Source organism: Paraglaciecola sp. G1-13, from assembly GCF_055809255.1.
The window spans coordinates 344,606-402,276 of record NZ_CM147903.1 but is presented as its reverse complement, the minus strand read 5'-3'; the positions used below and the strand labels follow the sequence as shown (position 1 = coordinate 402,276).

Annotated in this window: 43 protein-coding genes (2 of these 43 running past the window's edge); 19 read left to right on the top strand and 24 right to left on the bottom strand. The window is 44.9% G+C overall.

Annotation, left to right across the window (positions count from 1 at the left end; all coding sequences use genetic code 11):
• The 5 genes from AC0L6N_RS01715 to AC0L6N_RS01695 form a co-directional block, all read left to right on the top strand.
• A protein-coding gene (locus AC0L6N_RS01715; protein WP_473478291.1) for a FecR family protein crosses the window boundary here: on the top strand, nt 1-856 show its 3' portion. 278 nt of this gene lie to the left of the window's left edge; only the last 856 of its 1,134 coding nucleotides appear in the window; its start codon lies off the left edge, out of view; it ends in the stop codon at nt 854-856.
• A gap of 170 nt (nt 857-1,026) precedes the next feature.
• Complete coding sequence (locus AC0L6N_RS01710) at nt 1,027-3,516, top strand: TonB-dependent receptor (RefSeq protein ID WP_473478288.1); 2,490 nt, start codon at nt 1,027-1,029, stop codon at nt 3,514-3,516.
• 140 nt (nt 3,517-3,656) lie between these two features.
• Nucleotides 3,657-5,156 (top strand): purple acid phosphatase family protein, encoded by a 1,500-nt coding sequence (locus AC0L6N_RS01705; RefSeq protein ID WP_473478287.1) that lies wholly within the window; start codon nt 3,657-3,659, stop codon nt 5,154-5,156.
• Between the two features lie 165 nt (nt 5,157-5,321).
• Complete coding sequence (locus AC0L6N_RS01700) at nt 5,322-6,908, top strand: YHYH protein (RefSeq protein WP_473478285.1); 1,587 nt, start codon at nt 5,322-5,324, stop codon at nt 6,906-6,908.
• Between the two features lies 1 nt (nt 6,909).
• Nucleotides 6,910-7,521, top strand: coding sequence for a hypothetical protein (locus AC0L6N_RS01695; protein ID WP_473478283.1), 612 nt, complete (start codon nt 6,910-6,912; stop codon nt 7,519-7,521).
• 25 nt (nt 7,522-7,546) lie between these two features.
• On the opposite strand, the gene AC0L6N_RS01690 is transcribed toward AC0L6N_RS01695, so the two are convergent.
• Nucleotides 7,547-8,440: a hypothetical protein gene (locus tag AC0L6N_RS01690; RefSeq protein ID WP_473478281.1), complete on the bottom strand. Its 894-nt coding sequence runs from the start codon at nt 8,438-8,440 to the stop codon at nt 7,547-7,549.
• Between the two features lie 211 nt (nt 8,441-8,651).
• On the opposite strand from AC0L6N_RS01690, the gene yegD reads away from it, so the two are divergent.
• A complete protein-coding gene (gene yegD, locus AC0L6N_RS01685) occupies nt 8,652-10,079 on the top strand; it encodes a molecular chaperone (protein ID WP_473478278.1) in 1,428 nt (475 codons plus the stop codon).
• 111 nt (nt 10,080-10,190) lie between these two features.
• Here the strand turns inward: yegD and AC0L6N_RS01680 are convergent, their stop codons facing one another.
• From AC0L6N_RS01680 to AC0L6N_RS01665, 4 genes are all read right to left on the bottom strand, one after another.
• Nucleotides 10,191-11,114 (bottom strand): hypothetical protein, encoded by a 924-nt coding sequence (locus tag AC0L6N_RS01680; protein ID WP_473478277.1) that lies wholly within the window; start codon nt 11,112-11,114, stop codon nt 10,191-10,193.
• Between the two features lie 424 nt (nt 11,115-11,538).
• Nucleotides 11,539-13,041, bottom strand: coding sequence for a mannitol dehydrogenase family protein (locus AC0L6N_RS01675; RefSeq protein WP_473478274.1), 1,503 nt, complete (start codon nt 13,039-13,041; stop codon nt 11,539-11,541).
• Nucleotides 13,042-13,050: 9 nt separating this feature from the next.
• On the bottom strand, nt 13,051-14,775 hold the full coding sequence (locus tag AC0L6N_RS01670) for a purine-cytosine permease family protein (protein ID WP_011573667.1): 1,725 nt from the start codon (nt 14,773-14,775) through the stop codon (nt 13,051-13,053).
• 509 nt (nt 14,776-15,284) lie between these two features.
• A complete protein-coding gene (locus AC0L6N_RS01665; RefSeq protein ID WP_473478271.1) occupies nt 15,285-17,717 on the bottom strand; it encodes an alkaline phosphatase D family protein in 2,433 nt (810 codons plus the stop codon).
• A 247-nt stretch (nt 17,718-17,964) separates the two neighbouring features.
• On the opposite strand from AC0L6N_RS01665, the gene AC0L6N_RS01660 reads away from it, so the two are divergent.
• Nucleotides 17,965-19,902 (top strand): DNA topoisomerase III, encoded by a 1,938-nt coding sequence (locus AC0L6N_RS01660; protein WP_473478269.1) that lies wholly within the window; start codon nt 17,965-17,967, stop codon nt 19,900-19,902.
• Nucleotides 19,903-20,008: 106 nt separating this feature from the next.
• On the opposite strand, the gene AC0L6N_RS01655 is transcribed toward AC0L6N_RS01660, so the two are convergent.
• From AC0L6N_RS01655 to AC0L6N_RS01630, 6 genes are all read right to left on the bottom strand, one after another.
• Nucleotides 20,009-20,827: a PEP-CTERM sorting domain-containing protein gene (locus tag AC0L6N_RS01655; RefSeq protein WP_473478266.1), complete on the bottom strand. Its 819-nt coding sequence runs from the start codon at nt 20,825-20,827 to the stop codon at nt 20,009-20,011.
• 527 nt (nt 20,828-21,354) lie between these two features.
• Nucleotides 21,355-22,329, bottom strand: a complete 975-nt coding sequence (locus tag AC0L6N_RS01650) for a DMT family transporter (RefSeq protein ID WP_473478264.1) — start codon at nt 22,327-22,329, stop codon at nt 21,355-21,357.
• Nucleotides 22,330-22,431: 102 nt separating this feature from the next.
• The gene (locus AC0L6N_RS01645) at nt 22,432-23,145 is read right to left on the bottom strand and encodes an AraC family transcriptional regulator (protein ID WP_473478261.1); all 714 of its coding nucleotides are present in this window, start codon (nt 23,143-23,145) and stop codon (nt 22,432-22,434) included.
• Nucleotides 23,146-23,230: 85 nt separating this feature from the next.
• Entirely contained in the window at nt 23,231-24,511 is a 1,281-nt protein-coding gene (locus tag AC0L6N_RS01640) for a TRAP transporter large permease (RefSeq protein ID WP_011573661.1), read from the bottom strand.
• A gap of 2 nt (nt 24,512-24,513) precedes the next feature.
• Entirely contained in the window at nt 24,514-25,038 is a 525-nt protein-coding gene (locus AC0L6N_RS01635; RefSeq protein WP_473478259.1) for a TRAP transporter small permease, read from the bottom strand.
• 2 nt (nt 25,039-25,040) lie between these two features.
• Nucleotides 25,041-26,018: a sialic acid TRAP transporter substrate-binding protein SiaP gene (locus tag AC0L6N_RS01630; protein ID WP_473478258.1), complete on the bottom strand. Its 978-nt coding sequence runs from the start codon at nt 26,016-26,018 to the stop codon at nt 25,041-25,043.
• A gap of 403 nt (nt 26,019-26,421) precedes the next feature.
• On the opposite strand from AC0L6N_RS01630, the gene AC0L6N_RS01625 reads away from it, so the two are divergent.
• A complete protein-coding gene (locus AC0L6N_RS01625) occupies nt 26,422-27,159 on the top strand; it encodes an SDR family oxidoreductase (RefSeq protein ID WP_473478256.1) in 738 nt (245 codons plus the stop codon).
• Nucleotides 27,160-27,806: 647 nt separating this feature from the next.
• On the opposite strand, the gene AC0L6N_RS01620 is transcribed toward AC0L6N_RS01625, so the two are convergent.
• From AC0L6N_RS01620 to AC0L6N_RS01605, 4 genes are all read right to left on the bottom strand, one after another.
• The gene (locus AC0L6N_RS01620; RefSeq protein ID WP_473478255.1) at nt 27,807-29,798 is read right to left on the bottom strand and encodes a tetratricopeptide repeat-containing sulfotransferase family protein; all 1,992 of its coding nucleotides are present in this window, start codon (nt 29,796-29,798) and stop codon (nt 27,807-27,809) included.
• Between the two features lie 119 nt (nt 29,799-29,917).
• Nucleotides 29,918-32,563, bottom strand: coding sequence for a TonB-dependent receptor (locus AC0L6N_RS01615; protein WP_473478254.1), 2,646 nt, complete (start codon nt 32,561-32,563; stop codon nt 29,918-29,920).
• Nucleotides 32,564-33,075: 512 nt separating this feature from the next.
• On the bottom strand, nt 33,076-35,142 hold the full coding sequence (locus AC0L6N_RS01610; protein ID WP_473478252.1) for a catalase: 2,067 nt from the start codon (nt 35,140-35,142) through the stop codon (nt 33,076-33,078).
• A gap of 428 nt (nt 35,143-35,570) precedes the next feature.
• On the bottom strand, nt 35,571-37,376 hold the full coding sequence (locus AC0L6N_RS01605; RefSeq protein WP_473478250.1) for a sensor histidine kinase: 1,806 nt from the start codon (nt 37,374-37,376) through the stop codon (nt 35,571-35,573).
• Nucleotides 37,377-37,477: 101 nt separating this feature from the next.
• Between AC0L6N_RS01605 and AC0L6N_RS01600 the strand changes: the two genes are divergently transcribed.
• Nucleotides 37,478-37,894, top strand: coding sequence for a BLUF domain-containing protein (locus tag AC0L6N_RS01600; RefSeq protein WP_011573653.1), 417 nt, complete (start codon nt 37,478-37,480; stop codon nt 37,892-37,894).
• Between the two features lie 74 nt (nt 37,895-37,968).
• On the opposite strand, the gene AC0L6N_RS01595 is transcribed toward AC0L6N_RS01600, so the two are convergent.
• Together AC0L6N_RS01595 and AC0L6N_RS01590 are read right to left on the bottom strand one after the other, a co-directional pair.
• Nucleotides 37,969-38,256 (bottom strand): hypothetical protein, encoded by a 288-nt coding sequence (locus tag AC0L6N_RS01595; RefSeq protein ID WP_473478246.1) that lies wholly within the window; start codon nt 38,254-38,256, stop codon nt 37,969-37,971.
• A complete protein-coding gene (locus AC0L6N_RS01590) occupies nt 38,253-38,723 on the bottom strand; it encodes a DUF4405 domain-containing protein (protein WP_473478243.1) in 471 nt (156 codons plus the stop codon). The genes AC0L6N_RS01595 and AC0L6N_RS01590 overlap by 4 nt, the downstream gene beginning before the upstream one ends.
• A 262-nt stretch (nt 38,724-38,985) precedes the next feature.
• Here AC0L6N_RS01590 and AC0L6N_RS01585 point away from each other — a divergent pair, with 262 nt between their 5' ends.
• Complete coding sequence (locus AC0L6N_RS01585) at nt 38,986-41,631, top strand: AAA family ATPase (RefSeq protein ID WP_473478242.1); 2,646 nt, start codon at nt 38,986-38,988, stop codon at nt 41,629-41,631.
• Between the two features lie 21 nt (nt 41,632-41,652).
• Here the strand turns inward: AC0L6N_RS01585 and AC0L6N_RS01580 are convergent, their stop codons facing one another.
• Both AC0L6N_RS01580 and AC0L6N_RS01575 read right to left on the bottom strand, forming a co-directional pair.
• Nucleotides 41,653-42,375, bottom strand: coding sequence for a hypothetical protein (locus AC0L6N_RS01580; protein ID WP_473478239.1), 723 nt, complete (start codon nt 42,373-42,375; stop codon nt 41,653-41,655).
• Nucleotides 42,376-42,757: 382 nt separating this feature from the next.
• Nucleotides 42,758-43,588: an aminoglycoside 6-adenylyltransferase gene (locus tag AC0L6N_RS01575; RefSeq protein ID WP_473478238.1), complete on the bottom strand. Its 831-nt coding sequence runs from the start codon at nt 43,586-43,588 to the stop codon at nt 42,758-42,760.
• Between the two features lie 308 nt (nt 43,589-43,896).
• Between AC0L6N_RS01575 and aceK the strand changes: the two genes are divergently transcribed.
• Nucleotides 43,897-45,630 carry a bifunctional isocitrate dehydrogenase kinase/phosphatase gene (gene aceK, locus AC0L6N_RS01570; protein ID WP_011573647.1) on the top strand — a complete coding sequence of 578 codons (1,734 nt, stop codon included), beginning with the start codon at nt 43,897-43,899 and terminating at the stop codon, nt 45,628-45,630.
• A gap of 58 nt (nt 45,631-45,688) precedes the next feature.
• Here aceK and AC0L6N_RS01565 read toward each other — a convergent pair whose 3' ends face one another.
• Together AC0L6N_RS01565 and AC0L6N_RS01560 are read right to left on the bottom strand one after the other, a co-directional pair.
• On the bottom strand, nt 45,689-47,149 hold the full coding sequence (locus AC0L6N_RS01565) for a mechanosensitive ion channel family protein (protein ID WP_473478236.1): 1,461 nt from the start codon (nt 47,147-47,149) through the stop codon (nt 45,689-45,691).
• 17 nt (nt 47,150-47,166) lie between these two features.
• Nucleotides 47,167-47,556, bottom strand: a complete 390-nt coding sequence (locus tag AC0L6N_RS01560) for an MAPEG family protein (protein WP_473478235.1) — start codon at nt 47,554-47,556, stop codon at nt 47,167-47,169.
• Nucleotides 47,557-47,808: 252 nt separating this feature from the next.
• On the opposite strand from AC0L6N_RS01560, the gene AC0L6N_RS01555 reads away from it, so the two are divergent.
• From AC0L6N_RS01555 to AC0L6N_RS01530, 6 genes are all read left to right on the top strand, one after another.
• Nucleotides 47,809-48,519: a ZIP family metal transporter gene (locus AC0L6N_RS01555; RefSeq protein ID WP_011573644.1), complete on the top strand. Its 711-nt coding sequence runs from the start codon at nt 47,809-47,811 to the stop codon at nt 48,517-48,519.
• Nucleotides 48,520-48,615: 96 nt separating this feature from the next.
• The gene (locus AC0L6N_RS01550; protein WP_473478232.1) at nt 48,616-49,668 is read left to right on the top strand and encodes a GGDEF domain-containing protein; all 1,053 of its coding nucleotides are present in this window, start codon (nt 48,616-48,618) and stop codon (nt 49,666-49,668) included.
• A gap of 38 nt (nt 49,669-49,706) precedes the next feature.
• Nucleotides 49,707-50,663, top strand: coding sequence for a 1-aminocyclopropane-1-carboxylate deaminase/D-cysteine desulfhydrase (locus AC0L6N_RS01545; protein WP_473478230.1), 957 nt, complete (start codon nt 49,707-49,709; stop codon nt 50,661-50,663).
• A gap of 96 nt (nt 50,664-50,759) precedes the next feature.
• Nucleotides 50,760-51,869, top strand: coding sequence for a Kelch repeat-containing protein (locus AC0L6N_RS01540; protein WP_473478227.1), 1,110 nt, complete (start codon nt 50,760-50,762; stop codon nt 51,867-51,869).
• Nucleotides 51,866-52,504 carry a nicotinamide riboside transporter PnuC gene (pnuC, locus tag AC0L6N_RS01535; protein ID WP_473478224.1) on the top strand — a complete coding sequence of 213 codons (639 nt, stop codon included), beginning with the start codon at nt 51,866-51,868 and terminating at the stop codon, nt 52,502-52,504. The genes AC0L6N_RS01540 and pnuC overlap by 4 nt, the downstream gene beginning before the upstream one ends.
• A 50-nt stretch (nt 52,505-52,554) precedes the next feature.
• Nucleotides 52,555-53,118, top strand: a complete 564-nt coding sequence (locus AC0L6N_RS01530) for an AAA family ATPase (protein ID WP_473478221.1) — start codon at nt 52,555-52,557, stop codon at nt 53,116-53,118.
• 329 nt (nt 53,119-53,447) lie between these two features.
• Here AC0L6N_RS01530 and AC0L6N_RS01525 read toward each other — a convergent pair whose 3' ends face one another.
• The gene (locus AC0L6N_RS01525; protein ID WP_473478219.1) at nt 53,448-53,699 is read right to left on the bottom strand and encodes a DUF2061 domain-containing protein; all 252 of its coding nucleotides are present in this window, start codon (nt 53,697-53,699) and stop codon (nt 53,448-53,450) included.
• Between the two features lie 273 nt (nt 53,700-53,972).
• On the opposite strand from AC0L6N_RS01525, the gene AC0L6N_RS01520 reads away from it, so the two are divergent.
• Nucleotides 53,973-55,175 (top strand): saccharopine dehydrogenase family protein, encoded by a 1,203-nt coding sequence (locus AC0L6N_RS01520; RefSeq protein ID WP_473478216.1) that lies wholly within the window; start codon nt 53,973-53,975, stop codon nt 55,173-55,175.
• An 87-nt stretch (nt 55,176-55,262) separates the two neighbouring features.
• Complete coding sequence (gene nspC / locus AC0L6N_RS01515; RefSeq protein ID WP_473478213.1) at nt 55,263-56,402, top strand: carboxynorspermidine decarboxylase; 1,140 nt, start codon at nt 55,263-55,265, stop codon at nt 56,400-56,402.
• Nucleotides 56,403-56,494: 92 nt separating this feature from the next.
• Here the strand turns inward: nspC and msrA are convergent, their stop codons facing one another.
• A complete protein-coding gene (gene msrA / locus AC0L6N_RS01510; protein WP_011573635.1) occupies nt 56,495-57,082 on the bottom strand; it encodes a peptide-methionine (S)-S-oxide reductase MsrA in 588 nt (195 codons plus the stop codon).
• Between the two features lie 164 nt (nt 57,083-57,246).
• Nucleotides 57,247-57,671 carry the 3' portion of a DHA2 family efflux MFS transporter permease subunit gene (locus AC0L6N_RS01505; protein WP_473478210.1) on the bottom strand. Its footprint extends 1,129 nt past the window's final position, so 425 of the gene's 1,554 nt are visible here — the last part of the coding sequence; the start codon falls outside the window, past its right edge — the gene reads right to left on this strand; it ends in the stop codon at nt 57,247-57,249.

The window sequence follows — 57,671 nt, the reverse complement described above, 5'->3', positions numbered from 1 at the left end:
GCAAACCATAGGCATGACAGATTCTGCGGTAGAATGGATACAGCAACATGCAGTTCAACAAACGACCACAGTGCATCAAGTAAAGCCCAAACGTGTATTCGCAAAATCGTTTTTGGCGTTATGTGCAATGGCCGCCAGTGTGGCTTTACTTGCGCTCAATGGTGTATTTAACACAACCGCTCATCTTGAAATTCCTCAACCGCAAACCGCGTTCACCTCGCCTGTGGGGCAAAATCGCCAAATCACCTTAAGTGATGGCAGCGACGTGACGCTTGCTGGCAATTCAAGTATTTTAGTCGCGTTCAGTGAGGATGAAAGGCGTATAACCTTACGTAAAGGAAGCGCCTACTTTGATGTGACTCATGACCCTAGTCGCGTATTTTCCGTTACGGCTCAGCAAACTCAAGTACGGGTGCGTGGTACCGCGTTTGAGGTAAAATACAGCCCAAACAATAGTTTGAAAATTTCAGTTCAACGGGGTTTGGTTGATGTGGCTGACCTACCAGAAACAGCAGGGCAAAGGGAGCAAGTATTACAGCTAAGACCAAACGAACAACTGCATACTGATATCCAAGGGAGGTTTATCTCACCTATTACTGTTTTTCAGCCTGAGACTGAATTTGCTTGGTTAGAGCAGCGGCTGATTTACGATAACGTTCCCCTCAAAAATGTCATCATGGATATTAATCGCTACGTGAAAAAACCAGTGATTATTTTAGATAACAGCATTAACGAACTGCCTATCACGGCATCATTTACCTTCGAGCAAATCGAGCCCATGTTAGAGGGATTAGCCTCGGCCTACCCCATAATACTCACCCATGAAGCCACTCGGAGCGTATTAACTGAAGAATAATGTGCAACGCCAGCAAGAGCCAAACCTTGCTGGTACACCTTTACCTCTCCTGTCGGATAAATAACGACCCGCTGTGTGAAGTTTTTATGAAACAAGCACTTATGCTGAAAAAAATATCGCGCTGATGACTCTTCTAGCGAAACCTATATTAACTAACTGGAAGTAACATCATGAATACACTTACACGTTCAATTAAATTCGCTTTGTTTGGTACTGCCCTCGCAGCTTTGACACCCGCCTACGTGTTAGCTCAGCAAACCCAAGTTAATATTTCAGTGCAACCACTTGGGCAAGCATTGAACTTGTTATCGCAACAAACCGGCACGGTTATTATTGCTCCAAGTCGCCTTGTCAGCGGCAAACAGGCTATTGCCACCTCAGGTGAACTTAGCGTTCTCAATGCGGTAGAAAAATTGTTAGATGGCAGCGGCTTACAAGCATACGAACAGCCCAGCGGCGCGATTGTTATCAAAAAAGCGTCACAAAAAAATAAATCTCAAAATAAACGTGCCGCAAGCTATCAAGCCCCGATGGACGAAGTTGTTGTGACTGCGTTAAAGCGCGATAGCAGCTTACAAGATACTCCTGTGGCCATTTCAGTGTTGGGCGCAGACGAGTTAAAAGCCCAAGGCGTAACTGACTTCACTGACTTAATTGATAGCCTCTCAGGCATTTCCATTAACTCTGCTTTTGGTGGCCCTGAAAACAGCTTTATCACCATACGTGGTATAGGCGGCGCTGATGACTATAAGCCTAACGGTAACCCGTCCGTAGCCTTACACGTTGATGGAATTTATCAAACCTCCAACGCTTATTTGAGCATGCCTCTTTTTGATTTAGAGCGCATCGAAGTACTCAAAGGACCCCAAGGCACCCTCTACGGGCGCAATACTACGGCCGGGGCAATTAATGCTATCACTCGTGCCCCAGGTGAGGAGTTAAACGGCTACGCCGATATCGAATACGGCTCGTACGACTTTGTGTCAGGCACAGCAGCGGTTGGCGGCAAGGTCTCTGACAAGTTAGGCGTTCGCGTTGCGGTTCTTATGGAGCAAGGTGGAGGCTTTATGGACGGTAAAGGAGCAGGCAACTTCGCAGGCTTTGTACCCCAAGGCACCCAAGGTATTGTGCCCCCAGTGGCTGACCCAGGTGAGCGCGACGGATTTGGCGATGCAGATTTATTCGCCTTTCGTGGCACAGCCGTTTACAACTTTGATGATGTGACGTCTCTTACGCTGCATTACTTTACCAGCCAAGACCGAGGTGACACCCGCCAGTATGACCGTATTGCATTTGAAGATGACAACCCTTCACTTAACGCAGGGGAAGGTAACGACCCTTACGATTTTTACACCAGCGAATATTATTCTCATGAAATCGATGTGAGCGGATTTTCAGGAGACGTTAACCGCCAATTACAATCAGGCTTAAACCTCGACATACTATTTGCATTGCAAAGCAGTGAGCGCAATGTCAGTGGTAACGGAGACGGCACGTCATTTCCTCGCTACCAATACAACTTCGACGATGATCTTGACCAAACATCATTAGAAATTCGCTTGAGTGACGCAACCGGCGGCGAATTTGACTGGATAGCAGGGGCCTTCTTTATGAATGACTCTGTTGATTTCACCAGTAACTGGACCAGCTACGCGGTGCTATCTCAATACAGCTCGCCCTACAATCAGCGCCGTAATAGCTTTGCGACCTTCGGAAACATCGACTGGAACATTTCAAACGACTTAGTGATAAGCGGTGGCCTGCGCTACACCAAAGACAATGCGAAATTCCGCGGTGAAAATATTGATGCCGATCCATGGGGATTATCAGTTTTTGAAGAAACCTTTAAAACAGACGCCAACTTCTCATGGGATCGCGAGTTTGACGACAGCAATGTCTCAGGCAAACTGGCTATTCAATATTTTATCAACGATAATCTCAACGTTTTCGCCTCCGTGAGCACAGCCTATCGTGGTGGCGGCTTCGACGGCACATCGATATTCTCTGAAGAAGAGACCCAGCCCTTCGAATCAGAAGAAGTACTCGCGTATGAAGCAGGGGCACGGTATGTAACAGACAACATCAACTTCACCTTTGACCTGTTCTCGTATGATTTTGAAGAGCTGCAAGCAACGGCGCGGCTATCAAACGACACCAATGGTAGAACTAACGTGGGTGAAGCCACCGTGCGCGGTGCAGAAGCCTCAATAGCAGTCACGTTATATGAAGCCAATGATCACAAAATCACCTTCAATACTGCCGGTACTTATTTGGATACGGAAATCACAGAATTTAGCTCTAATCGGGTGAACGATGTGGTCAGTACCATCGGCGACCCACTGCCTGGCTCTCCTGAATGGAGTCAAACGGCGGTACTAAATTACCAAACATCACTGGCTAACAATACCCAACTCAACGCCCGTATGAATTACAGTTACCACGGTGAAGAGTCGAACCGCTTAAACGCTGGCGATGGCAATACAGCTCCCTCGTATGATTTGCTCGGTGTACGCCTAGATGTAACGTTTGCAAACGGGTTAAATGTTTACGCTTACGGTCGCAACATCACAGATGAAGTGTATTTTCTTGAGTTAAACGGTGGGGCGCGTTTAGTCGGCGCACCGGCCACATACGGCGGTGGTGTTAGCTACGCCTTTTAGCCTCACATTATTCATTCACATTGTTTACCTCACTATCATGGCGAGTACGAACGCTCGCCATGAGCATATCCCTTCAAACACGCCACCGTTTTTCAGTGGCGTGTTTTTACCGTTAATTTGTTTAGAAACAAGGTTTACTTATGACAGCCCGTCTTTTCTCGCAGCCTTTAAGCCTGGCTCTGCTCCTACCGCTTTTGCTGTACGTGAGTGTCGCCAATGGCGAAGCGGTTTCAGTTAAAGCGTTAACCCCACACCCAGTTGCCACCCAATGGCCGGATCGTATCATTGCTACTCCAACGGTCTCCCCAGCAGACAGCTTTTCGGTGACATGGCGTACCGATAATTCAGTCAACAGAGCCTACGGAGAAATTGTTCAAGCACAACCTGATGCACGCTATGATACAAACGCGGCTCAGTTTGTAGCGAAAACGCACAGCGCTGCACTGGCCAATGGAATCGGCGACTCTGGTCACTTTCACTATCCAGCCAATGATGGTCAGCCCAATGTTCATTACCATTCACTAACCTTCAAAGATTTACACGCCGATACGTATTACAACTACCGTGTTGCGGGCGCAACGGGTATGTGGTCCCCGTGGCAACAAATTAAAACTGCCCCTGTTGATACCCATCAAGACTTTTCCTTCTTGTACTTCGGTGACGCCCAAAATGGCATTTATTCACATTGGCCATTAGTACTGCGCCGCGCTTGGCAACACGCACCGAATGCTAAATTTGCCATTTATGCGGGGGATTTAGTCAATGAAGGAGCAAGCGATCAACAATGGTCAAACTGGCTGAACGCAGGGCAATTCATTCATCGTACATTGCCAGCGGTGCTCGTGGCCGGTAATCATGAATATGATTGGCAAGTACAAGAAAACGCGCAAAAAAGCTGGGCACTATCCACATTGTGGCAAAGCCAATTTACCCTGCCCTTGACCCCTTCTTTACCTAGCGCACTGCAAGAAACAGCCTACGTTACCCATTATCCAGAGATGGATGTTTTTGTACTTGACTCCGAAGCCCGTGGTGACATCAATTTATTGCAAGCTCAAGCGCATTGGTTAGACCAAGCGCTACAAACTAGCACAGCGAAGTGGCGCATCGTGACGATGCACCACCCTATCTTCTCGTCATGCGGTATGCCGTTGAATACCCCAGGGCAAGATGAACCCGAAATACGCGCAGCATTTTTGCCCATTATGTTAAAGCACAAGGTTGATTTGGTGCTGCAAGGCCACGATCACGCCTACGCGCGGGGCAGCATCGGCATTCAAAGCGACATTCATAAAATGGCCACACCTTCCTCAACGAAGCAAGTTAAAACCGTATTTGTCACCTCTGTAGCAGGACCTAAGACCTACCCGATTAAATCGACGCGCTGGGATGAATACAGTGATTACGATGTCACACTAGAGCGCATTGGCGAGAACACCCCAACCTACCAAATCATCAAGAAAACCCAGGATAATCTCATTTACCAGTCTTTCACCTCTGATGGGCAGATTTACGATGAATTCACTTTACGTAAAGACAATCAAGGAAATAAAACGTTAAGCGTCGCTAAGGAGTTACCCCCCCAGCGCACATTTAAAAATACCGGTTTATACAAAACTCATCACGATTTAGCTGAGTAATAAGCCTACCTCCATATGGGCATGCAGGGAGTCAACGTTACTTCCTGCATTGTCTTAACACTTGCCCCTCCAATAAATCCCCGCGAACTGCACAGTTTCTGCACGCTAACTCCACACTATGTCGATATATTAATCGCCTGAATTTCTGCCCTCAAAGGTCTAGCAATGGCTAAAAAACGATTCACCTCAATCAACACATGGTCTAGCGCATTGTTTCTATGCGCGTTACTCAACGGCTGTGGCGCTGAGTCATCAAATAGCGAAGATAGCGCAACGGATGAAACAGTGAATACGTCGCCTGTAGTAGAGGCGGGAGAGGCTCAAACTGTGGTAGCGGGCGACTCAGTTACCCTGAATGCCAACATTTCAGACGATGACACAAATTATGACATTAATTGGGCTCAACTATCTGGAACCGACGTCACCCTTAGCGATGCTAACTCGCCTAGCACCCGTTTTTCCGCACCAGCTGTAGCCAATGAAGAAACACTGCAATTTCAAGTATCTGTAGATGATGGTGTCAATGATGCGGTCACCGATACAGTGTCTGTTACTGTCAGTGCTGTTAATGATGATAGTGAAGACGACTCTGGCGATGAAAATGACAATGTGTGGATCATCAATACCACTAACGAGGTTTCCAGCCGAATTTTGGACTCAGTCACAGGTATTGGCGTGCTCGTAAATGTGCAATCGGTAAGTGATGAAACCATTGATGACACGGATTATACCCTTGTTACAAGCCAAGGGATCCCAAAATACGATGTCACCATGACCCAAGAGATTATAGACAGCATCAATAACCGCCCAAAAGCCAGTTCAGATTTAGTCACTGGGCAAACGACCGCATCTGTGGGTGATGTGGTTGAGTTCGGTGAAGACGTAGGTTACGTCAGCACAGGACAAAATTGCGATAGCAATGCCGGTTACGGTTATTGGCCCCCAGGCCCTGCTTGCCCTATTGAAGATGAGCGAGAAGTGTATTTTCCAAAAAATCCCCAAGCCACGACACAAGAATGTGAAAACGGTTTAGGCAAAGTCGGCTTATTCGTTAATGGCTCATCTGTGTATAACTGGGGAGATGGAATGAGTTACAACAGCGATGGCTCATGGCTAAACCTTGCCCCTGTTGCTGAACAATATGACGTGGATATTTGTGGTGGGCACTCGGCAAATGGCGACTATCATCACCACTTTTATACCAGCTGTTTAGCCGACTTGGTCGGTGATACCGGCGACCAACATTCACCTATTTATGGTTACGCAGCCGACGGTTATCCCATATATGGCCCTTGGCAAGAAGATGGTCAGTTAGCCGTGAGCGCATGGGAAGTACGGGATTATACGTCAAGTTCAGCAACGGGTTGCTCTGACAACGCTCGTAGCTGTACCTTGATTGACCAATACGATGCATCTTTGGGAACCGAGGCCGCCACTCAAGGGCCGGAATTTGAAGATGTGGTAACGACATTATCGGGTAACGAATTGGTTGCAGATAACGGCTACTATTACGAAGATTACTATTGGAACAGCGCGTTAACCGAGCAAGGTGGCGTCTACTTAGATCAATACAACGGCCATACCGATAGCGTTCGCGGCTACCATTATCACATCACCATCATTCAGGAAAACGGCTCCTACGTACCGGCGTTCCCATACATTATTGGCACCCGCTTTGCTGGCCAATTACAAGACAACGCAGTTGCATCATGCAGCACAGGGGCGACGATGGGCCCGCCCCCAGGAGCTTAATATGTCAATACGTCAGCATCTTTTACCTCGCAAGCTTCTTGATATTGTTCGTCACAAAGATTTTGTGATATTCACGCTTTTCATTGTGGCCGTGACGCTTTTTAACGTGACTGGCAATATGGCCTTAGCATCAACCGAAATACATGAGCATAAAGCGCGGGATATTGGCAGAACCACACCCGTTCCGAAAATCCAGCTGAGCGCATTTCGCGATCCCATTGACGGGGTGAATATTCATCTGGAAGTGGAGAATTACCTACTGAACGCCCCTGATTTAGCAACGATAACTGCTGACGATAAAGTCGACGGCGTGCTACAAGGCCATGCCCATGTTTTCGTAAACGGGATTAAACGCCAAAGGCTGTACGGTAAAGATGTGCACATACCGCAATCTTGGCTAAAAGAGGGCGTTAACCAAGTTGCGGTATCTTTGAATAGTCATAAGCATGAGAACTGGATGTCTGGGGATCACAATATCGTCAGTTCGGTTTTTCTCGATTTATCTAAGCAAAACATAGTCTTGCACTATTTTACCTCACAGCCCATAAAAGCCACCTCACAGCCTGACGAATCGAACGCTGAGCAGATTAAAAGCCAACATGCCCACCATTAGGTGTGCTTGTTGGCTAAACTGGGTGTTAATCGATATCTAAATCAAACTTCGCTTTTTGCAACTCTCGCTGCATGCCCTGCTTGCCCGTTAGAAACAATTGCTCCAGCTTAACAGGGGTATCCTCATTCAGCGTGAGGGTAATGCCATCCCCCTTTAATAACGCAATACCGGCTTCGGCTAGTTGCTTCTCAGTTTTATCCGTTGCTCTGTCTTTGGCTTTTTTGCCGCGCTCGATAGCAGACTCACGCAAAGACTCAGCACTGACGCCTTTTTGCTTAGCTTCGCTATTGAGTAACGCGTCTAAAATACCATCATCTTCTAAAGACAAAGACGCTTCATGCACCACCAATTCCTGTAACATAACCGTGCCCATCAACAACGGGCTTTGATTTTGTAGATCTTGCAGCTTTTTAAGGCCACGCAGCTTCATAGAGGCATATAACTCACCAATATTGTCGCCATCAATACTGAGTGCCCCGAGCTCAGCTTCATCATCATCAATATCAATTTCTAGCGCCAGCGCGAGATCCATTTCATTGCCCTCTTGCTGGAGCAAATAGATGAATGCTTCAAATAAATCCCTAGGAGAGTTGTTAATGGGAAACCCAGTCACTCGAATATCGTCTGCCTCCATTGCTATTTCAGACAGCATATTCTGTTCTTGCTCAAACTCTTCAATATACAATTCATCGATAAACACCTTACCGATACGCGTATCAACCACCAGGTCGTCGATTGTGACGCTGCCAAATACAGAGGCTGATAAGTCATCGTAACTCATCTGAGCCCCAAATCCGCGAGTTTCATTGACTACCGCTTGCATAGCCTCTTCCGCTTTTTGCGTCGCCAACATTGAGCCACCAAAATAAACAACCGCTAAAAAAACGGCCCCGACTAACACTATTTTTTTCATATCCATATTTACACTCTACTGTTCATTTTGGGTTTATTAATTGGGCTATTGATAACAATCCGATACACTTATTGCAATGAAATTTACCGAGACTTTATATCGCTTCACTGTTCATTCGTTGCTCACTCACGTTACTAACAACATTTAAATAACAATTTATGGCGACGCTTTATATTAAAATGTCGGACATTATCTCAGTTCCTAAAGGATCTCCTGAATGTTCGCAGGCCTCGACTTTGGCACGTCAAACTGTTCTATCGCCGTTATCGAAAACAATACTCCAGTACTTATTCCCCTTGAAGATGGGAAATCTCGCTTACCTTCATCGCTGTTTATTGAACACAGCAATAGCACACCTGCCGATTTGACTACGGACATGATTGCTAAGCAGATCTCTGCTTTAAAAGAAGATCCACAAGTATCTACTTCACTCAATCATGAGCAACTGGTGAATATTGCACGCAAACAGCTGCGTAAAGCGCATCGCTTAAACACAGCTAACGATCAGCGAGCACAAAGCATAGTGCAAGCACTTGCAGCCAATGGTGACGTTATTTTCGGGGAGGAGGCTGAGCTAACCCATGTCTCTCACCCTGAAAGTGGCTTTTATATTAAATCCCCCAAATCATTTTTAGGGGCAGACATCAACGCTACGCAAAGAGCCGTGTTCACCACCATAGTCGAAAAAATGTTGGCCTTCATTAAGCAAGAAGCAGAATGCATTAAGCAACAAGAGTTCAGCCAAATCATGATTGGTCGCCCGGTTAACTTTCACGGGCTACTCGGTAAGGACGGCAACAAACAAGCCCTGAGCATTATTGATAGCGCAGCGGCAAAAGTTGGCTTTAAAGACGTGCAATTTTTGATGGAGCCTGTGGCCGCCGCATATGATTATGAGCGCCAATTAAACGAAGACAAGCTGGTGCTGATCCTAGATTTAGGTGGGGGTACCACGGACTGCTCCATGATCAAGGTCGGCCCAAGTTACGTGCACTTAATCGACAGACAAGATTGTATTTTGAGTCACACAGGTAAACGCATCGGGGGTATCGATTTAGACAATAAACTGGCGCTGATGGCCCTGATGCCGGAATTTGGTAAAAATACGGTACTGAATAATGGCTTACCCGTGCCCAACCATTTGTTTAAACAAGCGGTGAGCGTTAACGATGTAGCGGCTCAGCAAGAGTTTAACGGGCGCCTAACGGGCAAAGATATTGAAGAGTATTGCCGCATCAGCCCCAACCCAAAATTGAATCGCTTGAAAGCCCTGCGTGATGGTAAATATGGTTTACGTGTTAGTCGCAGTGCAGAAAAAGCAAAAATCCTGCTATCTGATCAGCAAGAGATTCAGTTGCCCCTGCATTATATTGAAGCTGGCTTGGACATACCTGTTAGCCGCGCACAGCTAAGCGATGCTATTGCCGATGAGCTAAGTAAGTTTGAGCGCTTAATGAAAGAGGCCATTACCCAAGCGGGTGCTACGCCAGACGTGCTTTACGTCACCGGTGGTACGGCGATGTCCCCTGTGGTGCAGCAATGGATAAACTCGGTCTTTCCTGAGTTAGACATTGTGATTGGTGATCATTTTGGCAGTGTTACCTCAGGGCTGACAACCCATGCACAACGTATATTCACTAGATAAAACTCGTGTCCGCTAGCGTGAAGAACCCCTAGTAACAATTATAAAAACGCGGATGGCGATCGCCTATCCGCGTTTAAGAAGCGTAAAGTACTCAGTTTGTATTATACAAGGTTACAAACAACTCGTTCTACATACAATCTCGCCGCCAGCATCTGAACAGATAGTAGCGACAGTAGCACAACTTTTTACTACTTCTGCAACTCTGAAAGACCAAGCTCCCACATAATTGTTGAATAACACTTGCCTGTCGGGGCTAGAAAAAATAAATCGACTGCCGATTGCTTCTTGCTTGGTAAGGGGTATCGTATTGTTATCAGCATCTCTCGCTGTATCAGGCATGGCATCATAGCCTTCAGAAATGTGGTTAGGAAACACTTTGACAGCGCTCCCGTCTGGAAACGTCAATACGTAGTACAATTTGATAGTTTCTAGGCTAAATGACGCGAGATCTAGTGTATTTAAAGTAGCGTTTATCACCGAAACAAACTTGTCCGTGGTTCCCTCTAAATGCAGTTGAAATAGGTCATTGCGTGTCTTAAATGTTCTGAGAAAATCATAGGTATTCTCTGCGTAGATACTGTCAAGAATATCAATAGTTCCTAGTTTCATAAAGCCTTCTGGATTAGCAGAAGCTTTGGATTGAACGTTAAATGAATAGTCTTCATTAGAGACAGACATTTCATTTTTTAATGCTTCAATTAACCTGAACAAACCCTGTAATGCTGCATTTTCTGCATCGCTTAGTGATAATAATTTAGTTTTTTGTACGGGAGTCTGTTTTTCACCAACATCGACCCAATCAATATAGACACGATACTTTACGTACTTCTGAGACGGGAAATCGATAATGTACACATTCCCACTTTGATTTTCAGAAAATTGCTGCTTTGCAGCCAGTTTATATTGGTAATCTTCGCAGTCGTGACAAGCAGTCAGTTTAGTATGCTCGGAAGCCTGCGTTCCCCATGAGAAAACACTGATAATAAAGATAAAAAAACACACTAAAATGCTAGTTTTGCTAACAACGTTGAACATGACGCAAACTCCCTTTCTATTTTACCCTTGAATTAAAGGGCAATAAACTAACCAAAGAAAGCGAAGTAGAAAGGAAATGAAATAAGAAATCAAGCCGCGATGACGTGCATTCAATTTTTTACTGTAGTGAAATGTCTACCAAGCTAGGGTGAGGAGCTCGCCAATAAAAGCTTAAAATTAACTTATCCATAAAAATCAATGAAATATGATGATTTACTTTTTATCATTAAGCTCACCTTGGGCACCTTACGGATTCAAAATACATATAAATAGATAGATAGCTAGATAGCGAGTGAGGAAACGGCTTTTGAAACAACTTGTCTGCTAAACTGCTATTAATATGCCACTGTTTTAAAAATCCTTTTAACCAATAAATTAGGGGCTCAATAAGCCCCTAATTCGTTAAAGTGACAGTGCGAATGCTTTAGCTAGCTTGGCTCACCACCGCTTGCATCTGTGCCTTAATATCACCTTGCGCGTAAAGTGCTTCAATTTGCTTCTGGTATTCTGCTACAAATCTAGGCTGTTGTTTCACTTCAGCAAAAATACTATCAAGCTGCAAAAACGCTAAGGGATCATTGGCGGTTTGCTCTGCTGCTTTATGCAAATCAGCTGACATTACGTCGTTAATATCCAGCGCTTTACCGTTTTTATTCACCTGTTTATCGCTGTAGTAGCACCAAGCGGCAATCACCAGTGTTGCGCACTTAATTTCGCCGCCGCTCGCAAGATTTTGCAGTAATGTCGGTAACAAAAAGGTAGACACTTTTGACGAGCTTTCTAAGCAAATACGCGACAAGTTATCCTTGATGTTCGGGTTAGCAAAACGTTCAAACAACACATCCTTGTATTCGGTTAAGTCAATGCCATCCACTGGGTCAAGAATAGGCGTGACTTCAGAGTCCATAAATAACCGTAAATAGCGCGCAAAAAGAGGCTCTTGCACTGCACCATCAATCGTTTCCTGCTCTTCAATCGAGCCAAGAATACCTAGCACTGAATGGCCCGCATTCAGAAGACGTATCTTCATTTTTTCATATGGGGTCACATCCGTTACAAACTGCGCACCGACTTGTTCCCACAATGGGCGGGCATCGCTGAATTTATCTTCAATAATCCACTGAATAAAAGGTTCACACACTACAGGCCAGTTGTCTTTCACGCCAACTTCGTCGGCCAAGTAAGCCATATCAGCAGGGGTGGTAGCCGGTGTAATGCGGTCAACCATGGCGTTTGGAAAATGCACGTTTTGTGAAATCCATTCAGCCAAGTCTTGGTCAAACTGCCCTACGTAAGCCAAAAGCATCTTGCGAGTCATATTACCGTTGTGCTGAATGTTGTCACAAGATTGCACTGTAAATGGTTTTTTGCCTGCGTCTTTGCGTGCTTTTAGCGCCGCCGCTAGATAACCAAATACTAATCGAGGCGAGCCAGGATTCGCTAAGTCATGCACCACATCAGGGTGGGTGAAATCAAACTCGTCAGTCACGGGATTGAAGTTGTATCCCCCTTCGGTGATGGTCAAAGACACGATTTTGGTTTCGTCGCTGGCCATCTTATCCACCACTTTTTGCGGTGCATCGCAGCTAAGTAAAAAGTCCGTCAAACAACCAATCACACGATTTTCAACTTGGCCATTTGGGTGCCTTACTATCAAGGTATATAGGTAATCCTGATCTTTAAGAATTGCCTGCATTTTACGGTCGCCTTCGCGCAACCCAACGCCGCAAATTCCCCAAGATAAATCACCGCTTTGCTGCATATATTCATCTGTATAGAACGCTTCATGGGAACGATGAAAGCCCCCAACACCAATATGCACGATGCCTGATGTCACTTTGCTACGGTCGTAATTTGGAACGGTAACACTCTTAGGCAATGACGGTAAATTTGCTTGATTTAATACAATACTGTTTTCGATAGTCATAATGATGTCCTAAACGTTGGCGCCGACAGCTATTTTTTTACGCTGCATGGCCCAATAAGCGGTGAAAAAGTAAATAAGTGTGCAAGCAAAACCGACATTGAAAAACATGTCTCTGTTCACTTCGTAGCCAGAAATGTCGGCACTGAAAAACATGGTGTTACACGCCAACGCAAACGTAACAATTAAGCTGGCAATCGATATCACACGTAGCGACTGGGTTAATTTTGATATATGTATAACAGGGTCAGGTTCGTTTCGCGCCTGCTCTTCTTGATGAAGCTCAACACGTTGGTTGAATGCTTCCATTTGTGCTTGCTCTTCTGGGTACGCTTCAGCCGCACCATGACGTTTTGCCATCACGGTATATACAAAGATGGTGAAGAACCACGTTGGTATAAACAGGTAGTAAAAAGACAAAACATCCAACGCATTTAAGCCAAAACCAAACGCTAAACCTAAGCCCCAAGCCACAACAGCTGGTCTGCTATGTGTAAGCTGACGATATGCCACCCAGTAACGCGTATAACCAATACGCGGGAAGATAAAGTGCTCAGCAAATACGATGGCACCTACTGGCACCACCAATAAACCGGCATAGGTTAATAAAGGCAAGAGCTTGGTAAACACGAAAGGGAAACATGCCACACATACAGTGACCAGACCTACGGTTAAGGTCGTTTTAGTACGTGAATGGTTTTTGAAAATGGCTTGAGCAGCCAAGCCCGCACGATACAGGTTCGCGTTCGCTGTGGTCCACCCCGCAACAATAACAATCACCAAACCGGATAAACCTAGTGCTTGGTATGCCACGTCACCTGGGTCTAATTCCACAATCGATTTTTGCACGATAACCGCTGTGCCTGCACCCATGATACCGGCAGAAATCCACGCGATATAGTGACCAAATAACATGCCGGCCGAGGTGCACACACCGTACGAGCGCTTGCGGGCGTAGCGTAAAATAGCCATATCAATCAAGCCGAAGTGGGTGATTGTGTTGGCAGCCCAAGAAAAGCCTATGACTTCTAACAAACCAATACCAGGCTCACCGTTGGCGTCTAGGCCCGTCCAAACGGAGATACTGCCTATGTGCATGAAATCAGACCAACTACTGAGTCCGGTTTGGCCAATAACAGAGTCTGCCAAAGCGGGCATCAAAATCAATGGGCCACTCACAAACATGACAAGCAACCATGGCGCACAAATGCCAGAGAAATTGGATACTGCGGTAAAGCCATACATAGCCACCAGCACCACGATAATCCCCACCGCTAAGACGATAGCCACAAACCAAGCATTGGTGGGATACCAATTGAGCTGAGCTGGAATATCAAAGGCGAAGCGCACTGCCGTCGCCGAGACCGTAATCATGGCAGCGGATATAACAGTAAAAATAATAACATTCGCCCAATTGTAGAGCTTAGTCATTGAGTCACCGGCAATTTTTTGCAGGTAAGTGTATAGGCTTAATCGAGTTTCAACCGCGATGGGCGTAGTAATGAAGGTCCAGCTTAGTACCGCTAGAATATTACCAATTAACAAGCCTAGTAAGATGTCGGTCATGGTGGCGCCAAGTGCCACAAACGTTGCGCCGAAGACGAATTCCGTCGCGGCAACATGCTCACCAGCGTACAGACCTAAAAAATGGGTCCAACCCTTTAATTTATGCTTGGGAATAGGTAGCTGTTCTTCGCTAATATTCCCGATACTGCTGTTATGCGTTTGAGACGTCATATTGTTTATCCAACCTGCTGTCAATTTATGCCACGCGAAACTCAAATAGCGAGTAGAGCGTTAATAAGTACTCAGGCCTAGGCGTCATAAAATTCGAATAAAAGCCTCGAATGCACTCAGGCAATAACAAGTACAAGATATCTTATTTGGGCATATGCCCCAATGGAGGGCATATTCCCAAAAACGAGTAACACTTGTCAACTCTTTGTTAATGACGTGAGTACAGTTAAATATCGGACAATTATTAAACGACGCACATCCCAATGCCACGAAAGATCGATCGCATGTAAAGAAAATAACTATATTTTTCATGAAGATGGCTGTGGTAATTCAGAGTTGAATAGCACCAGGATGAGCAATAAAGTAAACATTTTGTAAATAAATAAAGTTGGGAAATGATGTATTTATGTACAAAAAGTTCTAACAAAAAATAGCAAAGGTGAATAAAAGTTAACGATTGAAGACGCAAAAGAGTCGTGCCTTTTCAAAAGACACGATGACAATTTTGCTTAGCGCAGCTGATTCATTCCACGGTTTTCATCTTTGTGAATCGTTACCGGCCAACCGTCATATTGGTTTGACACTTTATTGTCAGCTACATCAATCAAGAATTTATAGGCTTCTAAGGTATATGTTTGTTTTTCGATATCAAACGTGATCATACCAAAGCCACTGCCTTTTTCGTGCGCTTGCACATACCGGTTAGCCGATTTCCCCACTAACGGGTTCGCGACGGCGTAAACGTACATCTTATTGCCAAAGGCATCCAGATATTCGCCGGTATTAGCTAAACCATGCTCAGGGCGATTTATCACATCGAAACCTACCGCATCGGGCTTCCACCAGCGCGGCCAACCTGCAGCAATCGCTGGGCTACAAAATGCCCAATTACTGTCGCGCTGTTTATGCACACCATATTGCGACAGCGTACCTAAATGCGTATCGCCACATATATGCAGCGCTGCAGACTCGCGCATAATATCGATGGCATTGTTTCTTGCCGTTGCTGGCCAACCACTGCTATCAAAATCGTACTTCAAATATCGGTCAGGCCGTGGTTGATGGGTTGCAATGCCTGCAAATACCGTTTGGCTAAGCACCGCTTTAAGTTTATGACCTCGCCAATCTTGTCCCCATTGCTTTAAATATGCCTCTTGACGTTGACCTAACAAGGCTAAGTCCGGACCATCAAAATCGGGGTTTATATAACCTGGCGCCTCATCTTGACCCGTTGCCCCCACTACAACGCCAATTCCCTCAGGCGCACTCTTCCATTGGCGGTCAGCTAATATAGCAAATCCCACATCACCGTAGATCAAGCTGCCATAGTAGCTACTAATACCACTTGGATTGGGCGTTGTATCAAATCCTTGAGGATGGTGTGACGTATTGGTTTTGTGCACAACGTTAATCATAGAAATAGGTTGAATGTATCCCCCTAGAATGCTCGCAGACGGGTCCCGTTCAATGTGTTGCATGGGTGCACCGCCCTCTCCCCATAAATTACCTTGTAGTACATCGTGATCATCCGGTAAACATACCGTCGGACGGTCGCGCATCACCTCTTTAAATGACCAACCAAATTGATAGTACATGCGTAAATAATTCAGTGTTGCGCGCTGCGCTGGCGCCCTAACATAACCAAAACCACCGTGATGTTCGTATAGCTGATCACCAGAGAAAAACACTAAGTCTGGGTTAAGCTTTTGTAGGTTTTCAGCCACTGGAGCATATGGAAATGCGTAGTCGTTTTGGCAGGTCAATGATGCCATACGTAAAGGTCTGTCTTTGGGATTTGCTTGAATGGTCCCTGAGTATATGTCTGGGGTGTGTGAGCCATCTTTGCGTAATTGATTGTATATCACCCGAAACTCTGTGCTTTGGCTCTCGTCCCAGTTGTCATGGGTGAAGGTCGCTAATGATGCAGCTGGATCAATCTGGCTATGCCCTAATGAAATCCACTGACCACGGCGCTTAACTTGAAGCTCTACGCTCTGATTGTCTTTTGCCCCTAGGGGCCCAAGTAAGGCACTGAGTTTGAGCACAAATCCCTTTTCGCTCTGGGAATCGCTCAAGGTATACATAGTCCACAAAATGGGGCCGAAGCGCTGCTCTGGTAAGTATTCGAATGCGCTCCCCGCCATACGCCAGTCACTAAAACGGTAGCGGCTACCATTATGCTCTTTGGCATCAGTTTGAAAATCAGTTGCTGGCAACGCAAAATTACTCACAAGGGCTACATTGCCGAGCACTTCATCTGCTGATACCAGCAATGAATGCCCCACAAGCAAACGTTGATCTTCTGCTAGATGCACCTCCACATTGAGTAACATCGCGCCAACTTGCGGCTTACCCGAAATGATTAAATCCACTGGTTTATCAGCAATATCAATTTTCAGAGGTATTCGCTCGCTGCCAACAATTAAGGTGTTTTTAATCACCCCAATATCATATCCTTCGCGCACAAAACAATTACTGCGGTATTCATTCAGCTCACTGCGCGCGCCTAGGCGCACACCGCCACCACCGTCGTTTTCATTTGGCGCTAGATTTTGTAAGCGTACACGTATTTCAAAGTCACCTTGTTGATGTTTTAACTGATGCGTTAGCGAATGAACACTGCGATTGCCACCAGGGTTAATGCAATGAGCATGACCTTCTTTTACTTGCCAATCTTCCATCGGGTTAGCCCAAAACTCGCCCCCGAGCCAAACACGATCATGGATTTGCTGCCAATTATCCTGCATTTGAGTAACGCGCTCAGCGTCAGCATTTACCGCTGATTTTGCTAGTGTGGTATCCGCTTTTTGATTCTGCAACGAGCGAGCACAGCCTGCACTGGCTGCAAGCACTCCGGCTCCCACCCCTGCTCCTACGAATTTAAGTGCCGCCCGGCGCGACATAATTTCTGGTTGCGTACAGTTATCATTGCTACTTTTCATCTGGGACCACTTTGAAAATTGTTTATTGTTAACATTAATTATACAAAGTAGAAAACAAAAAACCACTACTTTTTTGACTTTTATGAATACGGTTTCCCTCTCACGTGCTCTGTCCCCAAAGGGGATATTCCAACATTGTAAAAGCAAGGTAACATTCAAAAACAAATCGCTCTGGCTACACCCAAGTAAAATTAATTGCTACACTACTGTCTTTACATACAGTCACATTACCTTAAGCGCCATCTCAATGATCCTATATATAGCGGAGAAGCCCAGTTTAGGCCGTGCAATTGCGCAAGGCTTCAGCGGTCAGCAACAAAAGCATGATGGCTATATCACGCTAGGAAATGGCGATTGCGTCACTTGGTGTATAGGTCATTTGCTGGAACAAGCTGAGCCTGATAAATACGACCCTGCTTATGCAAAATGGGCTTTGCAGCACCTGCCTATCGTGCCTCAAGATTGGATATTGGTACCCAAAAAAGGCACCAGCAAACAGTTATCGGTCATAAAACGTTTATTGAAAACAGCATCTCAGGTGGTCAACGCGGGAGATCCAGACCGTGAAGGTCAGCTTTTAGTGGACGAAGTCATCACCTACTGCAAAGTTAAGCGCGATATTATCGATAACGCTGGGCGTTTACTGATCAATGATTTAAACCTAAACGCAGTTAAAAAATCCTTAACTAATATTCGCCCCAATCGTGAATTTACTGGCTTGTCTATTTCTGCCCTTGCACGCTCAAGAGCGGATTGGTTATATGGGCTTAACTTAACCCGTGCTTACACTCTGCTCGGCCAGCGCGGCGGCTACTCAGGTGTGCTGTCGGTCGGCAGAGTACAAACCCCAGTACTGGGCTTAGTGGTCAGGCGGGATGCAGAAATAGCCCAGTTTGAATCGAAACCCTTCTATGAAGTCATGGCGACGCTCGCCACTCAAACCGAGCAACCAGCCCAAACGTTCACAGCAAAATGGCAGCCAAGTGCAGCTTGCGAGCCTTACCAGGATGAAGAAGGTCGCGTGATTGTTAAGAAACTCGCAGAAACCGTGGTCAATAAAACGCGGGGCCAACCGGGTGTCGTTGAGTCTTATACGGTGAAGGATAAACAAAGTCCGCCCCCCCTGCCCTATAACCTGTCGGCGCTGCAAATTGATGCGTCGAAACGCTTTAACTTGTCACCTAAGGCAGTGTTGACTGTGTGCCAGTCTTTGTACGAGCGTCACCAGTTAATCACCTACCCCCGCTCTGATTCGCGTTATTTACCCATGGAGCATTTCAGCGAAGCGACAAAAGTATTAAGCGCCATTAAAGCCAATGCGCCAGAGCAGCAGAGTGCCGTGGATAATGCGAATAGTAAATTAAAATCAAAAGCATGGAACGATAGCAAAGTAGATGCTCACCATGCGATTATTCCCACCTCCCGCAACAAGGCCATATCAAGCTTAAGTGACGATGAGGCGAAAATTTATCAATTGATTGCCACCCAGTACATTATGCAGTTTTATGGCCCCCATAAGTATCAAGAACAAGTAGCCGTGGTGACGATCGCTGGGGGGACCTTTGTAGCTAAAGCAAAAGCCACCACAGATAAAGGCTGGTTGGTATTAACCAAGCAAAACGGCGTAGCGACACCAGAGAACAGCCAAACAAAAAACGAACCTGCATTACCCACCTTGGTGAAAGGCCAAGCGCTCGATTGTGTTGACTCTCAGCTAGTGGAAAAGCAAACCTCGCCCCCTAAACACTTCACCGAAGCGACCTTACTTGCCGCCATGACAGGCATCGCCCGCTATGTACAGGACGCTAACATCAAGAAAATTCTTAAAGACACAGACGGTTTAGGCACAGAGGCAACCAGAGCCTCGATTATTGATTTATTGTTTAAACGACAGTTTATGCAAAAAAGTGGCAAGGAAATACACGCCACACCCACGGGCAAGGCGCTGATATATGCCCTGCCCAGCGAATCAACCCAACCCGATATGACCGCTATATGGGAAGCCAATTTGGATAAAATTTCCCAACGTAAAATGCGTTATCAAGATTTTATGCAACCTCTGACACACACCATTGGTGAGTTAATTAACGCCAGTCAGCGCATCGATACCAGTCAGTTCGCAGGCCTTGCCTCAACCAAACCTGCGTACAAAAAGAAGTGGCGTAAGAAGAAAAAGGCCAGTTAGTATGCTTCTCTATAAAAGCCGCTAGCGCATAGTGACGCTAGCGGTTTCTTATGTTTTGCAGATGCCGCAAAATAGCAATCCGCAAATGTTAATCACAGAATTATGACTATTTACGACGACGTAACGCGATGCCGAATAAACCTAGCGCTAGCAAAGCTAACGAGCCAGGAGCAGGTACGTTGGTTGCGTCAGGAGTTGTGGTTACGTTAGTTGGTGTAATGCCATTGGCAAAAACGGTAGCTGAGCCTTCAACGTCTAATATCCCATACAAATATGAGCGAGGTCCATCGCCGTAGAATTTGAATCCCCCCCAGCTTTGACCATATTCTAATGCACCATCAAAGTAGCTATACCAATTCAACGTATTTTCTCCGTCCTCAAAGAAGTCATCAATATCCCCGTACAAATCTTGAGCGGTATTCACTTCATCTTCATAACCGTATAATTTTTGTGTTTGCCAATTAGAGGCATCGATCGTCATCGCATTGTAGCTGACGTATTGATTTCCAACCCAAGCATCAAGTTCTTCATCAATCCATGCGACGGTGTCCACATTGGTTATACCAAAACCCACTAATGTACTGTTCTCTAGATTATTGGTCACTGTGTATGTTCCAACCCCTTTACCTGCATAATCAGGTTCGATGTCACCATCATCACCACCACCGCAAGGTATTGGGGAAAGAATAGTATCATCACAAATTATCCCTAAAGTTGGCGAGTCAAGACGTTGCACAATATTACTTCGCTCAGAGTTTAGCGCGGTGCTTGCCTCAGAATTTACCTCAGAACTTGGCTCAAACGTTTCGGTAAAATAAATACCGTTCAGGTTATCCACATCATCGATCAGTGAGGCATTAGCATGAACGCTAGATAAAGTGAGACCAAGAACTAGGAATATTTTATTTAAAGATATCAATTTCATTACTGCTTCCATATGAATTATAAGTACTTTTTAAGTGCATCGGGATAATTTGACGCGACGGCCCTGAGCAATAAACTAGCCAATAAATAAAATTACTATAAATCAACAGCTTACACAAAACTCCATTTTGTAGTGTAAAGAAGTCCGACAAGTTAAATAAATGATTATTATAGGTATTTATTAAATAAAGCTATTTACTATGACCAATCTAGAGTTAGGAATATTAAATTCCAAACTATCGTTTCTTGGATACCTCAACTGCATATTAAATGCTTTTCAAAAGATTACCTGATATGGCGTGACGAGCCTTATGTGATGCTATGACATATAACCACCATAGGGATGGCTTTCCTGCTTCTGACAATTGATTACATAGGTTGATGGGCGTTTTGGTTATATTTTCACTGCAGTTAAGACACTGTGAGTTTCAGTGAACAGTATTGCATCAAATTTGAAATTTCATATATATGAAATTTCAAATTTAATTCTAGAAAGTCCATTCAGAACTAGATGTAAGCGCGTCAGACTCAAGCTGTAGCACTGCTCTTCATAGCAACAGTAGCGACCGGTTGTTTCTCGGTTGCTTGAATGAGTAAGCACAGCATAATCAATAACATACCAAACCAGCCCAGCGGTGAAATCACCTCACCGACAATCAGTACGGCCAGTATTGCTGCTACCACTGGCTCCATTAAGGTAAGCAACGAGGCGCTACTCGCTTTAATATGGCGCAAGCCATACCCAAAGGCGATATAGCCTAACGTCATGGGGATCAACGCCATATACAATGATACAAGGGCATTACCTGGAGAGCTAAACAAGTTATCCCCAGTGAAGAATAACGACGGTAACAATACCATAGCGCCTAACCCAAAAATACTTCCCATGGCAGCTTGTGAATGCACGCCCTTGTCGATCATGGTGCGCGCGGCCCAAGAGTAAAACGCATACGTTAGGCCGGCTAATAATCCTAATGCAATCCCCCATACTTGCCTCTGCTGGGCAGCTTGCTCTTCTGACGCTCCATTAAACGCTATTTCAGTCGCGTGCGGTTCGCCATAAGCAAGCAACGCGATCCCAATCAAGCCAATCAGAACACTGATCAACCAGCGCTTCGTTAGATGAAACGCTTTGCTAAAAAGACACTCCAACAAGGCAGCAAATAAAGGCGCACTAGCAATGGAAACAACCGTACCTACCGCCACACCCGCCATGCGCATGGAACTATAAAATGCCAATGGATAAATCGCCAAAGCCAATGCACTCAAGAGCAGTAGTGTTTTTTGTTGCAACAGGTTGGCTACATTAGCTTTTAGTTTACGACGGGCTAATATAGCTAGCATCATTCCCCCCACACCCATCGCAAAAGCCCCTATCCCTAATGGGCTGATACCGGGTGCGAAGCTTGCTGCCACGCCTGTTGTGCCCCAGAGCACAGAAGCAAATAAAATAGCCATTACTCCGTATTGATATTGAGTAAAGCCTCCGCGCATCGCCAACATTTTCCTATTCCGTGTTGAGCAAATCGTGAGAGAAGCATAAACAATTGGCAAACTGATTACTTTGCCAAAAAGACGCAAGGCTTGTTTAAAAAGACGTGATTATTAGGTTTGTGCAAATGCCCGAGGCGATAACCCAGTGTACACAGAGAAACGCCGACTAAAGGCCGAAAGGTCGCCATAGCCCACTTTTTCAGCCACAAGCTGCACTGGCAAGTCAGTATGCGCTAACAAGGCTTTGGCCTTTTCCATTCGAAGCCCAGTAATGTACTGCTGAGCACTCATGGAAAAGCTGGCTTTAAAGCGCTTTTTGAATTGCGTTGGGCTTAAGCAAGCCAGCGCGGATAGCGTATCAATGCTCATAGGCTGTTCAAGATGTTCATTGATCCAGCCTTGTACTATACGCATTTGTTTATCAAGGGTATGCATTGCCCGTTGCTGACTCAGCAACATACTAAAAACATCGAGAATAGAATGCTCAATACCGCTATCGATCTGATGCTGTAATTGCTTTTCAACAAACAATAAAAAACTCATCAAAGGCGGGGAAATAGAAAATACAGCCAGTCCACTTTCAAGTAAGTGGGCGGGTAATGTGGCTAAGTCGGCCACCATAAAACGTGCAGCTTCATCCGCTTTGAAACCATGTTCTGTGCCACTAGGCACAACCACACATTCCCCCACGGTCACTTTGCCTGTGTAGCTAAGCATATCAATCACTATGCTGCCTTGCACGGGCAGCACCAGCTGATGGTGGTTGTGGTGTACATGGCTTTGAAGTTGCTTGGTGTAAGCACGGATACTCAGGCTGTTGTTCATAACGGCAATGCATCGTAAAAACGGAAAAACAGTATAACGTTAGTTTCTTAGAGTTTGAAAGCGTGCCATTTTGATAAGGTTGCCGCTATGGGTATAACACCGAAGGAAGCCACGTTGTCAGTCCCGGTATAAAGGTGACCAGCATCAATACGATGAGTAAGGGTACCAAAAAGGGCAAGGTTGCTCGGGCGCATGTTTCAAAAGGAACGTCGGTGACCCGAGATAGCACATACAACACCATGCCTACAGGAGGCGTCAGTAACCCGATCATTAGATTGAGCACCATCATCACCCCGAAATGCAAGGGATCAACCCCTAAACTGACAGCTATGGGCAGCAGCACTGGCGTCAAAATGGTGATGGCGGCAATTGTCTCCATAAAGCATCCGACGATGAACAAAATGAGCGTCATCAATAATAATATCGTGACTTTATTATCGGTAAACGCCAACATCCACTGGGTGAAATCAGTGGTGATATGCTGTGTGGTTAACACCCATGAAAAAACAGCCGCAGCCCCAATAATCAGCATGATAATACTGGTCGTTTCTATGGTTTCTATGCTGACTCTCAATAAGGTTTTGAGGTTCAGAGTTCTATACACCAGCCCTCCCAAACACAGAGCATATGCGCTGGCGGCAATAGCCGCTTCAGTCGCAGTAAAGAGTCCAAATAAAATGCCACCAATAATCAATACTGGGGTCATCAGGGAAAGAAACGCCCGTTTAAAGGTACTTGCGCAGCGCACCACTGAAAAGCCATGGTCTTTTGGGTATTGACGTTTTTTGGCATACCAAGCCACCATCAACATTAAACTTAATGCCATCACCAACCCAGGAATTACCCCTGCGGCAAATAGCTTTCCGATTGAAGACGAAGACATGACCGCATAAATAATCAAAGGCAAACTAGGGGGAATAATCGGTCCTATTGTAGAAGATGCCGCCGTTAACCCCACAGCGAATCCAGCGTCATAACCTTGGTCTCGCATTGCTTTGACTTCAATGGCACCTAACCCCCCCGCGTCAGCGACCGCAGCACCAGACATACCGGCAAAGAATATAGATGCCCCCACATTCACATGGCCTAAACCACCGCGTAACCAGCCCACCAGCGCATTGGTAAAATCGAAAATACGTTGGGTTATTCCTGCACTATTCATCAAAGCACCAGCGAAGACGAAAAAAGGGATCGACAGCAGCGGGAAGCTATTCATGCCTCCTAGCATACTGTGCAGCACAACAAGACTCGGTACGCTGCCATCCACCACAATCGCCAACATTGATGCGAGCAATAAAGCAAACGCCACAGGTGTGCCGCTAGCAATTAACAGCAGCAAAGAAATCAATAACACCGCGATCACCATACTCACACCACCTCAGTCATATGTGCCTGACGCATTGAGCACCAACGGTGCTTTATCACTAAAACACTTCTACCAGCCATTAAGAGTAAAAACAGCGTGATGAGGGCATAAAACCAACTCATTGATATTGGCAGCGAAGCCAGTGTGTAAAGCGACAAGGCAAAGCCAATTTGGCTGGCATATACCATTAACAGCAGCACCACAGCTAAATTGAGCGAAGCGATGCACAGTTGCAGCACACTAAGCATTTTGACGGGCAAGTATCTATGCAACAGAGTGACGCCAATATGCGCATCGTTTTTGGTGGCAATACTCGCCCCTGAAAACGCCAGCAAAATCAGTAAGTAACGGGCCAATTCTTCCGACCATCCTAGGGAAGCATCGAGAGCGTAACGACTGAAAAATTGTGCAAACAATAAAATGGCGAGTCCCCAAAATATGACTAAGCTAATCACCTCCTCTAAACGGATCGGCAAATCAACAACTGGCTGTTCACTATGGTTTATATCGACTTCTGATGAAGACATACTCATTTACCTTCACTATTTAGCTGCAACAAACGTTGATAATTTTCTCGCCCTACGATAGGCAAATAAGGCTCATGAAGGGCCAAGGTAGCTTGGCGAAAGGCATGCGTATCAATTTGGTGAACCTGTATCCCTTGGGTCTCAAACCATGCCACCAACTCAAGTTCGATGGTGCGGGTTTCATCAGATACACGGGCAGCTGCTTGTCTTAATACCGTACTAAAAATATCTTTATCTTCTGCGCTTAGCATTGCCCATCTACGTTGACTAATAATGCTCAAATTTGAGCCCAACATATGCCCAGTGAGACTAATATGTGGCTGCACTTCGTACAGCTTTTTGGCCTTTATCGTTGGTAGGGGGTTCTCTTGTGCATCAACCACACCCTGTTGCAGTGCCATATACACCTCAGAAAATGCAATTGGTGTTGGGTTGGCGCCTATGGCCGTAGGGAACATTTTAAAAATAGCCGCGTTGGGCACACGTATTTTCAAGTTTTTGCTGTCAGCTAGGCCAAGAACGGCCGTGTGAGACGTCACGTGCCTTGCGCCGTAATAGTTATTGGCCAGAATTTGATTGCCCTGAGTGATGTCTGCATAGCCCTTGGCCAGCTCATCAAACAAATCACTTTCGTTGAAGCGTTGCCAATGTTCATAGCTAGCATAGATATAAGGTAAATCGGTTAGGGCAAAAGGGGGAAATAGTTGAGCGACAAAACTGGTTCCAGTATAAATAATGTCGACACTGCCTAAACGTAGGCTTTCATTAAGCGCCGCTTCTTTACCTAGCATAGACACCGGGAAGACCTGAATATCGTAGCGCCCTTTAGTGCGCAGTTTTATTTGCTCAGCGGCCCATACAGCCTGTTTATGCAAGGGCTCGCTAACCTCGTAGACGTGCCCCCAAAATAGCGTTTGCGGTGAGGCAAATACATCAACGAATGTAAAGACCCCTAAGACAAAAAATAAAAAGCTACGCATCGACTGTCAAACAACCTAATTGGTTAATTGTTAACAATAATAAGGCAAATGTTAGCAGGTTGCAAAAATAGTTAGGCACGTTTGCTTGCCGAGTATTTCAGACTAGCCGCTCTCAAATACAGTTTTTATGGCCGTTGCTGAGGAAATTGAAATATGCAGAGTGGTGATCATAACGACAAAACACAGTGCAAACGGAGCATCAATGCAGCGCTAGTTCGCTGAGGTAATAAAGCCCCTTTACCCAATTAACCCAATTAACCCAAGCGGCGAGAATGTCAGCTCACCAGAGCAGGTTTTAGTGCTTATTTGGCTAGCGCAATTGTAAGATTAATTTTCTATCGCCCCTATTCGAAACCAAACCTTGTAAGCTGATTCAATCGCTCGTTTTCAAACTCAGGAGATAATGATGTCTGTACCTCAAGTCGCGTTAGTCACAGGTGGTTCTAAAGGGATCGGGGCCGCAATAGTACGTAGACTATCGACCGATGGCTTTGCTGTCGCAGTCAATTATTCCAAAAACCCGGCGCCCGCAGACGACTTGGTGAGGGAACTAAAAGATGCGGGATACGCGGCGTTAGCGGTTTGTTGTGATGTAGCGAATAGCGATGGTGTTAGCCAAATGTTCGACAAAATAGAAAGCGAACTGGGTCCTGTGAATGTACTAATCAATAATGCAGGGATCATGAAAAATGCGCCCGTGGCACAAAGTGAAGAGACGGATTTTGACCAGCAAATCGCAGTCAATTTAAAAGGCACATTTAATACCCTAAAGCAGGCGGCTAACAGAATGCCAAATGGGGGCAGAATTGTGAACCTATCTACCAGTGTTGTCGGTTTAAAACTGGAACAGTACGGTATCTACGCAGCGACAAAATCAGCAGTAGAAACCATGAGTGCAATTTTAAGCAAAGAGCTGCGCGGCAAGGACATCACGGTGAATGCGATAGCACCAGGCCCCACAGCGACAGACTTATTTTTAGATGGAAAATCGCAAGAACTGATCGACCGTTTGGCTAAAATGAGTCCGTTAGAAAGATTAGGCACACCGGAGGATATTGCCCGTGCGGTAGCATTTCTAGTTAGTCCAGACGGCGCATGGATAAATGGCCAAGTACTCAGAGCAAATGGCGGTATCGTCTAGGCTCAAGCGACGTAAAGATGAAATGCCCTCCTACAGGCTATCGCTTGTTAGTCAACAATGCTTAGCCTTTCATCGACACTGACTTTTCTTTGTCAGCACTATCTCGGCTCATTCAAAGTAAACGCTGAGATTTCTTTACACAAACGTGGAGATGTTCAGCGTTATCATGTCACGCTATTCGATTTCGCTTAGCCGTTTGATAGTGTCAATTCAGTGATTTTCTTTCTGGCAGTTTTGCTAGAGCGACCTTGAAATGCATTGAAACATGCTGCTAAACCAGCGCTACAGCTTCTTATACATCCACATTGCGAAAACAGGTGGTTCCAGCATTCGCTCAGTGCTTAACAAGTTACATTGGCACGATCCTACGTACTACCTTATGTTCCCTTGTCACAAATCAATACCAATCCGCATTAATTAAGTGCCCGCCTCAGAATGCGTCCAGCGGTTTTTGATTAAGGCGTCGCTATGTAGTAATGGTTGTTCCCTTTAAAATAGTGAGAACGCAGAGCAAATTTCCTCGCCACTGCGGTGCCATTACAGCGAAAGATATGCTGTCAGATGCTTTTTCAATCAACTCTTCAAATTTGCCTTTGTACGTAACCCTTGGGATCTTCAACGCTGGTTTCACACTTTGTTGTCCCGTGCTACATGTTATAGTTTAAAACCTTTTTCAACGGTCCTAAATGAGCATCGAAGTGCTTCCATTGCTCCATGCCTGAGCGGTATATAGGCTGCCTGACTTGTTCTGAACTGGGGGTTTTTATCGCCCGCTCAGTCTTATGAAAATCAATACACTGTTGCTCGAACGGTAATCCGCAAAAATCCAAAATCCGCTCCACTTGTCCATGCAAGTCATCAATCAATGTTTCGTGCTGCACTGTTAATACGAAGCCTGGCAACACTGTGTCCCAATGAGTCATAAGTTGTTCATAAGCGCGGTAATAACGGCCTATCTCTTCTAGCCCGTACGAGAACTCCTGCCCGTCACCAAATAACTGCTTGAAACCGCTAAAACAGCACGCCATAGGATCGCGTCTTGCGTCGATTATTTTGGCGTTAGGCAAGATTAATTTGATTAGGCCTATGTGCAAAAAGTTGTTCGGCATTTTATCGATAAAAAACGGCGCGCCGGCTCTGTAGACTTGTGTGTCTTGCAAATACTTCTGCCCAAAACGAGCAAAATAGCTTTCATCCAAATCGGCCAACATCTGAGGATATTGATTTTTTTGACCCTGTAATTTTGATGCCAGCCCAAGAATATCGTGCAGCTCCATAGTGCCATCAACTTGAGAGTGCGATGCGAGTATCTGCTCGAGTAACGTCGAGCCCGCTCTGGGTAAACCAACAATGAAAATAGGATCAGGACTTTGCTCGCCAGCTTCTTTTAAACGTGCAAATAGTTCTGGTTGGCAGGTGTCGATTTGCTTGGCTACTTGGCGCTCGAACACATCAGGATTGTAGTTAATCTGTTGCTGTTTAAGCTGATTACCTTTGGCATAATGTGAAAATGCAGCATCAAAAGAGCCCCTGTCTTCCAATGACTTACCTAAGGCGAAATGCAGATGTACTTTGTCATCTACCGCAATATTCTGTTGAACAACTAGTTGCTCCATTGCAGCAAGCTCAGTATCACTAAAGCGATAGGTTTTGGTGTTGGCTAAACTCCAATAAGCGTCACCAAATTCAGCTTTGTATCGATATGCCTGTTGGTAAGCGTTGATTGCCCCCGGTAAATCCCCTAACGCTTTTAACGCATGCCCCAACAATAGTTGTATGCCCGGCTGGTTTTGGTTTCTTAGCAACAACTCTTGATAAATTGATATGGCTGCTTGCACTTCCCCCAGCCCGACCATAGCACTGGCCTTAGCACTTAACAGGACGACGTTATCGCCAGAGGCTGCCAGCAGCTTATCAGCCAAGGCTTTTGCTTCGGCAAATTTAGCCATTTTGGCTAACAGCTGAAGGTACGCGATGCCGGCCGCTTTGTGTTCAGGGTAAAGCGCTAAACAACTGCTTAAAATAAATTCTGCCTCGCCATATACTTTAAGCTGAATACCGATTTCAGCGAGCAATAACATCGCCTCGCTGTTGTGTTTGTTAGCTTGTAAGAACTGACGACAAACTTTGTCAGCTGCGTATAAATTCCCTTCGTACATTAAATCTTTAGCACCTAGCACCGCATTAGGCAGCCCGGATAAATAGTCTATTTGTGCTTGGCTGATGGTTACCGCTTTGGCATTTTCTTGCTGTTGATAAAGTGGCAGTAATGCGCGCCAGCTCGCCAGTAGTGCGGGGTTTAACTGTGTAGCTTGGTAGAAAGACTGAGCGGCCTGTTGTGGCTCGCGCAGTGCGAGATACAAATAACCGTTTTCTTGCCAAGCTCGTGCGTGCTTAGCATTTGCCTCCAGCAAGATTTTATTTGACTCGAGTGCCTCACTTAAATCACCATTTAACCGCTGAGCTACGACCAATAAATACAGTATTTCAACTCTATTATCATTTGATAAATCACTCACTAATTGCTGATCACACAACGCAATGGCCTGACTAAATTTCGCCTGTTGAATAAGTTGTTTTATCCCGTTACACGCTTCATTAAACGATGGTTTGGCTTGGGATGTATGCTTGGTACTCAATGTAGCGACTCCGAAAAACTGAATGGTAATATGTCCTGCCCGTACATAAAAAAGGCAAGCCTAGATAGGCTTGCCTTCGTATACGTATTGCGCTTAAAAGCTTAAGCACATCAGTAAGATCAGAAGAAGTCGTAAGACAATCTTAACCCTACGGTACGTGGTCTGTTAGACACTATTTTAGGCGTGTATTGCTGGGCATCAATATACAAGATAGCACTCTCATCCGTTAGGTTATCAATAAAGATCTCAGCTTTCCATTCATCGTTAGTAATACCAAATGCAAGGTTAGCAAGTATGTAACTGTCTTGGATGTAACGCCCACCTTGAATGGTCTCACCGTTTGAATCAGCAAACGTTACGCCTTCGTACACAGCGGCTTCACGCTCAATGCTTAGGCCTGTCCCTGCGCCATAAACGAGCTGTGCAGCGTCTTCAAGAGCATAGGCGTCCATCGACATGCTCGCTAAGCGATCACCTGTGTAGCTAATTGAGCCGTTGATATATCCAGTAAAGCCATTGTCTAACTCATAAAAGTATTGTGCACGGATATTGCCCGAGAAATCAGCAGAATACGGTAGTTTACTGCCCACAGGTGGCGCTATTCCATCTAGTGCAGCGTTAATGCTCGTCAACTCAGTGTCTAACACACTAAACGCCGCGTTGATAACAAGGTTGTCAGTGGCCAACCAGGTTAAGTCAGCATCAATACCGCGAATTTCAGCGTCACCAACATTGTCAGTGAATACCAAGAAGCTGATGTTGGTTGGGTCATAACGTGAGGTTTGTAAGTCACTGATTTCAGAATAGTACGCCGTAGCATTAACACGTAAAATACCGTCTAGGAAGTCACCTTTGATACCGAACTCATAGTTATCTAACTCATCCGTTGTTGAATATACTGGAATACGGAAATCTTCAAACGCCCCTGTTTGATTAGTCGCCAAACCACCACCTACGCGGTTGGTTACAGGCGGACGGAAGCCTTCAGAATAGGTGGCGAATACCAGGATATCTTCGTTTACCTTCCAGTCAACTGATGCTTTCAAAATCACATCGTCTACGGTCAATGTGCCATCACCATCGAGTAAATCAACTTCAAGTTGACCGCTTTCTATCGCGGCTATCACACCATCATCTAAACCAGATGCCGCCAATTCAGCTGGATCTTGCGTACCGAACGCACGCAAACGGCGACTCACATCAACAGTGGTGGTGGAGCCTTTATACGTATCTTGAATTTCATACCAGCGAGCACCAAACGTTGCGGTAATGTCGTCGGTCAGGTCGTATTCTATTTGGCCAAACACTGCAATTTGGTCAATTGCATGCTGAATATCGTTTACAAAACTGATGCTCGGCTCAAAGGGTTGACTCGTTGAGTTAACCCCCTCAGAGCCTACCAAAGTTCGGGCTAAATCGTCGAACTTATCCGTATTAGCGATATTAAACTTACCCACTGAATTGAGGTCTTGCTCATCGTAGAATACACCAGCAGTTAGACGCCATACATTGTCTGTTGGCGTATTAAAGCGCAACTCGTGGGTCATACGCGTGCTGTCGGTTTTTTCCTTGTAATACTTAGTTGGGTCTAAGCAAATCTCATCTTCTGGCGCAACATCTCCACCGTAATTACACACATAATAAGCAGAGAATAAACCGCCGTTGGTATAACCCGTGTAATCAATGGTTGAGTCAATTGAGCGGTCTAAGTATCCCCCAGTGTAAACGATGTCTAGTTTGTCTAAACGCCCTTCTAAGGTCCAAGTAGTCAAACCAAACTCGTCATCGTTGTCTTCAGGTACAAAGCGGTTAGTTGAGGTTTCCCCTTCTAAATTAGGATCGTATGCAAACACGCCTTCAGTGCTCAATGTTTGCTGAGTGTGTTGAACCAATAAGTCCCAATCTTCATTAATAATGTAAGACAGACCAAAACGCGCACCTGAATAAACCGCATCGTTAAAGTCATCTTCCACTAACGCATCGTTTTCAGGTGAAATCACCGGAGTATTTTCAGGGTCGCTAAGCACACCGCCAGAGATTCTGTCGATAACCACTGCGCTACCGATGTATCCGCCATTCGCTGGATCGTTGCGGATGTTATCAATCCAACCGCCTTGGTTATCAGTGTAGGCCGCTACGCGAAAGGCAAGGTCGTCTGATACTGCGAAGTTTATAAACCCTTCTACAGAATTACTCATTTCACCACCTTTAGTGAAACTGGTGCTGGTATCAACCCCTGCAGCAAAGCCAGTGTGATCAGGTTTTTTGGTGATCAATCTTACGGTGCCTGATTGTGAGCTGGCACCAAACAAGGTCCCTTGTGGCCCAGGTAGTACCTCAATGCGCTGCATATCGGTAGCGTAAATATCTAGATTACGGCCCTGCATTGAAACCGGTTGTTCGTCCAGGTAAAACGCGACAGAAGGCTGAAGTGCCTGCACAGATGAAACAGAGATATTACTTTGGGTCGTTGCTGCGCCACGAATGTAAATTTCGTTTTGTCCAGGGCCTGTACCCTGAAAGGTCACATTAGGCAAGAACTCGACGTATTCTTGAAAATTATCAACCCCAAGGTTCTCTAATGCTTCACCGTTTAGTGCGGTCACTGACACGGGAATGTCTTGAATCGACTCTGAGCGTTTTGTTGCAGTTACTTCAATAGTCTCAATACTCGCTTTGCCTGTTTTTGTGGCTTCTTGCTGAGCATAGACGGGCGTAGTAGCAAGTGCGGCAACGACCGCGCAGCTTAACTTGGATATTTTCATTCTCATTGGCCTTGTGTGGTCTAGTTTAGGTGTTGCTAGTCGGGTATTTTTTTACGTTTAAAGCTGTTTAATTTTTATTCTACAGTATGATTTTAAAGAAATTACAGCAAAGCGCAAAAATAAGTTCAACACGAACCAATATAATGAGGGAAGAATTCGAGTCTGCGTCGGCAGATATTTGTACAATTCCTTTATGATTAGTGATTTAAAACAGTCAAAACAACAGGATTGATTGCTAACTGATGCAATATCAGCTATTTACTTCGTAAACGAATTATTTCACCACTACTGAATATACAGTCTAAACAGTACATTTTTAGAGCGAAAATCAGCCTTCGATGAGTAGAAAACTTAATTAAAAAGTCGCTTGCCAGTGTCAATGCGGTGGGATTATCGGCGCATATAACAAGCAGAAAAAAGGCCGGACTATCCGGCCTTTTTTTTGATTTTTTCATGCCTTTGCTGGCGCACCAGTAAAGGTCATCTATAAGATTTGACTAGACGATGCTCTTTTAACGCTGCCAAAAACGTAAGTCTCGCAATGATTGAATAAACTCGGGAGCTGACACGCTGTGAAGGTCTATCCACCCATCATCTTGCTTGTCATTTAACCCTGTCGCCTTAATCAATGCTGAAGCATCAGCGGTATGTCCTATGAACTTCATATGAGCATAGGCGTCTGTAATGAAGTCTTTCGCTTCTGGGATTGTGGCTAGTTGTTCAGCTCCTTCTTTTGACACTAAAATCAAAACGGCGTCGTACAACACAGAAGGGCCGCCATCGATGACTTGTTGAGCTGCGATGTGTTTTCCCTTGCTACAAGTAACCCCACCGACTTGCGGAGCAATCACTTCATAATTGGCACCTTCTTTCTTAAGCGCCGTTGTGATGGATGCAAAAATGTCGGCATCAGCGCCATCGCTCATTAATATACCTAGCTTGCGCCCTTTGAATGTTTTGGGTGAATTTTTCAATATACTCAGTGCATCAGACACAGGAAGGTCTTGACGTGTTTTCATCGCTGCCTCAGCAGGCTCAGGCATTGTTTTAATACCTAAACCATCCGCGGCCTTTTGAGCCAGAGTCTTGTCGATGTTGAGTAAATGCGACACCATTCGTTCGCGAATGGGCAGGTGCTCAACTTTAGACAATTCGAATATCAAGGCACTTTGAATATGCTCTTTCTCAACCTCGGTTTGACTCATATAGAACTGCCTAGCTTGGCTGTAATGGTCAGAAAACGTCTCTGAACGATAACGCAATTTGTCACCACTCGTTGGCTCAGACGAACTTTTGAAACCGTGGGCTGGGCAAGCTCTGGGGTTGTGTTCTCCTCCATCCCACGAATTTGGCTCATAATTGACTCGACCTTTGGGATTCGTCATTGCCATGTGGCCATCTTGTTGGAAATGCCGCATAGGGCACTTAGGCGCGTTCACAGGAATGTGCGTGAAGTTAGGACCGCCGAGACGTTTAACTTGGGTATCGAGGTAGGAAAAGTTACGACCTTGAAGCAGAGGATCTGCTGTGAAATCCATGCCAGGTACGATATTTTGGGTACAGAAAGCGACTTGTTCAGTTTCGGCAAAAAAATTATCTACTACGCGGTCTAACACCATACGTCCAATCATTTTAACCGGCACCTGTTCTTCGGGGATGAGCTTAGTAGCATCAAGGACATCAAACTCGAACTCGTCGGCAAATTTTTGGTCGAAAACCTGTACGCCCAATTCCCACTCTGGGTAATCTCCTTGTCCAATTGCTTGCCACATGTCTCGGCGATGAAAATCAGGATCAGCCCCATTTAATTTGAGCGCTTCGTTCCACACCACCGACTGCATACCACCTTTTGGTTTCCAGTGGAACTTAACAAACTTCTCATCCCCTTTGGCGTTAATGAATTTGAACGTATGCACGCCGAAACCTTCCATGAAGCGTAAAGATCGAGGTATGGCTCTGTCCGACATCGCCCACATAGCCATGTGCATAGATTCAGGTGTTAAGCTTATGAAATCCCAGAAGTTGTCATGAGCAGTTTGCGCTTGAGGAAACCCCCGGTCTGGCTCGGCTTTGGCTGAATGAATAAGGTCTGGAAACTTCATAGCGTCTTGAATAAAGAACACCGGAATATTATTACCTACTAAATCCCAATTGCCTTCTTGGGTATAGAATTTGACTGCAAAGCCGCGAACGTCACGGGCTAAGTCAGGCGATCCTTTGTTGCCCGCTACCGTTGAAAAACGTGCAAATACGGGTGTTTTCTCGCCCTTGCGCTGAAAAATGTCAGCGCAGGTTAGGTCATCGAGTGCGTCATATGTTTCGAAAAAGCCATGGGCACCATAACCTCTGGCGTGTACAACTCGCTCAGGGATGCGCTCATGATCGAAGTGAAAGAGCTTTTCTCGTAATACTTGATCCTCTAGCAAGCCCGGCCCACGCGTGCCGACCTTAAGGGAATTTTGGTCATCACTCACCGGGCAACCTTGAGCTGTAGTCATAGTGGGATGAGTATCTGAGGCCGGTTGGTGTAATTCACCGCCTTTGCCTTTATTGCCTGCATATTTAAATGATTCAGTCATGGCTAGTCCTTCATAATTGGGGAAAGTTGCGTCAGCACGCCCAGAGCGTTAAGACGCCCGCCGTAGAGCAACTGCAAAAGAAAGGCCATTTACATCATGTATAAATTAAGTTCAGGAAAGACATGGGGCGTAGGGCATTTCCCCATCACGCGCTCGTCACTTCGTTGGAATAATGAGAAAACAATTACACTAAAGAATGTAAATTTTCTACACTTCAAGCCCCCTTATATTGCGCCGACGTGATTAACTTCAGGATGGTGAATCAAGGACCTTAGTAGAAGACAAGATAGCGGATAAATAAAGCGTAAACGTAGCAGTGGTGGCATCAGGTTGATAGGGTAAAATCAACAGTAACAAGACGCACCATCCAGTGCATTTGCTGGTCGCAACAGTTTGCTAGCATAATAAAATAACGCGCTCAAACACACTTATTCTATGGCGACGGGAAATTGCATCGTAAATTCGGTGAATTGATTCAGCTCGCTATTAATCGAGATAGTGCCAGCTAATTTTTTGATGATATTAAACGTCACTGATAAGCCCAAGCCTGTGCCTTCTCCCACCGATTTTGTGGTGTAGAACGGCTCAAAGATTTTCTCCTGCGCCTCGATAGGAATTCCGGGGCCATTATCTTTAACGCTTATCTGTATAACGTCTTCACAGCGCTTCGTTTTGATACAGATCTTCGGGTTTTGAACCTGCGCTTGCGTCAGCGCTTGGGCTGCGTTTTTAATCAAATTCGTAAAGACTTGTTGCATCAACCCATTGTGAGCCATGAAACTGGGAAGGTCTACTAGGTCTTTTTCAACTGTGATTTTTCCGTTTAAGTCGTAAGACAAGACTTTCAATGTATCATCGAGAACTTGGGTTAAATCGCATACTTCTAATTCACTAGACTGACTATAAGTGAAAGATTTTAGGTCTGTGATAATGTCTTTCACCCGTTTAAGTCCACTATGGGATTCTGATATCACACTACGGATATCCTCTAGGATAAATTCCATACCTTCGTCTTGTTCGAATTTAGCGATATTATTTCTCAACTCGGTAATTTTATGATCTCGCCCTATGTCAATCGATGCTAAAAACTCTGACTGCAGCGATTGCAGCTGCATAATACTTTTTAGGTAATCATCCATGCATGAAAAATTCGTCATCACATAGGCCAAAGGGTTATTAATTTCATGCGCAATACCCGCTGCCATTTGGCCAATACTGGCCATCTTTTCCTTATGCTGTAATGCTTGTTTAGCCGTTTTTAGATCAACAAGTGTCTCCTTGAGACGCTTATACTGACGCTTTAAACTATGCTCTGCTTGCCGTCTTTCTAATAATAAGGTCAATTGTTCAGATGCTTTGTTGATCACGTTAATTTGCTTCATGGACACCTTATCCATCTGCTCATCCGAAACAAAAAACATTAATAAATAAAGTGCCTTACTGTAGGCAACAATCGGAAATGTTAGGTAGCTGCCTATTGCGACACTGAGTTTTTCTTCTACTTCGGCTAGTTCGATCTCTTCGGGTATCAAATTGATCTGGGGTTGTTTTTCATCGAGTGTTTTATTCAAAAAACCCGGTAGTACGGGTAAATGTAGCGCACGATTAAAAGCATCTACTACAGCGAGGTTTTCAATATCACAGTATTCGATGCTGCCCCTATCATGCTCAAGTATTTTGATGTGTAAACAACATGACGAGTAACATAAAGCGGAAAGCGTCGACGAGAAGACTTTTAATAATTCGGCTACGGATTCCGAACTTCGTGAAAACTGACTTATGCACATAAGCATGTTTGTTTCAGCATCGTGTTGTCGACGATTGTTTTCAATATGTATGAAGGTATCAATTTCTCGATTAAGAATAGAAAGGTTAAATGCTCGCTTACTTTGCTCTGCCAGTAAGCAACCATTGACTTGCATGGTACCCAACCAGCTGACCTGATCTAAATCGTATTCTGGCTGATGAAGCAATATTATGCGGGTATCATTATTCATTAACCCTTGTCTTACAAACTGTGTCACTTGTTCGCTCAATTGCTCATCTTCAGCGCTAGCGATACAGGCCACTATGAGAGCAGGCTTGTCATACCGAAACTGTTTCTTCATTCCTCGTAAATTATTTATATGTACAAGTTCTCGCCATCCACTCAATTCAGTTAATTGAATCTCAGCACTACCAATGGTGAAAATTGGCAGTGAAATACTCGGGATTTGCATCGTGGAGCTTTCCATTAAAAATCTGCTAGTATAAAAATCATAGAGTTGAATAACGTATTCAGCAAGCCGCCAACTTTGCACTATTTTTGTTATTAAAGAAAAAGAAGGAAATCTTTATGAAATTAGTCAGATTGCTCTACTACAGTCGTGCATCAAGAGAAATGTCGTTGTCTGATTTGAAGGATATTTTGGGCACTGCACGAGACAATAATAATAGTATCGACGTTTGCGGCATGCTCTGTTACGACCAGCAGTATTTCCTTCAGGCCCTTGAGGGAGATAGAGAAACAGTCAATGAGCTTTATTTAGATATCGCTGATGATCCTCGGCACGACGATGTCGTCATTATCAGCTATAACGAAGTGAACGAACACGTATTCCCGCAATGGCAAATGGGCTATGCAGCCAGCTCAGCAAAGTTTTCTGCATTGTTAAAAGCACTAGGTCAAACAGAGTTTTCACCCGATAATATGACTCCAGAGCAAGCATTTACGTTTTTGACAGAAATGGCTGGCGCACAAACTGATATCTAAAGCAGCGCCTGCAAAGCATTCTGTTCAGGGATCACCAGGAAGGGTCAAATGTTCCCTGATTCGCTAAGCAAACGCTATTTTTGCATCTTTCGCTTTGTGATATTTGATAATTTGAGCACCAATAACGTCAGCAACATGGGCACACCAATCAACACCAACTCTTTGACAAAAGGTAGAATGTATCTCAAAAAGCTCGGCATTTTATTACCTTCTCCGCCTTCCCCACCGTGTGAATACCCTTGTTGGTTTATCTGTGCGGCCCAATCAGTCAACTCCAAAGAGATCAGTAGCACACTGATCACAACAGAGATCAATAAAACGACAAAAGTACGCGACCTCCAATGGTATTGCAGGTACTTCATGCTTTCGCCCGCTTCAGGCACATACGCTTAGTCAAATTCACTATCCAGCGCCAATGTAGGGCCAGATGCACACCTATAATCGGCATGATCAACGTTGCTGAATCGTGGTGGATCTTCGACCAAAAATCTTGAATGTGTAATTCAATATCAAGCGTTGGTAACAGCGCCACGGAGACCAAAAAACCACTGACAGTAGCAAGCAACATCGTTAGGTACAGCAGGTAATTCCACACCAAACTAATGCGTTCTCTGGCGGATATATGCTCAGCGAAGCGTTTTGCACTTTGTTTTATCCAGTCCCAGTGCAACAACACATGCACGGTAAAGGGCACCACAAACAACACACTCAACCACTCATGTCCTGGTACACCCGTCGCCTGCGGAGCTGAAACAATCATAAAGCTTACCAGCAGCAACACGTCCATTACGTAACGGGTTTTGTGTATATTTTGTTTCCAATCTGACATTAAATAGTCGAACCTGTTTTAGTCTGCGTTTTGATAATCACGCGGATTATCGCCATATCATCACCCGCTGAACGAAAAATGTATTTAGTTGATAAAGTCTACTCTCATACAGTTGGATGACTTTGTCAACTACATCCCTATTCGTGCCTTATACCCTCCGACAGTCTAAGCAATCGTCTTCAAGCAAAATAGATTTTCTAACCGTGCTCTATTAAGGTAGAAGTAACCGTCACTTCGAGAAATAGGTTTAAGTTGATAGCCAATGCTGGTTGAACGAGAAAGTGCTATTTCACAATTTGGCTTGTGTGTTAAAAAACTCGCGAGCGGTACCGGTCATGTGGCACTGATCAGTGGTGAAGCAGGAATAGGAAAAACCACATTTCTTGAACAAATGCGCCGTAGCTATCAAACCAGAGCGAGATTTTATTGGAGTGGATGTGATCCCCTACTCACCCCAAGGCCGTTCGGTCCTGTACATGACATAGTCGCTGAACTGTCTACATCCTTGTTAGAACTGTTAGAAAACGGAGCTTCTACTGCCAATATTTATTCTGCTTTCTATCAGGCACTTGAATCGTCAAGTGAGCCGGTCATTCTGATTTTTGAAGATGTTCACTGGGCAGATCACGCTACACTTGATTTATTTAAGTTTCTGGTTCGGCGAATCGCTTTTGTAAAATGCTTATTGGTTATTAGCTATCGAGATGATGAGGTCGGCGAAACACATCCGTTTAGAACCGTATTAGATGTTCTTCCCTCTTCGCACACATCGCGCATTCCTATTCTGCCCTTAACACAAACAGGCATTGCACAACTGGCGAAAGACAGTCATCACGATAGCACAACCTTGCTTAACATTACCGCAGGCAACCCCTTCTACATTACAGAGCTATTAGCGGTTGATAGTGCTGATAAAAATCACATTCCTGTGTCAGTGAAAGAAGCGATTGTTTTTCGTTTAAATCAATTGCCCCAAGCAATACGTCACTTTCTCGAAACCATTAGCCTTATCCCCAACAGTGTGCCGCTGTCACTCATCTTGGCACTATGCGGTATCGAGGGGGAAACTCACGCTATCGCTTGTGTCCCTCGAAAATTGCTAACAGTGGATGATGTGGGTAATTTCCGTTTTCGCCACGAGCTCGCTCGCCTAAGCACCGTCGCTTCTATTGCTATTAGCAAACAAAAACAGCTACATAATAAAATAGTACTGGCGTTAGAAGCATCTCAGACTCATGACACGTTAGCCTTATTGATACATCACTCAGCTAGCGCCTTGGACGCTAAACGTGTGCTCAAGTACGCCCCCATTGCCGGTAAAAATGCAGCGAAAAATGGTGCACACCGTGAGGCTGCAGCCTATTTACGCGTTGCACTGCGCTTCGTGGACGACGCCCCCACAGAACTCGCCGCTCAGCTTTACCAAGATTGGGCATACGAAACTGGTCTCACTTTGCAGATTGATGACAGCGTAATTGAAGCACGTCGTCACGCAATCACATTATGGCGAGCACTAAATCGACAACAAAAAGTCGGTGAAAACTTACGTTTTTTATCTCGGTTACATTGGTATAGAGGTGAGGCAGCAGAAGCAGAGCACTTCGCAAATGAATCGATTAAAACGTTAGAAAGTGTACCCATTTGCAGCGAACGCGTTATGGCTTACTCCTTTAGAGCCCAACTGGATATGCTCAACGATCGTATGGACGAGGCAATCGTCTGGGGAAATCGCGCCCTCGAGTTAGAAAAAACATTTACTGATCCAGAGCTTCGTATTCATGCCCTAAACAATGTGGGATCTGCCAAGGTATTTAGGGGAGATGAAGACGGTGAAGCGATGTTACATGAAAGCTTAGCACTGGCGATAAAGCATGGCTTTCATGAACACGCAGCTCGGGTGTACACCAATTTTTCAGATTATTGCGTTCGTTATAAAAAACTTGCTATGGCAGAAGAACTCATTGCGTCGGGCATCGCGTTTGATACCACGTACGATCTCGATTCCTGGACCTATTACCTAATTGGTATTCAAGCACAATTACGCTTAGAACAAGGCCGGTTAGAAGATGCCCAGACGATTTCACAAGGCGTACTCGGACGAGATAAATTGACCTTACTCATGAAGCTACCTGCACTTATTGCGCTAGCACGCTCACAACTGCGTTTAGGTGCTACGGGTTGCGATCAGCGAATCTCCCAAGCGCTAGAAAACGCAATGGCCACAGACGAATTGCAATATATTATCCCCGCAAGATTCGGTGCTATTGAGGCGGCTTGGCTACATGACAATAAAGAGGTGGCTTTCACGCATTTACAATGGCTCACAGAGCTCGATGCAAGTTGCTTAGATCACTGGCGTAGTGCTGAATTAGCGCTATGGATAAGCAGGTTCGGTTTTAGCATACAAACCAACACCGCCTTCCCCTTACCCTTGCCTTATCAACTTGAATTACAGCAAAAATATGCAGACGCGGCTGAAGTATGGATGAACATGGAAATGCCGTATCACGCAGCCCTCAGCTTGTTGCACTGCGAACAACACTCGGCAAAAGATGCCCTGCCTCGAGCATTTCGAATGCTTGAAGCTATCGGAGCAAAAGCGACGTTGCTTAAAGTAAGAGATAAAGCAAAACAACTTGGTGTACTCGAGGATTTACCATCCGCTCGCCGCGGTCCGTATAAGCAGACCCGTCAACACCCCGCTGGGTTGACGGCGAAAGAACAACAAGTGTTAGGTTATCTAAGCGCGGGGTCAAGTAATCAAGAAATTGCAGATTTGTTGTCTCGCTCCCAGCGAACGGTAGAGAATCACGTCTCATCTATTCTCAGCAAATTGAATGTAGCCAATAGAATGGAAGCCATACTTCGCGTGCAAAATGAGCCTTGGTTATCTAGCATCGACAATTGATAGCACCAAGGCTAAACACACTTAAGACTTTTTCGATTGATTTCTAAAGGCTAAGAAAGCGAAGCACGATAATACAAGTGAGGCCATTGCGGGTTCAGGCACTTGCACGCTGCCCTCAGTAGGCACTGCAATACCTGTGTAGTTTAATTCAAAAACCTCATCTGGATAATCGACATGTCGCCCAAAAATACTCATAGTACCTGTGTTGGTATACGCCGAACCGTTCGAGTTTATTGAAAAGAAGTAACTGTCTTGTTGGGGGTTTGGGTTGAGATTAGACACCACCAGCGGAAACAAAAAATCAAAAGTAAGCTGGTCTGCGTCAAGCGAACGAGAGGCGTTATTAGGTCCTCGGTCTCCTGCACCATCGGTTCGGTATTCGACATCCAGTGTATAGTCAGAAAAGCCGTTAATTACCGTCCTGTCGATTAGAAAATTTCCAGAGGTATTGTTAAGACTTGAGATAATCCTTGGGGCAAATATTAAGCTGCCATCAAGGCTTGAGCGCACCACACGATTTTGCACTTGAATACCAACAACAAAAAATTCGCTTCCACTAGGGGAAACACTGTCATACAAAATTTCATCATAAATAACTGAACCAGCCAATTCAGGTTGCAGCAAAGCCGTGGTGCCGGACAAATTTATAGTATCCCCAGAAACCAGTAAACTCGCGTTACTTTGATTCGAAGTAACCGTACCCAAAGTGCACAGTAAAATGCCGATTAACATGGTTTTATTCATTTTGATGTCCTCTTAATATTAGCCACATTCCGTGATTGGCTTGGCTTAGCATTACGTTTCTTGATGAGTCAATGCGCTTTAGCTGCAAACCCGTTTAACATAAAAAAAACGTAATCCGTTTGCTAAATATAGAGGGGGATTAACGCTAAAATCTAGAGTAGATATACTCAATTTTTGAAAGAAACTACCTAAATTTCAAATGTCAGTGTGCCCGCACGAATAGCTCTTTTGAAGACCCTAAGAATCGCAGAAAAATGGATGAGAAGGACAGATGCCTGATTGGCGTTTGCTTATATGATGGGTAGATAATAATACGCATGGATGTGTAAAACAGTACGCCCATCAATATTCAAGGAATGCGCGCACTGCTTGCTATTGAGGGTTATATATTCGCTAAATAAGCCAACGAAGCAGTCTGTGCTTTTTGATTAACGTTCACCTGTTCGCAGTCAACACCTTTAGATGCTAGGTCTGTGCTCAGCATCTCTCTATAATGAACATAGAGATCAGCCAGGGCGTATAAACAGGACTTGAGCTCCGCTTTATCCATGCTTGGTAATATTCCTTTAAGCTCATTTGCCAATTCTGGCAATTTTTGTTCAATACGACGAACGCCGTTAGGTTCAAGCCCATGGGCTTTTTTCGCTAGAGGCGCTATCACGGTTTGGCGCAGAAACGAGACAAACTCAAATGCTTCAAATAGTTCCCCTCTCCCTATTCTGGCGGCACCGTAGTGCACCCAAACCCAGAATCTATCTTCATACCATTGCAGACTTTGCATTGGGTAGTGCCCGTGTGAGCCTTGATAAATATCGCTTAACTGACTGTCTTCTTCCCACAGTACAATCGGATTGTCCACCCGTTGCACGACTTCAGGCAATGGAACGAACTTCAAATCCACATGCAGTAGTTCATCGCCCTCTTGATACAAACAAATCAGTACTTTAGGCTCACCTACATGCTCACCGGTAAAACACCCTAGCAATTCACCATATGACGCCGCTAACTCTTCGCGCTGTTTGACTAGCGCTTCGTAGTGTTGAGGTTTCACCGCCAATACCAGATCCAGATCGCTGTATTTGTCCAAGTTATTAGTAGATGCAGAGCCTGAAATCGATAAACCACAGAACTGTTCATTGTTTTGAGTGAGACGAATAATACGTTTAAGAAACGATAAATGGTGTGGTAATGCGCTGGTGATCTTTTTCAACATGGGAAGTGCCCCCTTGCAAATGATGTTGCGACGTTTTTCAGACTTTCCAATAACTTGGATTTTACTACACAGACTTGCTTTACACGGCTTAGCTTAGCCCCACTGTATTTGGTTTTATTTTACACAGTAATACTTTAGCCTCTCACAATAAGATGCGTAAACCAATGATTAAATAACGGGTAATAAATCCACCAATCAAATAGCATCAAAACGTGAAGTCGTAGCCGTTTTATCTATTTTGCATGGCAACCTAGCGGCTTTTTTGCTATTGGTAGCGCATTGATTGTTAAAGCATAAGTAGGTTTTGGGTGAACAACACACATTCTTCCGTGTTGAATAAAGTAGCGTATTTAATATTGCACGGCTTTGACAAAAGCTATCGCTGGCATTCACGAATTACACGCGATGCCCAACAACGTTTTGAACAAGCCCTGTGGCAAGAAACGCAAAAGGCAGTAAAAGAACGCATTGCTATTTATGAGCGCACTTTGGCTGACGCAGTGGGCGAAATATATCAGCAGGTGTTTCCCCATCAAGAAAACAACCAATTTTGGTTTGACCTAAAAACACGGTATCAAAAAATACTCAGCGACCATCCTCAATATGAATTAGCCGAGACCTTTTACAACTCGGTGCTAGGCAGAATTTTCAAACATCAAAAAATCAATGATGAGATGATGTTTATTATGCCCACACGTTGCTATTTAGCGGGGTTGCAGCGCCATTTAGTGGTGCACAGTTTTGATACTTCAGGCACGGTGCGCAGAATGTTAGAAGACATTTTTAGTCAATACCATTTCGATATTGCTTTTCAGGACATGCAACGTGATTTACAGCATCTAGATGGAGCGTTGCGTGCGCGTTTAAATAGAGAACAATTGGCCAGCGTGCATACGGTGGAGATGTTAAAACCGGTATTTTATCGTAGTAAATCCGCTTACTTAATTGGGCGAATTTGCATGCCCGATGAAACCCTGCCCTTCGTGATCCCGCTGTCTATTGCTGAAGCGGAAACCTCAGGTGAAAAACACAAAATTGTGGTGGAAGCCTTGCTCACTGAGCGTCAGGATCTCAGTGTGGTGTTTAGTTTCGCCCGCGCCTATTTTATGGCTGACACCCAGCACCCCGCAGAAGTAGTGGCCTTTCTCCATGAGCTACTCCCTCACAAAAAGAAGTTCGAGCTATACATAGCGCTTGGGTTATATAAACACGGAAAAACCGTATTTTATCGTAACTTTTTAGCGCATCTAGAGGAGTCGAATGACCAATTTTCCATAGCCCCAGGGATACGCGGGTTGGTTATGGCCGTATTTCACTTACCGTCTTACGGCGTGGTGTTTAAAATCATTAAAGATGAGTTTCCTGAAAGTAAAAAAATTACCCGTCAACATGTGAAAGACTGCTATAAACTTGTCAAAATGACCGACCGAGTGGGACGCATGGCAGACACTCATGAATACGTAAATTTTCGTCTACCCCGCCACAGAGTCGAACAAGCGTTAGTTGATGAATTACTCGATTGTTGCGCCAGTAGCATTGAGCTTACCGATGAAGAAGTGATCATTAAGCACTTGTACATAGAACGTAAAATGACACCACTAAACATCTTTTTAGAGCAACAACCCGACCCTGCATTGATAACCAGCGCCTTGAATGATTTGGGATTATGCATTAAACAAATCGCCGCAGCGCATATATTTGCTGGCGACATGTTACATAAAAACTTTGGGATCACCCGAGGCGGCCGCGTCATATTTTACGATTATGACGAAATTTGCTACTTGACTGAGCGTGAATTTAGAACCTTACCCAAATCTGACGACCCCTACGCCATTGACACGCTTTCAGTGGGCCCGACAGATGTTTTTCCGGAGCAGTTTGAGCACTTTATAGTGGGTAAGAAGCACTTGAAGCAAGAACTTAAGGCTTTGCACGGAGAAATAATGACAGCCGAATATTGGCAACATATGCAGGCCCAATCGTTAAAAGGGGATGTCCCGGATTTTATCCCCTATAACCAAGCGAAACGTTTCGTGAACTAAACAGGTTACACCTGACAACATGCTCTACCGCCATTATTTATCAGCGGTAGGACACCTTCTAGTTATTTTTCTCGGTGGTATTGGTTACCGTATAATCAGTATTAAGAACACGTACTTCACGCTGCGGGAACGGTATGGAGATGTTGTGTTCACGTAGCGTTTCAAAGATAGACAGCATTAAATCACCGCCGACGCGATTTTTACCGTCATCAATGCCTTCCATCCAAAATTCTACAAACACGTTTACACCTGAATCCCCGAAGCTATCAATTTCGCAATCTGGTCGCTCTTCAATGGGGTATTCATCACCGCTCAACACTTGCGGGTGCTCAGCAACTACCTCTTTTATTATTTCGACCATGGCTCGAATGTCGGTTTGATAAGCCACGGAGAAGTCCACGCGGTATCGCTGCTTGGGGTTCTTGTGAGACCAGTTAACAAATGTGCTAGAGATAAACTTTTCATTAGGCACCATGATGTCTTTGCCATCATAGGTTTCAAGGGTGGTATAGCGCATTTTGAAATGCCTTACGAAGCCCTTTTGTCCGTCTTCCATTTCAATGTAATCGCCAATGGTCACTGAGCGGTCAAGGAGTATGATAATGCCAGAGATGAAGTTTGATGCGATAGACTGTAAACCAAAGCCTAAACCGACGCCCACTGCGCCACCAAACACGGCTAGTGCGGTTAAGTTGATGCCCATCACATTCAGAAGTAGCAAGGCAATAACACACACCAAAGCGACTTCAAACAGCTTAGCGAATACTTCTCGGGTGCGGATATCCAAGGACTCTTGCTTACGTATAATGTCTTGGCCCACGTTATTCGAAGCGCGGCCTACCCAAAACAACAGCGTGCCAAAAATTAACACTCGCGCCAGTCCGTAGGCTGAGATTTCAATATTTCCGAGGTTAATGCTCAAGCCCTGCAGCACCTCAATAATCCCCGCTAGCCATCCCACCATATGCAGAAACAATAAGGGCAGCATCATCCACTTTAATAAGTTGGCGAGTATCGGGTGTGACACACACACGTTAATGACTGAATTAACAAACAACAGCACGGCGATGGTTAAGGCTAAATCTAAGATCCAGTTAGCCCCTATAATGCTGGCACTAAACTCGCTAACCACCTTTAGAAGAATAATCGCAATCAGCGGAAAGAGCATTTTGTCGATACGATAGGTAATTTTTCGTATGGGGTGGTCTTTTGAATCAGGCTGGTTATCGACGAATTTAGACGCCTTTCGTAATTTACTACCAAACCAATATGCTAATAAATAGATACCAGCAATTAAGCCAAGTTGTATGTAGGTATCGGCCATAAAGAGATGCTGATGGGCTACCTCTAGGTAATGTTGCGCCGTCTGCACTAATGACTGACCCGTAGTTTCTAGTACTGCAGTGTTTTTAGTTGCTACAGCGTCGGCGACGGGTAAAGTAGCGTCGGCGACGGGTAAAGTAGCGTCGGCGACGGACGAAGTAGCGATGATGAAGGTGTTGGTATCTGTCGTATCCACGTTAATTCTCTAACCAGTTATGGAATGGCTAACCAAATAAGAAACAATGACGCAATATAGCCAATTGCCCATAAAATGCTACGCAAAACATGCACATTGAACCAATAGGCACATAAGTAGCCGAAACGAGCTGCAATGAACACAATCGCACTGTATTGGGCCAAATGACCAGCAGATTGCGTTGCAACCACAGCCAGCGCACCCGGTACAAATAGAATCAGCGCTTCAAAGCAATTTGCGTGCGCTGCTGCCGCCCTCGCTCCAAACCCCGCGAGTTGCTTTTGCTGATCACGAGGATAGCGGTTGTCGTAGCCGTCTTGCTCTTTATTCATCGCTATCGCCAAAGGAGCTTTGGCAAGAATTGGCATCAAAACCGCGATGAGTAAACACAGAAGTATAATGGTCATAATGTATTGCTTATTAATAAATATCAGACCAAACGACCTTATCACGCAATTTACCGATTTCCCTAGCCATGTTTAGATCTGGAAACATTCCCAGAAAAAGTGGATTTCGCTGTTTGGTGTGTCCGTTAGTGACCCAAAATCACTCATTTGTAGTAATCTTAATGCTTTGATTTTTATAGAATAACGCATATTCTGAAAGCGCATTTTCGTTATATAACGTTTCATCATTTTATGCGCAACTAAAGGTAATCTATGGATAATGTTTGGTTAGTCATTATTTTTACGTTAATCGCAGGTTTAGCAATGCCTGTTGGCGCTGTGGTAGCGCGTATCGAACATTTTCAATCCCAGTGGTTTGAAGAAGAATTTCGTCATTTAGTGATTGCCTTTGGCGGTGGCGCGCTGCTTTCTGCTGTGGCTTTGGTGCTCGTACCAGAAGGGATTGCTAACTTAAGCCTTACCACCAGCTTGGTGTTTTTTATTGCTGGCAGCTTGAGCTTTATGGCTATCGATATTTTACTGGTCAAGATTGACACCCCTGCCAGTCAGCTTGCGGCTATGTTGGCCGATTTCATACCTGAGTCAATTGCCTTAGGAGCAGCCTTCGCCACGGGTAAAAGCAATGCGGTTCTTCTTGCTGTGCTTATCGCCCTACAAAATTTGCCAGAGGGTTTCAATGCGTTTAGAGAAATGCGCGAAGGGGATAAATTCAGCGCCAATCGGCTTTTAGTCATTTTTAGCGCGCTAGCTTTATTTGGTCCCGCGGCGGGTTTAAGTGGTTATTTTTGGCTTGCTGACTACCCTGATTACGTGTCTGCGATTATGCTTTTTGCATCAGGCGGTATTTTATATTCGATTTTCCAGGATATTGCCCCACAAGCGAAACTCGATAAACATTGGTTTCCTCCTATGGGGGGTGTGTTCGGGTTCGCGCTTGGGCTAATTGGTTTTATGCTAACGTAAAACACGTTAAATATTGGCAACATTATAGGGTGAGTAGTTATTCGCACTTCAAGTATTCAAAAACGTATTGACTTCGATCTACTGAGACGTTCTCTGATGGGCGTCATTGTTTACGCATTTATACTACCGGTCATTTTTTGGCCGTTACATTTTTTAGAAGCTCAAACCAAGCTGGCTTATGTGCTATCAGGTTGCATGTTTTTTATCAGTGCCCTAAGACTCATTCACTACTTCTTCTCACAACCCTTATACGAATTTTCTTCCCGTCTGTGGTTTGCGATTTTTGCCGTTTTATCGCTACTGCAAGCCGCCATACTTGGTTATGTGTTTACGTTGGCAATTTTTGATGAGCGCTTCACTCCCATTATTCACATCTCTATGCTAGCCACCGCAGGTATTAGCGTCAGCGCGCTTTTTGCCCTTAGTCCAAGACTCAGGTTTGCGTTTGTGAATTTGTCGTTGTTGATGATGCCAGTGATGATAACCGGATTTTTAACCGACGGGTTTCTTCCTTTAGCGGGTATGATGCTGGTGTTTTTGCTCTACATTTCTGGGATTGGCATAAGGTCGAACAAGGAATACAAACGCTCTTTTGAGATTGAAATTGAGCTTCAAGCCCAACGAAGAGAGCTTGAGACCCTAAGTCAAACAGATGCCTTAACCAGTATTTATAATCGCGGGTATTTCAATCAGTATTTCGAAAACCTCTGGTACCACGCAACACGGCATAAAATAGAAATCGCTTTGCTGATCATAGATGCAGATCATTTTAAATCAGTCAACGATACCTACGGCCATTTAGGCGGAGACGCCTGCTTGGTCCACCTCGCTCATGCAATCAATAAACCGATTAACCGTGCAACTGATATTGCGGTGCGCTACGGGGGGGAAGAGTTCGCTGTTTTGCTGTCTGGTTGCAATCCACAGCAGAGCAAAAAAATGGCTGATGCCATTATGCAGTCGATTCAACAGCATAAATTTGTCTATCAAGATAGCGAAATACCTATCACGGTGAGTATTGGCATCGCGACGCTTGTTCCTAGCCCCCATCAAAAGTCGAATGAATTAATTGAACAGGCTGACTCTGCGTTGTATCGCGCCAAAGCGACAGGTAGAAACAGAGCCTTATTATTCAGTCCTGACGATTAGGGTTACACTGTGGCATTTATAACAGCTGTAGGGCCCTCGTGAACGACACCTTAAACTTAACGCCTATTCTTCAGGACATTTCTCTCCCCTCCCCTGCGCAGCAGATATTCCCGGATTGGGAGCATGCTGATGAAGTGCAATTATGGGTAAAACGCGACGATCTAATTCACCCCGTAGTATCAGGGAATAAATGGCGTAAATTACGTTACACACTTGAGCGAGCTGTTGGCACTGGGGTTCGGCACATCGTCAGCTTCGGCGGTGCGCATTCGAATCATCTACATGCACTGGGTTATGCTTGCAATAGCCTAAATATAAAGCTAACAGCGATAGTACGTGGTCACTTTCATAAGAATCCGACACCTATGCTACAAGATTTAGTGGCATGGCAAGCTGACGTGCAATTTGCTGATCGTAAGACATATCAACTGCGCAATGACGAAACTTACTTGGCCTCATTAGCTCAGCAATATCCTAATGCTATGTTTATCCCAGAAGGCGGCTCTTCTGAGTTCGCTCTCGCTGGCGTGGCGGACATTATTCGTGAGCTCACTCAACGTTATGACTACTTGTTAACGCCTGTTGGCAGCGGGGGGACATTAGCCGGGATTATTCATGGTGCGATGAGTCAACCTGTGCCATTACACACCAAAATCATCGGAATCGCTGTACTCAAAGGTGAGGGGTATCTCGAAGAGTTGGTGAGTAACTTACTGTCATCCCAGGCTATGTTGCCATCGCAAGCTAACACATGTGAACCTATCGCTGATTGGCACATTAACCACCAGTTTCATTTTAATGGCTACGCGAAGGCTACACCTGAACTGCATCAATTTTGCCAGTCGATCAATGAGACACTGAGCATTCCTATTGAGCCTGTGTATAGCGGCAAGCTTTTTTGGGCGGTAAAAGAACTCATGGCTAAAAAGGCGTTTATACGCGGCAGCAAAATTTTGCTATTGCATACAGGTGGACTACAAGGCGCTAGAGGCTAATACTTGCGTACATCATCTGCTGGCGAATGGATACATTCTCACTTTCAGATGGTATATTCCCGCCCATAATCAGTCCAACCACACTATATGGCGAGTATGTTGTTTAACATTCGATTTTTATTGTTATTAAGTTTGCCTGTTCTTATAACCGGGTGCGCCTTTCAGCATTCCCCTGGTGCATCACCCAGTGCACAGACCAAACTAGAGACAAAAGTAGAGACAAAAGTAGAACGAGCTGAGGCCAGTGGTCACCTTACCCCCCCTATGCAGACCGTACTTAGAACCTCTTCACAATCTGAGCTAAAGATTGAACACTCTGATACACCCGACAAGGAGAGCTCCGCCCCAACTTTACACTTGAAGACACCGCGTTTTGCCCATGCTTCAGCAACAGACGGCAGATATATTTATGTGTTTGCAGGGTATGGTAAGCAAGGCTATTTAAGTGATGTTGAAATTATCAACCCTACCACCGGTGAAGTCGCTGTACTTGAAAATCGCGTGCTACCAAGGGGCTACTTTTCGGCAGTTTTCGATGGGCAGCATTCGATATATTTGCTTGGTGGCGTGAGTCATCAAGAAGACAAGGTACGCGTAGAGCAACGCATTGAAGTGTTCGACACCCGTACCCTTGAAACACGTACCTTAGGGGATATCCCTGAACCTTTGAGAGACAATAAAGCCGTTTATCTTGACGGTTACCTGTACGTACTCGGTGGTTCTTCTTACCAGGCAGAAAACGGTTATCAACTCACTCCAAGCGCGTCTGTTTGGCGCTATCACATCCAGCAGCAAGAATGGCAAAAGATGGCCAATATGCCAAGCGCAAAATCTACAGCCGTGGTAACCGATAACCAAGATATTTATGTTGTAGGGGTCGAACAAAACACAGATAGCCTAGCCAATGTCGAGCGATACACAGTGGCGAGCAATACATGGCAAAACATAACTGCCCTGCCGCATCCAGTCAGCGCCCACAGTGCAACGTGGCTAAACAACGCACTATGGGTATTTAGCAATGAAGATGAAACCAACAACAGCTACTTTTTAAAACGTGACACCTCACGCTGGCAAGTAGCACCATTCAATTATCAAAGCGCCCTATATACTAGCATCACCTCGATGGGTAATAGCTTGTATATTATTGGCGGTAATGGTGGCAAGGGAAATTCATTTATGGGTGACATACAGGTATTAACACCATGAGCTGGTTAGAATGGATACAGGGATTTGCTGGAGCGTCCATCATTGAATGGGTAGCCACCTTGGCCGGGTTTCTTTGCGTATTTCTGTTAATAAAGCGCAGTCGCTGGAGCTTTGTTTTTGGTTTTGTTCAAGTCAGTATTTATAGCTGGATATTTTTCGATGTAAAACTGTATTCCGATATGGGTTTGCACATTATTTACATCGGCTTCCAGATTTATGGCTGGTATATGTGGAGCAACCATCAAGATCAGCAAGGGCATATATCCCCGGTCAAAGGCAGTGCGAAAGAATATGCTGGGTTTGGCGGATTAGCCTTAGCAAGCGCTGCAATATTAGGCTTAGCTATGTCTAGTTATACCGATGCCAGCTTCCCTTATGTTGACGCTTTTACCACCTGCGCGAGCTTAATTGCTCAGTGGTTGCTGACTCACCGCAAACTGTTTAACTGGGTGGTGTGGATCATTGTCGATATTGTTTCCATCTCACTATATTGGCAAAAAGGCTTGTATCCTACGTCCGCCTTGTATTTCTGCTTCTTGATAATGGCCTGTATTGGCCAATACACTTGGATAAAAGAATTCCGTCGCCATAATAGTGAAAAGCATTCCACACATTTAGACAAAGCACTGAGTTAATTTGGGCTTCCCTGAAAACAGCAAAGTGATATGACGAGTACAGTATCTCCATGATCAAAAAAATTGTTTTTTTAGGGGCGCCTTCTACAGGTAAATCAACGCTCAGTGAAACCCTCGCTGAACAATTCAATTCAATTTCTGTAGCGGAATATGGCCGAGAGTATTGGATTGAACATCAGGTCGATAGGCGTCTTACGCCTGAGCAATTATTGCATATCGCCCAAGTGCAAAACCAATGGGAAGATGACGCCGAACAAAAAGCCAAAGGCTATTTATTCTGTGACACCAATGCGTTTACGACCTGGCACTTTGCCTGCCACTACCACACAACTGCTCTGCCTGAACTGACCAGACTCGCCGAAGACAGCTGGCAACGTTACGACTTGGTAGTACTTTGTGATAACGATATTCCCTATGATGATACGTGGGAGCGCTCTGGAGACGCCAACCGAAGTGAGTTCCAACAGTTTCTGAATCAATATTTAATTAACCACGCAATTCCATTCGTGAAAGTCAGTGGTGATATTGAATCTCGCGTTGCCCAAGTGCGTATCGCACTTGATGAGCTTACCGGTCAAATTAAGCAAAGCTTCAGTACACCCGCGACCTGTTAATATATTGTAAACGTTTGAAATTGCTCACTAATTTGGTGCTTATTGCACTAAAGTATACCACTGTTATGGCACCTTTCTATCGCGGCTTTCTATTGAAAAATCTGTAACTGCATGAATTATAAGAACTTTAAAAGTTGGCCTATGTGTTGCAAAGGCTTAAGTGTATTAGATGTCCAGATCATCTAATACAGGGAACAATAATAACTATAATAAAAATAGCAGTACCGAGCGATGTAAAGCTCTTCAAACGAAAGCGTCTTATTCTTGTCCGGGTAAGGCGCTTTTTTGATCTTCCCATCGCGCTAAGCTGTCTAATTGCCCAGCAAATACTAGCCTAATTGGTGTGTGTGCCCGAAATGTGAAATAGTCACTGATGTAGAAGACTTCTTTGTCACCGTCCCACTGCGTTGACTGCGAAGCCGTTTATTCTCCCAAATACGCTCGTGGATCATATATGCCACCGTGTTAACCGCAGGCTCTACTAACGCAATAAGCCCACCTACGATAAAACTACCCGTAAGAAGATACGCTACGCTGAACGCAACGGTAAAGTGAGTAATAGCAAAGGTGATTGTTTTCATAAAAGTTCCCGTCAGTAATTCGTTCAGTTAGTCGGTGCAAACATAAAAAGTTGATAAACAAATATTATTCCCCGCCTAAAATTTAGGCCAATGAAACAAATCAATCGCTACAATCTGTTAATACGATTAATTCTCATTTGCATTTTACTGTAACAGACTTAATATGCTTAGATAAAGACAAGTCATTTTTTTTAACGGCACTTTGTTTACATCCCATGATTAGGTGTTAGCATTCGCGTTTTATTGCATGTTGTTATTTATAAGGGTCTCCCTATGTCTCGTGTTCTGATTATCGGCGCTGGCGGCGTGGCTGCTGTCACTATTAAAAAATGTGCTCGTTTACCTGAGCTATTTGATGAAATTTATCTTGCTAGTCGTACGGTTTCTAAATGCGAAGCCTTACAGCAAGAAGTGGGTATTGACCGCGTGAAAGGTGTATTTGCCGTTGACGCGGATCACGCAAGCGAAGTAGTAAAAGTGATTAATCAGGTTAAGCCTGACTTGGTTATCAACCTTGCGTTGCCATATCAAGATTTAGCCATCATGGACGCGTGTTTAGACACCGGCGTTCATTACCTAGATACCGCAAACTATGAGCCAAAAAATGTGGCTAAATTTGAATACTCTTGGCAGTGGGCGTATCAAGAAAAATTCGAAAAAGCAGGCTTAACCGCGTTACTCGGTAGTGGCTTCGATCCGGGCGTAACTAACGTTTATACGGCATATGCCGCTAAGCACTATTTTGATGAAATTCACTACTTAGATATCGTTGATTGTAACGGTGGCGATCACGGTCAAGCGTTTGCAACGAACTTCAATCCAGAAATCAATATTCGTGAAATCACTCAGCGCGGTCGTTTCTTCGAAAATGGTGAATGGAAAGAAACGGATCCTTTAAGCGTACGTGAAGATTTAGACTATCAAAACATTGGTGTGCGCGCGTCTTACCTAATGTTTCATGAAGAACTTGAGTCTATCGTTAAGCACTTCCCTACGCTAAAACGTGCTCGCTTCTGGATGACCTTTGGTGACGCGTACCTTACACACCTTAAAGTGCTTGAAGGCATCGGCATGACCAGTATCGAGCCAATTGACTTCCAAGGGCAGCAAATTGTGCCCCTTGAGTTCTTAAAAGCAGTGTTACCGAACCCGGGCTCACTCGCTGACGGTTACACAGGCATGACGTGTATCGGTACTTACATTACCGGTATGAAGGATGGCAAAGAGAAAACTATCTTTATTTACAATAACTGTGATCACGCAGCATGTTTCGCAGAAGTGGGGGCACAAGCTGTGTCATACACCACAGGCGTACCCGCCATGATCGGTGCATCCTTGATGCTAAGCGGTAAATGGAAGAAGCCCGGCGTGTGGAACATGGAGCAGTTTGACCCAGACCCGTTCATGGACATGCTAAACCAGCACGGCCTGCCTTGGCACGTAATGGAATGTGACGAAAGCCCATTTGGCAAGTAAGTCGTATTCAGCAAAGAAGTCATAGCACCAATCATCAGCATTTTAGGGCCATTTATTTGGCCCTTTACTTATTTAGCGGAGACCCCCGTGACTGATCCAATGTTAAACCCTGATATCCCTTCACCTTGCTATGTGTGTGAAGAAGCCAAACTCGAAGCCAATTTGCAGTTAATGCAACGAGTACAACAAGAAAGTGGCGTCGAGATTATTTTGGCGTTAAAAGGCTTTTCGATGTGGTCCACTTTTGATTTGGTAAAACAGTATCTGCAAGGCTCAACTGCCAGTGCAGTATGGGAAGCTCGTTTAGGTAAAGAAGAAATAGGCAAGCAAGTGCATGCTTTTTCACCCGCTTTTAAACCTGCTGATATCGATCAGTTAGTAGATTTGGTCGACCATATTTCATTTAACAGTTTTGGCCAGTGGAACCGCTATAAAGCACAGATTTTACAGTCGAACGTGTCTCCCGGTATTCGCTTGAACGCGGAGCACAGAGAAGCCGATACAGAATTGTATGATCCAAGTGCGCCTGGCTCCCGTTTCGGTATTCTGGCTAAAGACCTGAAAGGCGCTGATTTAAGCGGTCTTGAAGGATTTCACATCCATAACCTTTGCGAGTGTGACTCCTTCGCCACCGAGCGCACCATACTGGCGGTGGAAGAAAAATTTGGCCAATACTTTGAGCAAATTAAATGGATTAATTTTGGTGGCGGTCATTTGATGACCAAAGACGGTTATGACGTGGAGCACCTTATTGCCACACTAAAAGCCTTCAAAGCGCGTCACCCTCATCTGAACGTAATACTTGAGCCTGGCTCAGCGGTAGCGTGGCAAACGGGTCCCTTGGTGTGTGAAGTCATCGATATCGTTGAAAACCGCGACAAGATCGCGATCGTCGATATGTCAGCCACTGCGCACATGCCAGACGTACTTGAAATGCCCTATCGCCCAGATGTACGCGGTGCAGGTAAGGCAAATGAAAAAGCCTTTACCTATCGTTTTGGCGGTAACTCATGTTTAACCGGTGATGCGATTGATTTATATAGTTTTGATCACGAGCTACAAATTGGCGAACGGATTATTTTTGAAGACATGATCCACTACACCATGGTCAAAACGACGTTTTTCAATGGAGTAGAACACCCATCTATTGGTATTTTACGTAAAAACGGCGAATTTGAGCTGGTACGTAAATTTGAGTACGAAGACTTTAAGAATAAATTGTCTTAACACGATGACCGTCAAAGTCGCGCTACTATGATTAAACAAGGCGTAACCCGACTACTCGGGTTACGCCTTTTTTGATTGCCACCTCATCGCAATTAATGGCTCGCTTTATCGCCCCAGATTTCCTCTAGGCGTTGGTCACGGCCGCAATTCCAGCGATATAGTTTGTAGCGTACTGGACTCTTTTTGTAGAAGTCTTGATGGCCGATTTCATTACCTTTAATCGGGTAAAAACGCTTCGCGTCGAGAATAGGTGTTACCACTGTTTGCTCAGGAAATTGAGCCTCAACTGCTTGCTTGGTACTCTGGGCAATGGCGCGTTCCTGCTCATTGGCCACGAAAATAGCACTTAAATAACTATGGCCTTTATCACAAAATTGGCCGCGGTCATCAAAGGGGTCAATGTTCACCCAATAATGATCTAAAATTTGTTGATAACTCACAACCTCAGCGTCATAGGTAATTTTCACCGCTTCATAATGGCCTTTGTGATTTCCGTTATACGTTGGGTTACGCACAGTTCCGCCAGTAAAACCAGAAACCACATCGCTCACCCCCTGTAATTTTTCGAAATCGGATTCCATACACCAAAAACAGCCACCAGCCAGTATGGTTTCATCCGCTGTTACATGAAAAGAGATAAACGATACGCTGAGGATCAACGCAGATAAAATAGATTTCATAACCACCCTTTAATGCTACAACAACACGCTCACGGGAATGTGACGCTCTTGATAAGTAGAACCGATAAACAGCCTACAACTTTCACTGTTGCGGCTTTATCGAAACCGCCCTACGAAGGGCGCCTTGCGAAGGCCGCCTTGCGTAGGCCGCATTCACCAATTAATCAATGCGCTGAGCCAGTATCTTCGTTCTTGGCCTTACGAATAAAAAACATCAACGGCAAGGCACAGGCATACATAGCGCCAATCCATAGAAATAGATCATTAAAGGCCAGTACTTGCGCTTGCACCATGACTCTATCCGCAATTTGCTTAATCGCTGCAACAGCAGGATCGCTCGATGCGCCAGCGACAGCTAACTGAGCTTTAGTAAGCTCTTCGAGCACCACAGCGCGGTTGGTGTCGATAGCAGGAATAAGCTGCGCCCAATGATAGTCCACGCGAATATCACGTATAGTATCCATAAAGGCTAGGCCCACTGCACCGCCTAAATTACGCAACACGTTGAATAGACCCGCTGCGTTACTGATCTCACTGTTTGGCAAGGTGCCCATGGCAATACGAGAGGCCGTTAATAAACACATCAATA

What these genes read in the sequence shown, in the direction of transcription:
- AC0L6N_RS01705 (WP_473478287.1), top strand. Translation starts at nt 3,657, where the DNA reads ATGACAGCCCGTCTTTTCTCGCAGCCTTTAAGCCTGGCTCTGCTCCTA.
- AC0L6N_RS01525 (WP_473478219.1), bottom strand. Translation starts at nt 53,699, where the DNA reads ATGAAAACAATCACCTTTGCTATTACTCACTTTACCGTTGCGTTCAGC.
- pnuC (WP_473478224.1), top strand. Translation starts at nt 51,866, where the DNA reads ATGAGCTGGTTAGAATGGATACAGGGATTTGCTGGAGCGTCCATCATT.
- AC0L6N_RS01585 (WP_473478242.1), top strand. Translation starts at nt 38,986, where the DNA reads ATGCTGGTTGAACGAGAAAGTGCTATTTCACAATTTGGCTTGTGTGTT.
- AC0L6N_RS01645 (WP_473478261.1), bottom strand. Translation starts at nt 23,145, where the DNA reads ATGAACAACAGCCTGAGTATCCGTGCTTACACCAAGCAACTTCAAAGC.
- AC0L6N_RS01625 (WP_473478256.1), top strand. Translation starts at nt 26,422, where the DNA reads ATGATGTCTGTACCTCAAGTCGCGTTAGTCACAGGTGGTTCTAAAGGG.
- AC0L6N_RS01660 (WP_473478269.1), top strand. Translation starts at nt 17,965, where the DNA reads ATGATCCTATATATAGCGGAGAAGCCCAGTTTAGGCCGTGCAATTGCG.
- AC0L6N_RS01540 (WP_473478227.1), top strand. Translation starts at nt 50,760, where the DNA reads ATGTTGTTTAACATTCGATTTTTATTGTTATTAAGTTTGCCTGTTCTT.
- AC0L6N_RS01650 (WP_473478264.1), bottom strand. Translation starts at nt 22,329, where the DNA reads ATGTTGGCGATGCGCGGAGGCTTTACTCAATATCAATACGGAGTAATG.
- AC0L6N_RS01530 (WP_473478221.1), top strand. Translation starts at nt 52,555, where the DNA reads ATGATCAAAAAAATTGTTTTTTTAGGGGCGCCTTCTACAGGTAAATCA.
- AC0L6N_RS01695 (WP_473478283.1), top strand. Translation starts at nt 6,910, where the DNA reads ATGTCAATACGTCAGCATCTTTTACCTCGCAAGCTTCTTGATATTGTT.
- AC0L6N_RS01675 (WP_473478274.1), bottom strand. Translation starts at nt 13,041, where the DNA reads ATGACTATCGAAAACAGTATTGTATTAAATCAAGCAAATTTACCGTCA.
- AC0L6N_RS01630 (WP_473478258.1), bottom strand. Translation starts at nt 26,018, where the DNA reads ATGCGTAGCTTTTTATTTTTTGTCTTAGGGGTCTTTACATTCGTTGAT.
- AC0L6N_RS01700 (WP_473478285.1), top strand. Translation starts at nt 5,322, where the DNA reads ATGGCTAAAAAACGATTCACCTCAATCAACACATGGTCTAGCGCATTG.
- AC0L6N_RS01655 (WP_473478266.1), bottom strand. Translation starts at nt 20,827, where the DNA reads ATGAAATTGATATCTTTAAATAAAATATTCCTAGTTCTTGGTCTCACT.
- yegD (WP_473478278.1), top strand. Translation starts at nt 8,652, where the DNA reads ATGTTCGCAGGCCTCGACTTTGGCACGTCAAACTGTTCTATCGCCGTT.
- AC0L6N_RS01710 (WP_473478288.1), top strand. Translation starts at nt 1,027, where the DNA reads ATGAATACACTTACACGTTCAATTAAATTCGCTTTGTTTGGTACTGCC.
- msrA (WP_011573635.1), bottom strand. Translation starts at nt 57,082, where the DNA reads ATGAAATCTATTTTATCTGCGTTGATCCTCAGCGTATCGTTTATCTCT.
- AC0L6N_RS01665 (WP_473478271.1), bottom strand. Translation starts at nt 17,717, where the DNA reads ATGAAAAGTAGCAATGATAACTGTACGCAACCAGAAATTATGTCGCGC.
- AC0L6N_RS01560 (WP_473478235.1), bottom strand. Translation starts at nt 47,556, where the DNA reads ATGACCATTATACTTCTGTGTTTACTCATCGCGGTTTTGATGCCAATT.
- AC0L6N_RS01520 (WP_473478216.1), top strand. Translation starts at nt 53,973, where the DNA reads ATGTCTCGTGTTCTGATTATCGGCGCTGGCGGCGTGGCTGCTGTCACT.
- AC0L6N_RS01680 (WP_473478277.1), bottom strand. Translation starts at nt 11,114, where the DNA reads ATGTTCAACGTTGTTAGCAAAACTAGCATTTTAGTGTGTTTTTTTATC.
- AC0L6N_RS01610 (WP_473478252.1), bottom strand. Translation starts at nt 35,142, where the DNA reads ATGACTGAATCATTTAAATATGCAGGCAATAAAGGCAAAGGCGGTGAA.
- AC0L6N_RS01550 (WP_473478232.1), top strand. Translation starts at nt 48,616, where the DNA reads ATGGGCGTCATTGTTTACGCATTTATACTACCGGTCATTTTTTGGCCG.
- AC0L6N_RS01575 (WP_473478238.1), bottom strand. Translation starts at nt 43,588, where the DNA reads ATGTTGAAAAAGATCACCAGCGCATTACCACACCATTTATCGTTTCTT.
- AC0L6N_RS01600 (WP_011573653.1), top strand. Translation starts at nt 37,478, where the DNA reads ATGAAATTAGTCAGATTGCTCTACTACAGTCGTGCATCAAGAGAAATG.
- AC0L6N_RS01580 (WP_473478239.1), bottom strand. Translation starts at nt 42,375, where the DNA reads ATGAATAAAACCATGTTAATCGGCATTTTACTGTGCACTTTGGGTACG.
- AC0L6N_RS01670 (WP_011573667.1), bottom strand. Translation starts at nt 14,775, where the DNA reads ATGACGTCTCAAACGCATAACAGCAGTATCGGGAATATTAGCGAAGAA.
- AC0L6N_RS01605 (WP_473478250.1), bottom strand. Translation starts at nt 37,376, where the DNA reads ATGGAAAGCTCCACGATGCAAATCCCGAGTATTTCACTGCCAATTTTC.
- AC0L6N_RS01690 (WP_473478281.1), bottom strand. Translation starts at nt 8,440, where the DNA reads ATGGATATGAAAAAAATAGTGTTAGTCGGGGCCGTTTTTTTAGCGGTT.
- AC0L6N_RS01635 (WP_473478259.1), bottom strand. Translation starts at nt 25,038, where the DNA reads ATGTCTTCATCAGAAGTCGATATAAACCATAGTGAACAGCCAGTTGTT.
- AC0L6N_RS01555 (WP_011573644.1), top strand. Translation starts at nt 47,809, where the DNA reads ATGGATAATGTTTGGTTAGTCATTATTTTTACGTTAATCGCAGGTTTA.
- AC0L6N_RS01615 (WP_473478254.1), bottom strand. Translation starts at nt 32,563, where the DNA reads ATGAAAATATCCAAGTTAAGCTGCGCGGTCGTTGCCGCACTTGCTACT.
- AC0L6N_RS01640 (WP_011573661.1), bottom strand. Translation starts at nt 24,511, where the DNA reads ATGGTGATCGCGGTGTTATTGATTTCTTTGCTGCTGTTAATTGCTAGC.
- AC0L6N_RS01590 (WP_473478243.1), bottom strand. Translation starts at nt 38,723, where the DNA reads ATGTCAGATTGGAAACAAAATATACACAAAACCCGTTACGTAATGGAC.
- AC0L6N_RS01595 (WP_473478246.1), bottom strand. Translation starts at nt 38,256, where the DNA reads ATGAAGTACCTGCAATACCATTGGAGGTCGCGTACTTTTGTCGTTTTA.